This window comes from Sphingomonas sorbitolis (genome assembly GCF_036663875.1).
Lineage (GTDB): Bacteria > Pseudomonadota > Alphaproteobacteria > Sphingomonadales > Sphingomonadaceae > Sphingomonas.
Genome location: NZ_JAXOJS010000004.1, coordinates 188,806 through 244,962, shown reverse-complemented (window position 1 = coordinate 244,962; position 56,157 = coordinate 188,806). Strand labels below are relative to the sequence as shown.

The 56,157-nt window shown below is 64.9% G+C and carries 59 protein-coding genes (2 of these 59 cut by a window edge); 29 read left to right on the top strand and 30 right to left on the bottom strand.

What is annotated here, in order from left to right; translation table 11 throughout:
• From U1763_RS13260 to U1763_RS13250, 3 genes are all read right to left on the bottom strand, one after another.
• A protein-coding gene (locus U1763_RS13260) for a hypothetical protein (RefSeq protein ID WP_332755573.1) crosses the window boundary here: on the bottom strand, positions 1-275 show its start. It extends 349 nt beyond the left edge of the window; the window shows 275 of its 624 coding nt (coding positions 1-275); its start codon is at positions 273-275; its stop codon lies off the left edge, out of view.
• A 135-nt stretch (positions 276-410) separates the two neighbouring features.
• Positions 411-1,706, bottom strand: coding sequence for a hypothetical protein (locus U1763_RS13255; protein WP_332755572.1), 1,296 nt, complete (start codon positions 1,704-1,706; stop codon positions 411-413).
• A 143-nt stretch (positions 1,707-1,849) separates the two neighbouring features.
• Complete coding sequence (locus tag U1763_RS13250) at positions 1,850-2,140, bottom strand: hypothetical protein (RefSeq protein WP_332755571.1); 291 nt, start codon at positions 2,138-2,140, stop codon at positions 1,850-1,852.
• A gap of 281 nt (positions 2,141-2,421) precedes the next feature.
• Between U1763_RS13250 and uvrA the strand changes: the two genes are divergently transcribed.
• On the top strand, positions 2,422-5,304 hold the full coding sequence (gene uvrA / locus U1763_RS13245) for an excinuclease ABC subunit UvrA (protein ID WP_332755570.1): 2,883 nt from the start codon (positions 2,422-2,424) through the stop codon (positions 5,302-5,304).
• A gap of 710 nt (positions 5,305-6,014) precedes the next feature.
• Here the strand turns inward: uvrA and U1763_RS13240 are convergent.
• A complete protein-coding gene (locus U1763_RS13240) occupies positions 6,015-6,524 on the bottom strand; it encodes a hypothetical protein (RefSeq protein WP_332755569.1) in 510 nt (169 codons plus the stop codon).
• The gene (locus U1763_RS13235; protein ID WP_332755568.1) at positions 6,524-7,405 is read right to left on the bottom strand and encodes a ParA family protein; all 882 of its coding nucleotides are present in this window, start codon (positions 7,403-7,405) and stop codon (positions 6,524-6,526) included. Before U1763_RS13235 ends, U1763_RS13240 begins: the two co-directional genes overlap by 1 nt.
• A 115-nt stretch (positions 7,406-7,520) precedes the next feature.
• Between U1763_RS13235 and U1763_RS13230 the strand changes: the two genes are divergently transcribed.
• Positions 7,521-7,850, top strand: a complete 330-nt coding sequence (locus U1763_RS13230; protein ID WP_332755567.1) for a hypothetical protein — start codon at positions 7,521-7,523, stop codon at positions 7,848-7,850.
• 632 nt (positions 7,851-8,482) lie between these two features.
• Here the strand turns inward: U1763_RS13230 and U1763_RS13225 are convergent.
• Entirely contained in the window at positions 8,483-9,073 is a 591-nt protein-coding gene (locus U1763_RS13225; protein ID WP_332755566.1) for a hypothetical protein, read from the bottom strand.
• Positions 9,074-9,189: 116 nt separating this feature from the next.
• Between U1763_RS13225 and U1763_RS13220 the strand changes: the two genes are divergently transcribed.
• The 5 genes from U1763_RS13220 to U1763_RS13200 all read left to right on the top strand — a co-directional run bounded on the left by U1763_RS13220 (position 9,190) and on the right by U1763_RS13200 (position 11,879).
• Positions 9,190-10,158, top strand: a complete 969-nt coding sequence (locus tag U1763_RS13220) for a hypothetical protein (RefSeq protein WP_332755565.1) — start codon at positions 9,190-9,192, stop codon at positions 10,156-10,158.
• Positions 10,118-10,561 (top strand): DUF3597 domain-containing protein, encoded by a 444-nt coding sequence (locus U1763_RS13215; RefSeq protein WP_277984296.1) that lies wholly within the window; start codon positions 10,118-10,120, stop codon positions 10,559-10,561. Before U1763_RS13220 ends, U1763_RS13215 begins: the two co-directional genes overlap by 41 nt.
• Before the next feature lie 77 nt (positions 10,562-10,638).
• Entirely contained in the window at positions 10,639-11,052 is a 414-nt protein-coding gene (locus U1763_RS13210) for a glycine zipper 2TM domain-containing protein (RefSeq protein ID WP_332755564.1), read from the top strand.
• 278 nt (positions 11,053-11,330) lie between these two features.
• On the top strand, positions 11,331-11,543 hold the full coding sequence (locus U1763_RS13205) for a cold-shock protein (RefSeq protein WP_031394996.1): 213 nt from the start codon (positions 11,331-11,333) through the stop codon (positions 11,541-11,543).
• Between the two features lie 105 nt (positions 11,544-11,648).
• Positions 11,649-11,879, top strand: coding sequence for a hypothetical protein (locus U1763_RS13200; protein WP_056060610.1), 231 nt, complete (start codon positions 11,649-11,651; stop codon positions 11,877-11,879).
• A gap of 390 nt (positions 11,880-12,269) precedes the next feature.
• On the opposite strand, the gene U1763_RS13195 is transcribed toward U1763_RS13200, so the two are convergent.
• From U1763_RS13195 to hemW, 8 genes are all read right to left on the bottom strand, one after another.
• Positions 12,270-13,229, bottom strand: a complete 960-nt coding sequence (locus U1763_RS13195; protein WP_332755563.1) for a cell wall hydrolase — start codon at positions 13,227-13,229, stop codon at positions 12,270-12,272.
• A 201-nt stretch (positions 13,230-13,430) separates the two neighbouring features.
• On the bottom strand, positions 13,431-16,256 hold the full coding sequence (locus U1763_RS13190) for a M16 family metallopeptidase (RefSeq protein ID WP_332755562.1): 2,826 nt from the start codon (positions 16,254-16,256) through the stop codon (positions 13,431-13,433).
• An 8-nt stretch (positions 16,257-16,264) separates the two neighbouring features.
• The gene (locus U1763_RS13185; RefSeq protein WP_197978314.1) at positions 16,265-16,462 is read right to left on the bottom strand and encodes a hypothetical protein; all 198 of its coding nucleotides are present in this window, start codon (positions 16,460-16,462) and stop codon (positions 16,265-16,267) included.
• On the bottom strand, positions 16,459-17,610 hold the full coding sequence (tgt, locus tag U1763_RS13180; protein WP_332755561.1) for a tRNA guanosine(34) transglycosylase Tgt: 1,152 nt from the start codon (positions 17,608-17,610) through the stop codon (positions 16,459-16,461). Before tgt ends, U1763_RS13185 begins: the two co-directional genes overlap by 4 nt.
• A gap of 1 nt (position 17,611) precedes the next feature.
• Positions 17,612-18,067: an EF-hand domain-containing protein gene (locus U1763_RS13175; RefSeq protein WP_332755560.1), complete on the bottom strand. Its 456-nt coding sequence runs from the start codon at positions 18,065-18,067 to the stop codon at positions 17,612-17,614.
• Between the two features lie 8 nt (positions 18,068-18,075).
• Positions 18,076-19,101, bottom strand: a complete 1,026-nt coding sequence (gene queA, locus U1763_RS13170) for a tRNA preQ1(34) S-adenosylmethionine ribosyltransferase-isomerase QueA (protein ID WP_332755559.1) — start codon at positions 19,099-19,101, stop codon at positions 18,076-18,078.
• A 7-nt stretch (positions 19,102-19,108) separates the two neighbouring features.
• Positions 19,109-19,834, bottom strand: a complete 726-nt coding sequence (locus U1763_RS13165) for a peptidylprolyl isomerase (protein WP_332755558.1) — start codon at positions 19,832-19,834, stop codon at positions 19,109-19,111.
• Between the two features lie 145 nt (positions 19,835-19,979).
• Positions 19,980-21,152, bottom strand: a complete 1,173-nt coding sequence (gene hemW, locus U1763_RS13160) for a radical SAM family heme chaperone HemW (protein WP_332755557.1) — start codon at positions 21,150-21,152, stop codon at positions 19,980-19,982.
• A gap of 43 nt (positions 21,153-21,195) precedes the next feature.
• On the opposite strand from hemW, the gene U1763_RS13155 reads away from it, so the two are divergent.
• A complete protein-coding gene (locus tag U1763_RS13155) occupies positions 21,196-21,753 on the top strand; it encodes a CAP domain-containing protein (RefSeq protein WP_132737574.1) in 558 nt (185 codons plus the stop codon).
• Between the two features lie 66 nt (positions 21,754-21,819).
• Positions 21,820-22,614 (top strand): EAL domain-containing protein, encoded by a 795-nt coding sequence (locus U1763_RS13150; RefSeq protein ID WP_443026923.1) that lies wholly within the window; start codon positions 21,820-21,822, stop codon positions 22,612-22,614.
• A gap of 125 nt (positions 22,615-22,739) precedes the next feature.
• On the opposite strand, the gene rdgB is transcribed toward U1763_RS13150, so the two are convergent.
• Positions 22,740-23,375, bottom strand: coding sequence for an RdgB/HAM1 family non-canonical purine NTP pyrophosphatase (rdgB, locus tag U1763_RS13145; protein ID WP_132737577.1), 636 nt, complete (start codon positions 23,373-23,375; stop codon positions 22,740-22,742).
• Positions 23,372-24,088: a ribonuclease PH gene (rph, locus tag U1763_RS13140; protein ID WP_056055360.1), complete on the bottom strand. Its 717-nt coding sequence runs from the start codon at positions 24,086-24,088 to the stop codon at positions 23,372-23,374. The genes rdgB and rph overlap by 4 nt, the downstream gene beginning before the upstream one ends.
• Before the next feature lie 190 nt (positions 24,089-24,278).
• Here rph and hrcA point away from each other — a divergent pair, with 190 nt between their 5' ends.
• The 4 genes from hrcA (at position 24,279) to U1763_RS13120 (ending at position 27,584) form a co-directional block, all read left to right on the top strand.
• The gene (gene hrcA, locus U1763_RS13135; protein WP_332755556.1) at positions 24,279-25,322 is read left to right on the top strand and encodes a heat-inducible transcriptional repressor HrcA; all 1,044 of its coding nucleotides are present in this window, start codon (positions 24,279-24,281) and stop codon (positions 25,320-25,322) included.
• Between the two features lie 25 nt (positions 25,323-25,347).
• Positions 25,348-25,887: a nucleotide exchange factor GrpE gene (gene grpE / locus U1763_RS13130; RefSeq protein ID WP_121905265.1), complete on the top strand. Its 540-nt coding sequence runs from the start codon at positions 25,348-25,350 to the stop codon at positions 25,885-25,887.
• A gap of 126 nt (positions 25,888-26,013) precedes the next feature.
• Positions 26,014-27,237 carry a threonine synthase gene (locus U1763_RS13125; RefSeq protein WP_332755555.1) on the top strand — a complete coding sequence of 408 codons (1,224 nt, stop codon included), beginning with the start codon at positions 26,014-26,016 and terminating at the stop codon, positions 27,235-27,237.
• Positions 27,238-27,344: 107 nt separating this feature from the next.
• Positions 27,345-27,584 carry a hypothetical protein gene (locus U1763_RS13120; protein WP_332755554.1) on the top strand — a complete coding sequence of 80 codons (240 nt, stop codon included), beginning with the start codon at positions 27,345-27,347 and terminating at the stop codon, positions 27,582-27,584.
• A gap of 57 nt (positions 27,585-27,641) precedes the next feature.
• Here U1763_RS13120 and U1763_RS13115 read toward each other — a convergent pair whose 3' ends face one another.
• Together U1763_RS13115 and U1763_RS13110 are read right to left on the bottom strand one after the other, a co-directional pair.
• Positions 27,642-28,175: a vgr related protein gene (locus U1763_RS13115; protein ID WP_332755804.1), complete on the bottom strand. Its 534-nt coding sequence runs from the start codon at positions 28,173-28,175 to the stop codon at positions 27,642-27,644.
• Positions 28,175-28,612: a copper chaperone PCu(A)C gene (locus U1763_RS13110; protein WP_332755553.1), complete on the bottom strand. Its 438-nt coding sequence runs from the start codon at positions 28,610-28,612 to the stop codon at positions 28,175-28,177. The genes U1763_RS13115 and U1763_RS13110 overlap by 1 nt, the downstream gene beginning before the upstream one ends.
• 168 nt (positions 28,613-28,780) lie before the next feature.
• On the opposite strand from U1763_RS13110, the gene dnaK reads away from it, so the two are divergent.
• From dnaK to U1763_RS13095, 3 genes are all read left to right on the top strand, one after another.
• Positions 28,781-30,688 carry a molecular chaperone DnaK gene (dnaK, locus tag U1763_RS13105; protein WP_056055380.1) on the top strand — a complete coding sequence of 636 codons (1,908 nt, stop codon included), beginning with the start codon at positions 28,781-28,783 and terminating at the stop codon, positions 30,686-30,688.
• A gap of 116 nt (positions 30,689-30,804) precedes the next feature.
• A complete protein-coding gene (gene dnaJ / locus U1763_RS13100; protein WP_332755552.1) occupies positions 30,805-31,938 on the top strand; it encodes a molecular chaperone DnaJ in 1,134 nt (377 codons plus the stop codon).
• Positions 31,939-32,278: 340 nt separating this feature from the next.
• Positions 32,279-32,734, top strand: coding sequence for a TM2 domain-containing protein (locus U1763_RS13095; RefSeq protein ID WP_132896113.1), 456 nt, complete (start codon positions 32,279-32,281; stop codon positions 32,732-32,734).
• A gap of 197 nt (positions 32,735-32,931) precedes the next feature.
• Here U1763_RS13095 and U1763_RS13090 read toward each other — a convergent pair whose 3' ends face one another.
• From U1763_RS13090 to purB, 3 genes are all read right to left on the bottom strand, one after another.
• Positions 32,932-33,195: a hypothetical protein gene (locus tag U1763_RS13090; protein ID WP_332755551.1), complete on the bottom strand. Its 264-nt coding sequence runs from the start codon at positions 33,193-33,195 to the stop codon at positions 32,932-32,934.
• A 229-nt stretch (positions 33,196-33,424) separates the two neighbouring features.
• Positions 33,425-33,640, bottom strand: coding sequence for a hypothetical protein (locus U1763_RS13085; RefSeq protein WP_332755550.1), 216 nt, complete (start codon positions 33,638-33,640; stop codon positions 33,425-33,427).
• 122 nt (positions 33,641-33,762) lie between these two features.
• Positions 33,763-35,061: an adenylosuccinate lyase gene (gene purB, locus U1763_RS13080; protein WP_332755549.1), complete on the bottom strand. Its 1,299-nt coding sequence runs from the start codon at positions 35,059-35,061 to the stop codon at positions 33,763-33,765.
• Between the two features lie 213 nt (positions 35,062-35,274).
• Here purB and U1763_RS13075 point away from each other — a divergent pair, with 213 nt between their 5' ends.
• On the top strand, positions 35,275-35,721 hold the full coding sequence (locus tag U1763_RS13075; RefSeq protein ID WP_332755548.1) for an EF-hand domain-containing protein: 447 nt from the start codon (positions 35,275-35,277) through the stop codon (positions 35,719-35,721).
• A 70-nt stretch (positions 35,722-35,791) separates the two neighbouring features.
• Here the strand turns inward: U1763_RS13075 and U1763_RS13070 are convergent, their stop codons facing one another.
• The 3 genes from U1763_RS13070 to radC all read right to left on the bottom strand — a co-directional run bounded on the left by U1763_RS13070 (position 35,792) and on the right by radC (position 37,044).
• Positions 35,792-35,917: a hypothetical protein gene (locus U1763_RS13070; protein ID WP_332755547.1), complete on the bottom strand. Its 126-nt coding sequence runs from the start codon at positions 35,915-35,917 to the stop codon at positions 35,792-35,794.
• 149 nt (positions 35,918-36,066) lie between these two features.
• Positions 36,067-36,279 (bottom strand): hypothetical protein, encoded by a 213-nt coding sequence (locus tag U1763_RS13065; protein WP_132737606.1) that lies wholly within the window; start codon positions 36,277-36,279, stop codon positions 36,067-36,069.
• 72 nt (positions 36,280-36,351) lie between these two features.
• Positions 36,352-37,044 carry a RadC family protein gene (gene radC / locus U1763_RS13060; protein WP_332755546.1) on the bottom strand — a complete coding sequence of 231 codons (693 nt, stop codon included), beginning with the start codon at positions 37,042-37,044 and terminating at the stop codon, positions 36,352-36,354.
• Positions 37,045-37,130: 86 nt separating this feature from the next.
• Here radC and U1763_RS13055 point away from each other — a divergent pair, with 86 nt between their 5' ends.
• The 10 genes from U1763_RS13055 to U1763_RS13010 all read left to right on the top strand — a co-directional run bounded on the left by U1763_RS13055 (position 37,131) and on the right by U1763_RS13010 (position 47,840).
• Complete coding sequence (locus tag U1763_RS13055; protein ID WP_332755545.1) at positions 37,131-40,298, top strand: intermembrane phospholipid transport protein YdbH family protein; 3,168 nt, start codon at positions 37,131-37,133, stop codon at positions 40,296-40,298.
• Positions 40,295-40,522: a YnbE family lipoprotein gene (locus U1763_RS13050; protein ID WP_431358313.1), complete on the top strand. Its 228-nt coding sequence runs from the start codon at positions 40,295-40,297 to the stop codon at positions 40,520-40,522. The genes U1763_RS13055 and U1763_RS13050 overlap by 4 nt, the downstream gene beginning before the upstream one ends.
• Before the next feature lies 1 nt (position 40,523).
• The gene (locus U1763_RS13045; protein ID WP_132737610.1) at positions 40,524-40,901 is read left to right on the top strand and encodes a YdbL family probable chaperone protein; all 378 of its coding nucleotides are present in this window, start codon (positions 40,524-40,526) and stop codon (positions 40,899-40,901) included.
• 575 nt (positions 40,902-41,476) lie between these two features.
• On the top strand, positions 41,477-41,797 hold the full coding sequence (locus U1763_RS13040) for an AtpZ/AtpI family protein (RefSeq protein WP_056488546.1): 321 nt from the start codon (positions 41,477-41,479) through the stop codon (positions 41,795-41,797).
• A gap of 70 nt (positions 41,798-41,867) precedes the next feature.
• Positions 41,868-42,626 (top strand): F0F1 ATP synthase subunit A, encoded by a 759-nt coding sequence (locus U1763_RS13035; protein ID WP_060527334.1) that lies wholly within the window; start codon positions 41,868-41,870, stop codon positions 42,624-42,626.
• A 39-nt stretch (positions 42,627-42,665) separates the two neighbouring features.
• Positions 42,666-42,893, top strand: coding sequence for a F0F1 ATP synthase subunit C (locus tag U1763_RS13030; RefSeq protein WP_055873230.1), 228 nt, complete (start codon positions 42,666-42,668; stop codon positions 42,891-42,893).
• A 54-nt stretch (positions 42,894-42,947) separates the two neighbouring features.
• Positions 42,948-43,442: a F0F1 ATP synthase subunit B family protein gene (locus U1763_RS13025; RefSeq protein ID WP_332755544.1), complete on the top strand. Its 495-nt coding sequence runs from the start codon at positions 42,948-42,950 to the stop codon at positions 43,440-43,442.
• A 37-nt stretch (positions 43,443-43,479) separates the two neighbouring features.
• Complete coding sequence (locus U1763_RS13020; protein WP_332755803.1) at positions 43,480-44,052, top strand: F0F1 ATP synthase subunit B family protein; 573 nt, start codon at positions 43,480-43,482, stop codon at positions 44,050-44,052.
• 210 nt (positions 44,053-44,262) lie between these two features.
• The gene (locus U1763_RS13015) at positions 44,263-44,583 is read left to right on the top strand and encodes a DMT family transporter (RefSeq protein WP_332755543.1); all 321 of its coding nucleotides are present in this window, start codon (positions 44,263-44,265) and stop codon (positions 44,581-44,583) included.
• 440 nt (positions 44,584-45,023) lie between these two features.
• A complete protein-coding gene (locus U1763_RS13010; RefSeq protein ID WP_132737623.1) occupies positions 45,024-47,840 on the top strand; it encodes a TonB-dependent receptor in 2,817 nt (938 codons plus the stop codon).
• 187 nt (positions 47,841-48,027) lie between these two features.
• On the opposite strand, the gene U1763_RS13005 is transcribed toward U1763_RS13010, so the two are convergent.
• Entirely contained in the window at positions 48,028-50,775 is a 2,748-nt protein-coding gene (locus U1763_RS13005; RefSeq protein ID WP_332755542.1) for a [protein-PII] uridylyltransferase, read from the bottom strand.
• A gap of 91 nt (positions 50,776-50,866) precedes the next feature.
• Here U1763_RS13005 and U1763_RS13000 point away from each other — a divergent pair, with 91 nt between their 5' ends.
• Positions 50,867-52,156, top strand: coding sequence for a homoserine dehydrogenase (locus tag U1763_RS13000; RefSeq protein WP_332755541.1), 1,290 nt, complete (start codon positions 50,867-50,869; stop codon positions 52,154-52,156).
• 197 nt (positions 52,157-52,353) lie between these two features.
• On the opposite strand, the gene U1763_RS12995 is transcribed toward U1763_RS13000, so the two are convergent.
• From U1763_RS12995 to U1763_RS12975, 5 genes are all read right to left on the bottom strand, one after another.
• Positions 52,354-52,824, bottom strand: coding sequence for a hypothetical protein (locus tag U1763_RS12995; RefSeq protein WP_332755540.1), 471 nt, complete (start codon positions 52,822-52,824; stop codon positions 52,354-52,356).
• 26 nt (positions 52,825-52,850) lie between these two features.
• A complete protein-coding gene (locus tag U1763_RS12990) occupies positions 52,851-53,270 on the bottom strand; it encodes a hypothetical protein (RefSeq protein ID WP_332755539.1) in 420 nt (139 codons plus the stop codon).
• Between the two features lie 28 nt (positions 53,271-53,298).
• On the bottom strand, positions 53,299-53,634 hold the full coding sequence (locus tag U1763_RS12985; RefSeq protein ID WP_332755538.1) for a hypothetical protein: 336 nt from the start codon (positions 53,632-53,634) through the stop codon (positions 53,299-53,301).
• A 55-nt stretch (positions 53,635-53,689) separates the two neighbouring features.
• A complete protein-coding gene (locus tag U1763_RS12980; protein WP_332755537.1) occupies positions 53,690-54,121 on the bottom strand; it encodes a CoA-binding protein in 432 nt (143 codons plus the stop codon).
• A 98-nt stretch (positions 54,122-54,219) separates the two neighbouring features.
• Complete coding sequence (locus U1763_RS12975; RefSeq protein WP_332755536.1) at positions 54,220-55,170, bottom strand: Mrp/NBP35 family ATP-binding protein; 951 nt, start codon at positions 55,168-55,170, stop codon at positions 54,220-54,222.
• A gap of 70 nt (positions 55,171-55,240) precedes the next feature.
• On the opposite strand from U1763_RS12975, the gene hflK reads away from it, so the two are divergent.
• On the top strand, positions 55,241-56,157 hold the 5' portion of the coding sequence (hflK, locus tag U1763_RS12970; protein WP_132896127.1) for a protease modulator HflK. It continues 220 nt past the right edge of the window; the window shows 917 of its 1,137 coding nt (coding positions 1-917); it begins with the start codon at positions 55,241-55,243; its stop codon lies beyond the right edge, outside the window.

Below are 56,157 nucleotides of genomic sequence, written 5' to 3'. Positions count from 1 at the left end.
GGCGATCCGCCTCCACATGCCTGGTCCGACCCTGGCGAAGCAGGCCGCTCTCCCGTCGATCGCGTACCCTTGCTGGCGATCGCCGCGGCGGCCGCCATGAGCCCAGCGGCGAGGACCTGACGCCCGGCGCCCTTTGCCAGCACGCCGAGAACGATGTCCCGTCCTACCGGACTAGCCATGCTTTCGATCAGCGTGTTTCCCGTCTTTCGAAGGTCTTTCGGGATCTTCACGCCGCCGATCCGCTTGGGAATCCTGGCTGTCTTCGTCTTTGCCATATCAGTCTCTCACGCTGTGTCTGATATAGATAAGACACCGGACCTAGAGTGCAACACACGCGCTCAGCGGATCGGCTCCGTCGATGCTCCTGCGATTGCGGGCGCAGGGCGTTCATTAGTAAATCCGATCGGGCGTTACGACCCGAACACGCTGAACGGGACGCCGACGAACAGACCAAGCGTGAAATCGTCTTCGCGGCCACCGGTGCCGTCGCGACGGTTCAGATAGACACCGCGTACGCCGCCGCGCAGCTTGCCGGTGCCGTCGCCGACGAAATACACGGGCACGTCCAGCGAAAAGGCCTTGGACTTCAGATCGACGCTGACCTGCGGCGCGATCGCCAGCGTCGCGAACTGTCCGACCGCTGCGCCAAAGCCATGCCGCGCTTCGACTGCGACGATCGCCTTGTCCTTCCGCACCGGTGCGCCGTCCGCGTTCGTCAGGCACTGCGTCTGTGGTGTCGTGATCGGTTGGCAGAGCGTCACCGGATCGTTTTCGGCATAGCGGCGGCCATAGGTGAAGGACCCGGTCAGCGCCGATTGGCCCAGTCCGAGTAGGACACCGCCAAACGCGGTGGCCTTGAAACCCAGCCTCGACTGGTCGCGGGTCGTGAATGCGGCGCGATCGAGATAGGTAAAATCGATCTGGCTCGCCGCCACTCGCACACCATAAAAATCGATGTTTCCGGGCAACGCGGCCTTGATCATCGAGCGCAGCCCTTGCGGATAATAGCGTAAGACAAACATCGATACGCCGGTCGGAAAGCTATAGGGATCGCACAGCTGGGCCACGTCGTCCTTGTCGCCATTCGCGTTCAGGCAACTCTCCCGCGCACGCTCGACCTCTGGCTTTTCCGTACCATTCAAGTCCGCCTCGGTTGAATAATGGATATAGGATAGGGCGATCTCGGTGCCGCCCGAAAACCCGTCCAAACCTAATATCTTCGCTTCATGGCTCGAATCGAGATCGCTCGCGGCGGTGATCGTCAGATGATCGGCTGCCAGCCGCTTCCCGGTCTGCACACCGCTGATGTCGAGCGTCCAGGACAGGCTCGCGATCTTGTCCTCGCTTGATGCGATGAATTGCAGATCGGGCGTTGGGCTGGATTTCAGGAAGCGGTCATTGGGCCCGTTTGCGGAGCCGGATTCGACCGCTTCCACAGCCAGAAGCCTGTTGTCCGCGATATGATCGACGATCATGTTTCCAATTGTCGATCGCTTGCCCTGCGCATTGGCTCCCGTGACGACGGGCGCATCGGCCCCCGGCACGACCTTACCCACGGCCCCAGACGTTACCGACGATGCATCGGCCGTCATGCCGCTGGCGATCAGGCGCAGGTCCCGCGCCGCCGCCTCGGCAGCCCGGGCGGCTCGCGTCGCCGCCTGCGCCGCGCGCTCAACTGCGGCGAGTGCGCGGTGGTAATCTGCCATCGTCGGCGCCGTGACAGGCTCTGCCGGTTTAGCGCCGGCCGCAGCGGGTGTGGGAGGCGAAGACTGTGCCCAGGCATCGCCATGTCCCGCCAGGCCAATGGCGAAAGCGAGAGCATTGATCGCACGCATCCGGACCGGCAGCATCAGCGCACGTCGATCAGGAAAGCATCATAGGCCTTCCCGAGTGGGGGCGGGATCGTCGATGCATCGCGGGTATAGATCGCCGCGCCGTTGCGCAGGATTTCGACCTTCATGGTGGCACCGGGATCACCGATCATCACCCATTCGAGCAATTTCTTGCGGTCAGGTACGGCCTTGAAGATACCTTTACCGCCGCTCGTCGCGACGGGTTGCCCGTCGAAGGCAAAGCCATAATCGGCGATGCCGTTCAGATGCGACACTACGATTTCGAGGACTGTGCGCAGATCAGCCATGAAAATACTGCCCCTGTAGGGCCGAACGGGCGAGGACCGCGTCGAGTGTGCGGTGGGTCGAGGATCGGCCGGTAAAATACACGCGGCACGCTACGAACTGGACGCCCTGTGGAGCGTTGACCCGTGGATACCCTATTCACCGCCAATCACAGCGGCGAGATAGGTCCGTTTCGGGGATTTGGCATCGAACGCGTGACGGACGTGGTGCGCTGGCGGAATCCCGTTGCCGTTCCTATCTCCCGCACTGGTATCCGGCCAAGAACAGAAGTAGAACTCACCTTATGCTGACCAAGATTTCCGTACGCGGCGCGCGCGAGCACAACCTCAAGGACGTCGACATCGACATCCCCCGCGACACGCTCACGGTGATCACCGGGCTGTCGGGTTCCGGCAAGTCCTCACTCGCGTTCGACACGATCTACGCCGAGGGCCAGCGCCGCTACGTCGAATCGCTCTCCGCCTACGCCCGCCAGTTCCTCGAACTGATGCAGAAGCCCGACGTCGACCACATCGAGGGCCTCTCGCCCGCGATCTCGATCGAGCAGAAGACGACGTCGCGCAACCCGCGCTCGACCGTCGCCACCGTCACCGAGATCTACGACTACATGCGCCTCCTATGGGCGCGCGTCGGCATCCCGTACTCGCCCGCGACCGGCGAGCCCATCGCGGCGCAGACCGTCAGCCAGATGGTCGACCGCGTCATGGCGCTCCCCGAGGGCACGCGCCTGTACCTGCTCGCCCCCGTCGTCCGCGGCCGGAAAGGCGAGTACCGCAAGGAACTCGCCGAGTGGCAGAAGGCGGGCTTCGCGCGCGTCCGGATCGACGGCGAGATCCACGACATCGACGAAGCTCCCGCGCTCGACAAGAAGTATAAGCACGACATCGAAGTCGTCGTCGACCGCCTCGTCGTGGGCGGCGAAATCGCCACGCGCCTCGCGGAGTCGTTCGAAACCGCGCTGAAACTCGCCGACGGCCTCGCCTATGTCGACCCCGCCGACCCGGTCGAGCCGCACACCCCCAAGTCGGAAATCCTCGGCAACAACGCCCCCGACGGCCGCATCGTCTTCTCCGAAAAATTCGCGTGCCCGGTCAGCGGCTTTACCATCTCCGAGATCGAGCCGCGCCTGTTCTCGTTCAACGCCCCGCAAGGCGCATGCCCGGCCTGCGACGGCCTCGGCGAGAAGTTGCTGTTCGACGAAGACCTCGTCGTCCCCAACCACATGCTCAGCATCAAGAAGGGGGCGGTCGTCCCCTGGGCGAAATCCAACCCGCCGTCGCCCTATTACATGCAGGTCCTCGGCAGCCTCGCGCGCGAATTCAAGTTCGACATCGAGACGCCCTGGTCCGACCTCCCGCCGGAGGTCCAGAGCACCATCCTGCACGGCTCGAAGGGCAAGCCCGTCACGCTCACCTTCATCGACGGCAAGAAGAAATACGACGTCTCGAAGCCGTTCGAGGGCGTCATCGGCAACCTCAACCGCCGCATGCTCCAGACCGACTCCGCCTGGATGCGCGAGGAACTCAGCAAGTACCAGTCCGCCGCCCCGTGCGAAGTCTGCGGCGGCGCGCGCCTGAAACCCGAAGCGCTCGCGGTCAAGATCGCGATGAAGGACATCTCCTACGCCACGCATCTCTCGGTGGTCGACGCGCTCCAGTTCTTCACCGACATGCCGCAGCACCTCGGCGACCAGCAGAACGCGATCGCCGAACGCATCCTCAAGGAGATCGTCGAGCGTCTGGGCTTCCTCAACAATGTCGGCCTAGACTACCTCAACCTCGACCGCACCTCCGGCACGCTCAGCGGCGGCGAAAGCCAGCGCATCCGCCTCGCGTCGCAGATCGGCAGCGGCCTGTCCGGCGTGCTCTACGTCCTCGACGAGCCCTCGATCGGCCTGCACCAGCGCGACAACGACATGCTCCTCAAGACGCTCCGCCGTCTGCGCGATCTCGGCAACACCGTGCTCGTCGTCGAGCATGACGAGGACGCGATCCGCACCGCCGACTACATCATCGACATGGGCCCCGGCGCCGGCGTCCGCGGCGGCCAGGTCGTCGCGCAGGGCACGCTGAAGCAGATCCTCAAGTCGAAGGGCAGCATCACCGCCGACTATCTCAACGGCACGCGCGAGGTGCCGGTCCCAACCACGCGACGGAAAGGCAACGGCAAGAAGCTCACCGTACACAACGCGGTCGCCAACAATCTGCGCGGCGTCACCGCCAGCCTGCCGCTCGGCACCTTCACCTGCATCACCGGCGTCTCCGGCTCGGGCAAGTCGAGCTTCACGATCGACACGCTCTACGCCGCCGCCGCACGCGAGCTGAACGGCGCGCGCATCGTCCAGGGCAAGCACGACAAGATCACCGGCCTCCAGTATCTCGACAAGGTCATCGACATCGATCAGTCGCCGATCGGCCGCACCCCGCGCAGCAACCCCGCCACCTACACCGGCAGCTTCACGCAGATCCGCGACTGGTTCGCCGGCCTGCCGGAATCGCAGGCGCGCGGCTACAAGCCCGGCCGCTTCAGCTTCAACGTCAAGGGCGGCCGCTGCGAGGCGTGCCAGGGCGATGGCGTGCTCAAGATCGAGATGCACTTCCTCCCCGACGTCTACGTCACCTGCGACGTCTGCCACGGCGCGCGCTACAATCGCGAGACGCTCGAGGTGAAGTTCAAGGGCCATTCGATCGCCGACGTGCTCGACATGACGGTCGAGGACGCCGCCGAGTTCTTCAAGGCGGTCCCCCCGATCCGCGACAAGATGGCGATGCTGGTCGAGGTCGGCCTCGGCTACGTCAAGGTCGGCCAGCAGGCGACGACGCTCTCGGGCGGCGAAGCGCAACGCGTCAAGCTCGCCAAGGAACTCTCGCGCCGCGCCACCGGCAACACGCTGTATATCCTAGACGAACCCACCACCGGCCTCCATTTCGAGGACGTGCGGAAATTGCTGGAAGTCCTCCACGCGCTGGTCGAGCAAGGCAACACGGTCGTCGTGATCGAACACAATCTCGACGTCATCAAGACCGCCGACTGGGTCCTCGACCTGGGCCCCGAAGGCGGCGTCAAGGGCGGCGAAATTGTCGCGGAGGGGACGCCGGAGAAGGTCGCGAAGGCCAAGGGAAGCTTTACGGGGAAGTATCTGGCGCCGTTGCTGGAGAAGCGGTGAGATCGGTCGTTCATTAAACGACCGATCGGTTAAGCAATAGCTTTCGCGTCGAGGACATTCCTTTAAGAATGTATTGTCGAGCCGGTGAACTCATGCCTTCCCACACATCCTCGGCTGTAGTCAGTAGAAAAGTGTAATTTATTATTTGTATCACTCTAGAAAATTCACGTAGTGCAACCTTCATCGGTTTCACACTGTGGGTGGTATTCCCGAGAGACGTTGAGCTCCATACCCCGGGAATCTGCCCGTGAATTATTGCTGATATTTCGCTATACCAAGAATTCAATTCTGAGGAAAGTCCAATAGGATCCTGTTTGTCTTTGAAAAATGGGGTGTGGGCCCCATGATACTTTATGATCTCGCTTTTTGACATATAGAACGACGTATCTCTTATGAGAGTGCGTAATTCTATTTCGTGGTCACAAAAGTATGAAAAATAAAGCGCATTTTCAACTGCGGCTCTCATGCTCGACGCGGCGGGCTTGTAAAGTCCCACCGCAAAGCAGGCGGGCACAAAAGACAGTGACGCTTTCATCTCTTGTAAAAAAGAAAGGGCGGGGTTGGTATGGTACTGAAAACTGAGTTCGTGGTTCCAGACGGAGACGAGGCGACAGCCTCGTTCCAATGTCTGAACCGATGCAGCTTCAGAAATCAGTCCATTCGCACTATTCTGCCATTGAATTAAGCGCAGAGTATCTGAGAGAGTCATTCTACCGGGTGGTCATTTTATTTAAAAATGGATCTAAATTGGCCCCCATTCGAATAATATCTACTAAAAAGTTCCAGTCATCTGGCGTTGAACCTTTTTTGAATTGAACAAGTGCTTCGCGCATTGAAAGATCAGAGTCTATAATATGCGAATCCGGAGGACTCACTTGCCGGAAAAGCTCAAATAGCTGCGCCTTTGTTATCTTGCGGCGTTTTACATCTTCAAATAGCTGATTAGCTGGAGTGTCGCGCGCTTGGCTTTCCGCAGAAATCCTAACAGATTTTCCAGTTGAAAAGCTTTTTTTAGGAGCGGCTGGTTGGCCATGTGTGTCGGATTTATTGTTGAACGGAGTAGGTACAAGTCCGTCGAGCAGCATAGCAAGGCGATGACCAATATCGCCCGCCCGCAAGGCGGCCGCTCCAGCGCGCGCCTCATTTGGCGTCAGATTCATGCCTAAAATTGTGCTCGCGCACGCCTTGAAGATGGCGACGTTTGCTTCTGCCTCATCCATTACATGATCCTCCCAACGAGTTCAGTGCAAACTCGTCTTAAATTGTCCATAGCAGCTGGTTGATTGGCAACTTTCCGATCCCAAACAAAATTTCTACCTTCATTCGCTTTTGTAAAGTGTGATCTTTTTCGTAGTGTATTTCGCATGCATAATGGGCCATACTTTGGATCGAGGCGGATTGAATTCTCTTCGGTTGACCGATTGGGCCCTGTCATATTGAATAAGATGTGAGACTTCACCTTTGGCTCTGCAGGTCCACGTCCGTCTACAAATTGCCTCATTAGTCCCAGCCCCCTAACAGCAAAGCTCTCTGGCTTAACTGGTATTAAGACGTGATCAGATACCCCAAGTGATGTTTGTGTAAAAACTGATCCTGCGGGATGGCAGTCTAGAATTATAAGATCGTATGCACTTCGTGCTTGAGCGATAAAATTTGAGAATCTATCTCGCATTAGGGGTAGGCTTCGTCCGGGCTGACCTAGCGCGACATACATTAGCTTTAGCGTTGAGGGAATAATGTCCAGTACACTTTCGCCTCCACCAAAAACGTTATGAGTAATATCGCTATGGCGGGGTGGTGGAAATGAGCCAATTTGCTGAATTCCGAACGGATCGACGGCAGTAGAATCATCCATTAGTATTGCTAAGGTTGTCTTGTACTCCTCTTCAAGGCGAAAATAGGTGCGATGCGTCAAAAACATTTGAGATGCGTTATATTGTGGGTCGTAATCGATCAACAGAACCCTTGATGCGCTAGGCCTGCCCAGCGGTTCGCGCGCGGCGAGCGCGGCGAGATGACATGCGACCGTAGTTTTACCAACCCCGCCCTTCATATTCATTACCGTTAAAACTGTAGCCAATTCGCCCCCCTTTTTTTCCACGCTACATCATCACGCGGGGTCTGCAAGACAGCAGTATGAGCCTGTCCGTCGCGTAGAGTTTGACGGAACTCACATTAGCTCGATCCGTTTTGATCGAAGAAGAAGGATCGCAAGAATGACCAAGGTTCACCCGCATAAACCCGCCCCCAGCCCCAAGCCAAACGCCAAGACGTTCGGCATCAACGCGCTGTCGATCGGGGCCGCGGCGATCGGTCTTGGGGGCGCGTTGCTGGCGGTGTTCCTGCGCTCGAAGGCCAACCCCGCCGAGCATGCCGCGCCCGATCTCGCGCTCGACAAGCCCCGCCCGGGTGCGACCGATCGCGCGCCGGACGCCTTCCGCCCCGATCCCACCGCGGTCCCCACCAAGGCCGAGCGCGAGTCGCTCCGCCCCGCCACCGGCCCGGCCCCGTCGTTCGCCGCGGATCGCGGTTCGACGCTCGGCTGAGGCACCTTCCTGATCCTCCCCCGCAAGGGGGAGGTGGCTGGCGTTTGCCAGACGGAGGGGGAGGGGGCGTTTACCTTCGTTGCGTATCCTCCCCCTCCGTCACCTGCGGTGCCACCTCCCCCTTGCGGGGGGGATCGGAAGAGCCCGACGGTCGAAACTGATCCCGACGCCACCGCCCGCGCTACGTCACCCCGGACTGGTTCCGGGGTCCACGGTTCCCCGAACTCGATCGCGGCGGTGTGCGGAACGGTGGATACCGGAACAAGTCCGGTATGACGCGGGAGGGCGCCACGCCAGTCGGTCACGCCCCCGTTGCCGAGCCCACGTTGCCGACGCCAGCCTCCATCCCCCTTCTCCGTCATCCTGACGAAAGTCAGGACCCAGAGCCAAAAGCGCCATACCCCGTAACCCTGGGTCCTGACTTTCGTCAGGATGACGAGGGTGGGGCGTCAGGACGAGGCCCCCCCGAAACCGCTGTCCTACACACCCCGATCCGGCATACCTGATCGGTCCTCTCCGCAACGAGGATCGATCATGGCGAACGCACCCACCCCGGCCGACCCGCCCCCATGCTACATCGCAACGCGCGCGATCCCCGCACCCCGGCCACGGTACGAACCCCCGATCCCCGACTATTTCCCAGACGCGGTCCGCCACGTCATGGCCTGGCAAGCGCATGTCGACGCCGGCCGGATCGGCACCCGCATCCCCGTCTCGCCAGAGATCGCCGCCAACCGCGACCGCTGGACCGCGCTCGCCCGGACCATGCGCAAGTGACCGCCGCTCTCCAGGAGCCCGGCTTCGATCAAGCCACCGAGCAAAGCGTCGAACCCGAAGCGCCCTCGCAAACCGCCCCCGATCACCCCGCACCCGCGCAAGCCGACCCCGCCGCGCGCGCCGACAACGCCCCGCGCGCCTACATCCCGGCCACCCCGACCCGCTACACCCAGCGCAGCGACGGCTGGACCCCGGATCGCCAGCGCGGCTTCCTCGAACGCATCGCCGAGGGTGCCACCGTCGACGAAGCCAGCGCCAGCGTCGGCCTCTCGCCCGGTGCCGCCTACACGCTGCGACGCCGCGCGGCAGGCGCAGCGTTCGCGCTCGGCTGGGACGCCGCCAAGCTGGTCGCGCGGCCGATCGTCGCCGAAACCCTCTTCCTCCGCGCGATCGCCGGCCAGACCGAGCGCGTCACCAGGCCCGACGGCGAAGTGATCGAGCGCCACCGCTACGACAACCGCCTCGCCATGTCCTTGCTCAACCGCCTCGATCGTCCCCTCGCTGCTCGCAGCGATACTGCGAATGGGCCGACGCCACCGAGACCGCCAACGCCGCCACCCGGATGGTCGCCGCCGAATTCGACGCCTTCCTCGACATCATCGCGCGCGACGCCGGCCCCGCCCGCGCCGGCCTGTTCCTCGGCGAACGCCTCGATGCCGACGCCATACAGGCGGGCGCGGGGCCAGGAACGGGATCAGCGCCGAGCGCAGCCGAAGCGGCGATGGCGCCGATCCTCGCGCTCGCCCGCGCCGACCGCTGGCTGCGCAGCGCCGCCGGCGTGGCCGCCGGGATCGACGTCAGCGATCTCGATCCCGCCGCCCGCGCCGACTGGACCGCGGCGCAATGGTCGCGCGCCGAAGCCGCCGGACTGCTTCAGCTCGCGCCGGATCCCGTGCCCGAACCGGCACCCGACCCGGCGCTCGATCCGGACCTGAAGCCCGCTGCCGAAAGCGCGCCAGCGTCTGCACTTCCTGTACTTCACTTTGACCAGGATGGTCGCGACGGCGTTCATCCGGTCTGGTTCGACTCCATTACGCAGGGCTGGCGGACCTGTTTTCCGCCGCCGGATCCGTATTTCAACACCGAAGACGGCCTGTTCGGCGAAGACATGTACAGCCGCGAGTGTTCGGACGAAGAGGCGATCATCCTCGACGCGCCACGCGACCGCGAGATCGCCGAGCGGACGATCACCGAGGGCGTCGACCGCGATACATGGTTCGTCGCCTATGCGATCGACGGCGGTCTCGTCGACGAAGCGGGCGCCGAGGCGGCCGGCGCTACCGACGCGGATCGCATCACCACGTTGGCGGCGAGTTTCGATCCTCTCGGCTGCGACGAACCGGTCGCACCGGCGCCCGGCGCGCGCGCGGGTCTCGATCCCGTCCAGCCGCAGCGCCCGGACGTTCCGTCGCCCCCGGTCGCGGCGCCTGCACCCAAATCCCCGATCGGGCGTTCTCCCGCCGTCAGACTCTTATACGACAGGGATCCCCATGAGCATCTTCAGCAAGATCAAGTCCGCAATCTTCGGTGAGAAGGGCCCGCTCGGCAGCGGCCATTTCGGAACGCCCAAGGCCGACGCACCAGCGCCCGCGCCGCAGACCACTGCCGCACAGCCCGCGCCGACGCCAACGCCCACCGCCCCGACTCCGCAGGCCGCGCCCGCAGCGCCCGCCCAGGCTGTCGACGTCGAGGCCGTCCTCTCGGGCATCGCCTCGAAGAAGGGTTCGGATCTCAACTGGCGCACCTCGATCGTTGACCTGATGAAGCTGCTCGATCTCGATTCGAGCCTCGACAACCGCAAGGAGCTCGCCACCGAGCTCGGCTATACCGGTGCGAAGGACGGCAGCGCGGAGATGAACATGTGGCTGATCAAGGCCGTGATGCGCGAGCTGGAAAAGAACGGCGGCACCGTGCCCGCCAATCTCAAGGACTGAAGCCATTTCGGCGCCGGCAACCAAACCCCGGCGCCGATCATTACGCCTTCAGTATCAACCCCCTGAAAGGACACGACATGCGCGTTGCGATGCTGGGCCTGCTGGCCGCCTCCACCCTTGTTGCCGGCTGCGTCGGCGATGGAGGCAGCCGCTACGGGGTCGACCCGCGCTATCGCTCCTACGACTATAACCGCCCCGATCCGGCGTACGGCAGCTACGACGCGGGCCGCTATTACCGCGACGACCGCCGCTATCGCGAGCGTCGCCTGTCGCGCAACGAGCGCGTCTATCGTGGCAACGACGGCCGTTATTATTGCCGCCGTAATGACGGCACCACCGGCTTGATCGTCGGCGGAGTCGCGGGCGGCGTGCTCGGCAACGTCATCGCTCCGGGTGGCTCGGGCCTGCTCGGTACCGTCCTCGGTGCAGCCGGCGGTGCGCTTGCCGGGCGTGCGGTGGATCGTTCCAGCAACGACACCCGCTGCCGTTAAATCCCTCGACCGGCGTCGAAATATCGGCGCCGGTCGTTCTAAATCATCGCCATTGATGGCGGCGCGCGCGAAAATATTATCTGCGATAATCGACGCAGTTCTTGACCCATTTTACCGGCAAGATTTGCAATTCCGGCGATCTTGGCCCATATAGCGCTCAGCTACAGTCGCATATCGACGGTTCTTGGCGCTTTGCGGCACCTTTCTCCTTCTTTCCCTGCTCCGCGGCACGGGTCGCCCGAACGTCGGGTTACTCTTTACTAAGAAGGAGCCACTTCATGGCTATCACCGGAACCGTCAAGTTTTTCAACGCCGACAAGGGCTATGGCTTCATCGCGCCGGATGGCGGTGGCAACGATGCATTCGTGCACATCACCGCGGTTGAGCGCGCCGGCATGCCGACGCTGAACCAGAACCAGCGCGTCACCTACGAGCTCGAGCCCGACAAGCGTGGCAAGCAGTCGGCCGTGAACCTCCAGCCAGCCGATTGATCTCGCTGGCGGATCACGGTCCGCCAACCTGATCTCGGTTGCGATGCGGCGGCCATCATGGTCGCCGCATCACCCCTTTGAAATTTCCCGCAGGAGCGCACCAGCATGGCCGATAATCCAGAATTTTACCGGGCCCGCGCTGATGAAGAGCGTCGCAACGGCGATGCCGCCCTCCTCGACAACGTCCGCGATCGCTGCCGCCGCGCCGAAAAGGCCTGGGACGACATGGCCTCACGCGCCGAACGCACCCAGATCCTCCGCGCCGCGCGCGAAGCTGCCCCTCCCGGTGGCGAACGCATGATGATCGGTACGCCATCGATGGTCCCCGCTGAGTAAGCGCGTACGGATCTCGGTTGAGGTAGATTGAACCCGGGTGCAGCGATGCGCTCGGGTTTTGCTTTGGTGGCCCGGAAGTAAAAAGCTGAAGGCAGAAATGGGTTCGCGCAGAGGCGCAGAGAGCGCGGAGGTTCCCAGCCGAACCGGAGGTTCTCAAAACTCTGGTAAAACCAGCTCCATCACCCCGAGCGAACCACCTCAGCGTCCTCCGTGCCTCTGCGCGCACCAATCTTCTGTCGGAACGCGACTGATCGGTACTGTCGTGACCACCGGAAGCTGAACAAGCTCTCTCGCTATCTCAACAGAGGGAGAACGTCCGCCGCGAAGCTCGGTAGCAAGGTTGAGCGGCGTTCAGAACGCCCCCTGATCAGGTAAGGATCGACGCCGCCGCTATTTCAGCGGCTTACCGGAGTCTTTCCACCGGTCGAGGATTTGCGATTCAGGTGGCAACATGTCAGCGGCAACGGCAGCAGTCGTCTTGGCGTCCGCAACCACCACCGGTGCAGACGGTGCCGAGACCGCAACTGCCGCCGCCGTTGCCGCGGCGATCATTTGCGGCGTCGGCGTAAAGGGGGAGACCGGCTGCACCATCATGTGCGGTCCCGGCAGCGGTTCGCCACCGGCATAGCGCTGGGTGAACGCCGCCGAAGTGCCCCAATACCCCTTCCAGCGATGGAAGAAATGCGCGCCGACCACGTCGGTCATCACCATGCCGCGGTTCCATGCCGGCGTCACCGCATAGGTATGGTAATGCGTCGCCAGCCCGACCGGCGCGTAGACATAGCCCGCGAGCGCCATGCCCGCCGCGCGCGCCGCGCGTAGCCACGCCGCCCGCGCCGGGATACGCGCCATCGCCCCGTCGCAGGCGAAGCTGAACTGGCAGCCGGCATGCTCGGAGCCTTGGTACACCACGCCGCATACCGTCCTTGGAAAGGCAGGATGGCGCGCGCGGTTGAGGATGACCTGCGCCACCGCCTGCTGCCCTGAATCGGGTTCGGAGGCGGCTTCGTAGTAGATTGCGGCGGTCAGGCACTGGATCGCGCGGTCGCGGTCGATCGCCGACGCGCCCGCCATCGAGAAGGGCCGCGCCGGGACCACGCCGGCATCGAGCGCCGCCCCGGCTGGAATCGGCAAGGCGGGCAGGTCGATCGTGCCGGTGACACCGCTTGCAGGTGCGGCGATTTCCTGATCGGGGGATGGGGCCGACACCGGAATGGGCGTCGCCGTCGCGATCATCGCCCTGTCCCGCGCGGCATTCCGGGCAGAGATTCCGCGCAGCGCGGCGTGCGCAGACATGCCGGCGCCGATCACCAGCACCGTGGCGACCATCGCCAACCATATGCGATGCATCGCCCGAACCGTCTGCACCCGAACGCGCACCCTGCCACCTCGAAATCTGTCCACGGGGGAAATGCCCCGACGAGCATGAAGATTCCGTGTAACCGATATCGCGCGCAGGATCGCCCGCCGATTCCGTCCGTCCCACCGCGGGACGATCGTCCCAATCGGCAGCGGAATGCTACACGAGGCGGTGCGTTCAGGCGAAGATCGTCAGCGCAAGGTTGCGGTATCGAGTTTCAAGGCAGCCTCGGGGATCACCTCGACGTTCGGATAGGCCTTGCGCAAGGGCTCGATGAACTGTTTGGCATCGCCGACGACGACGACACTGGCCGCTTTCGGGTCTAGCAACGCGACCGCAGCGGCCTGCACCGACGCCGGATCGACCGCACCGACCGCACCGGTGTAGCGTTGCAGTTCGCCCAGCGGCACGCCGTTCTGGACATACGCCCCGAGGATCCCGGCAACCCCCGACGTGGTCTCGATTCCGCGCCCGAAATTGCCGACCAGCACCGCCTTGCGCGTGTCGAGTTCAGCGGCAGGGACGGGGGCGGACCCCATTCGCGTCATCTCGGCGGCGATCAGCGTCACCACCTCGGCGGCGGTCGGGTTCTTGGTCTGCGTCCGCGCCGCGACGGTGCCCTGCGTCTTGCCCGCATCGAGCCCGCTGCCCGCGCCATAGGCCAGCCCGCGCTTGATCCGGATTTCCTGGTTCAACCGCGACGAGAAGCCGCCGCCGAGCACTGTGTTGCCGACCGCCAGAGGATAATAGCGCGGATCGTTCCGCGCGATTGCCGGCCGCGCCACCACGACGCCCGCCTGACCCGCTTCGGGCATGTCGACGACGATCACGCGAGGCTTCGGGTAGGTGACCTGGGGCGCGGCGGCCGCCACGGCGCCGCCCGATCTCCACCCGCCGAACTGTGCCTCGGCAAGCGTCTTCGCTTGCGCCGCGGTGACGTCGCCGACCATGATCAGCGTCGCCTGACCCGGCTGGAAACTCCGCGCATACGCCGCGGTAATGTCGTTTCGCGTCATCGCCTTGAGCGACAGCGGGGTGCCTCCGTTCGGTGCGCCATAAGGCGACGCGCCGAGGACGGCCCGGTCCGCGACGAGCCCTGCGACCTGCGCCGGATCCTTCAACGTCAGCGTTACCGCGTCGATCTGTTGCGTCCGCGCGCGTTCAATTTCCTCGGACGCAAACGCCGGGTTGATCGCGACATCCGCGAGGATCGCCATCGCCGGTGCGAGCTGGTCCGACTTCACGGTCACGTCGACCGCTGCGCCATCGCTCCCCGCCGAACTGCCGATCGAGCCGCCAAGCCCCTCGACCGCGCGCGCGATCTGCGTGGCCGAGCGCGTCTTCGTACCCTTGGTGAGCAATTCCGCCGACAGGCTGCTGACGCCCGCGCGGTTCGCCGGATCGGTCGCCGCACCACCGGCGGTCACCAGATACGCGGTGACGATCGGCAGGTCGTGCCGCTCGACCGTCACCAGCCGCATGCCGTTCCTGAGCCGCGTCTCCACCGGCTGCGGGATCGTCGGGGAAACCGACGCGCTCGGTGCGGGCGGCTGGACGCGCTGCCCCTCAGGCGCGGGCGTCACGATTGCGATGTTCGCAGGCGCCTTCAGGTCGGCAATCTGCACGGTGGGCGCTATCGCGATCGTATCGGTAACGCCGGCCGCGGGCTTGGCGGCAAGCGGCATGTACCGGATCGTCGCCGACTGATTCTCGCCCAGATACTTCCGCGCCACGCGCTGGATATCCGCCGCCGTTACCCGCGCAATCGCCGCGAGCTGCTTGTCCGCTGCCTGCGGATCACCGTCGACCAGTACTGCCGACGCCAGCGTACTCGCTTTCCCCTCGGCGGTCTCGCGCGACTGGATCGACTGGGTCAGGATCTCGTTCTTAGCCTCGGCCAGTTCGGCAGCGGTCACCGGCGTATCGCGGAACCGGGCGATCTCGCGCTTCAACGCGGTTTCGCCCGCCTCGACCGTCTTGCCGCCCGCAAGGATGGCGTAGACGACCATGTTGCCGGTCGCCTGCTTGGTATCGAGGAACGCCTCGGCCGACTGCGCGAGCTGGTCTCGGTACACGACACTCTCGTACAGACGCGAACTTTCGCCCGTTGCCAGCACGGCCTTCAGGACCATCAGCGCGGGAATGTCGGGGTCGCGATCCGGGGGCAGGTGATAGCTGACCAGCACCGCGGGCAACGGCGTGTTCGGCTCGTACACCGTCCGCGTGACGGCCTTTGTCCGCGCGGGCTCCGCTACCGTCACGCGCGGGATCGCCGCGGTCGGCTTCTTGATCCCCGCGAAATACTGGTCGACCCAGCCGTTCAGCTGCGCCGGATCGAAATTGCCGGACACGACGAGGATCGCATTGTCCGGCCGATAATAGGTCGCATGAAACGCGCGGACATCGTCGATCCCCGCGGCTTCGAGGTTCTCCAGGCTGCCGATTCCCGGCCGTGCGTAGGGATGAACCTGATAGGCGAGCTCGGGATAATAGATCGAGAACAGCTTGCCGTAAGGCTGGGCGAGAGTCCGCTGGCGCAGTTCCTCCTTCACCACGTCGCGCTCCGACCCGAAGCTCTTGGGTTCGACGACGAGGCTTGCCATCCGATCGGCCTCCGCGAACAGCAGTCGCTGGAGGTGGTTGGCGGGGATCACCTCGTAATAATTGGTATAGTCGTCGTTGGTCGACGCGTTGTTGTAGCCGCCGACGTCCTCGGTCAGCCGATCCATCTGCTCCGACACGAGGTTGCGCGTCGACTTGAACATCAAATGCTCGAACATGTGCGCGAACCCGGACTTGCCCTTGGGATCGTCCTTCGAGCCGACGTCGTACCATACCTGGACCGACACGTTTGGCGTGCCCGTGTCACGGATCGCATAGACGCGCAGGCCATTCGGCAAGGTGCGCTCGGTGTAAGCGATCGGCTTTACGGAGACCTGCGAAGGCGCGGCCTGCGCCACCGCCGCTACGGGGAAACATGCTGCGGACAGCAGCAACGCGGAGCGGAGGAGGCGCATCGGGATCCTTACTTGTTGCGGTTCGCGAACAGCACCGCGCCCGCGATCGCCGCCGAGCCGATGCCGACGCCCAGACCGATCTTCGCGAGCGGCCAGCTCTTGGCCTTCTCGGCGGCGTTATGCGCGGCGGCTTCGGCCTGCAGCTTCGCCTCCTTCGCGGCGGCGAGGATTTCGTTCGGGGTGTCGCTGTCGATCTTGATGGTCACTTGGGCTCTCCTTCACTCTTCCGGGCATACACGCCACGGAAATCATTCGCGAACTGCGTCAGCGTGCCCGAGGCGATCGCCGCCCGCAGATCCGCCATCAGCGTTTCGTAGAACCAGATGTTATGCTCCGTCATGAGCATTGCGCCAAGCATTTCGCCCGACCGGACGAGATGATGCAGATACGCCCGACCCCAGGTCGCGCAGACCGGGCAGGGGCAGGCGGGATCGAGCGGCCCCATATCCTCGGCGAACTTCGCGTTGCGGATGTTGATCGGCCCGGTGCGCGTAAAGGCTTGGCCGGTGCGACCGGACCGTGTGGGCATCACGCAATCGAACATGTCGATCCCACGCTCGACCGCGCCGACGATGTCGTCGGGCTTGCCGACGCCCATCAGATAGCGCGGCTTGTCGACCGGCAACTGGTCCGGCGCGAAATCGAGGCAGCCGAACATCGCTTCCTGCCCCTCGCCGACCGCCAGCCCGCCGACCGCATAGCCGTCGAAGCCGATATCGATCAGCGCATCCGCCGACGACTTCCGAAAGCCCTCGTTCAGGGCGCCCTGCTGGATCCCGAAGATCGCGTTGTTCTCGGCGTGCTCTTCGCCGCTGTCGAACGCCGCGCGCGACCGCTTAGCCCAGCGCATCGACCGCTCCATCGCCGCGGCCTGCACCTCGCGCGTCGAGGTCGTGGGCACGAGTTCGTCGAACGCCATGACGATGTTCGAGCCGAGCAGCCGCTGGATCTCGATCGACCGCTCCGGGCTGAGCAGATGCCGCGTGCCGTCGAGGTGCGACTTGAACGACACGCCTTCCTCGGAGCGCTTCGTCAGGTCCGCGAGACTCATCACCTGATAGCCACCGGAATCGGTCAGGATCGGCTTCGACCACCCCGAGAACGCGTGCAGCCCGCCGAGCCGCGCGACCCGCTCGGCGCCCGGCCGCAGCATTAGGTGATAGGTGTTGCCAAGGATGATGTCCGCGCCCGCACCAACGACGTCGGCGGGCTTCATCCCCTTGACGGTCGCCGCGGTCCCGACCGGCATGAAGGCGGGCGTGCGGATATCGCCGCGCTGCATCGCGATGACGCCGGTGCGCGCCTTGCCGTCGGTGGCGGATATGGTGAAGTCGAAGCGGGGACGGGTGGTCATATTACTTTTTCTTGCGGATGCCGTAGCGATCGCCGACCGGCGCGCCGCGGATGGTGATGAGTTCGGCGCGGGTCAGCACGCCGTCCTTGTCGCGGTCGAACCGCGTGAAGAACTGCGCGAACCGCGCCTGGAGTTCGGCGAGCGTGATTCGGTTATCGCCGTCGCGATCGACTTCGAACGGGCTCGGCAACGCGTTGCGATCGCCTAGCCAGGCTTGTGCCCAATCCGCGTAGGCGATGTACCCAATAGAACCGGTCGCAGCGCCCTCGGCGGTGGCATAGCTGCGCGCGACGCACGCGGTCAGCTCGGCCTGCGTCACGCGGCCATCGCCATTCGCGTCGCACGCGGCGATGAACAGCGCGGCAGGCTCGGCGAAGATCGTCGCGGGCGGCTGCGGCGTGCCGGCGGGCGGCGGTGCGGCGACGATGGCCTGGAGCAGGGCGAAAGCAAGCAGCATGCCGCCCGTCATGGCAGCAGAAGCGAGGCGTCGCCATAGCTGTAGAAGCGATACTTCTCAGCGATCGCATGCGCATACGCCGCCTGCATCCGCTCGCGACCCATCAGTGCCGACACCAGCATGAACAAGGTCGAGCGCGGCAGGTGGAAATTGGTCATCAAGCCATCGATGCCACGAAACCGGTATCCCGGCGTGATGAAGATCGCGGTGTCGCCATCGAACGGGCGAATGACGTCGTCCTCGCCGGTCGCGCTCTCGATCAGCCGCAGCGACGTCGTCCCGACCGCGATCACACGACCACCGTTCGCGCGAACCGCGTTGAGCCGATCGGCGGTCGCGGCATCGATCCGACCCCATTCCGCGTGCATCTTGTGCTCGGTCGTGTCGGTCGCCTTGACCGGCAGGAACGTTCCCGCACCGACATGCAGCGTCAGCGTCGCATGCTCGATTCCCGCCGCCTCAAGCGCCGCCATCAGCTTCGGTGTGAAATGCAGCGCCGCCGTGGGCGCGGCGACCGCCCCCGGCTCGGACGCGAACATCGTCTGGTAATCGTCCGCGTCGCGTTCGTCGGTCGGGCGTTTGCCGGCGATATACGGGGGCAGGGGCATATGGCCCGCGCGTTCCAGCAACAGCTCGACCGGCTCGTCGCCCGCGAACACCAGCGCGTAGCTGCCATCGTCCTCGCGATCGACCGCCGCCGCGCTGACGTCGTTGCCAAAGTCGATCACGTCGCCGTCACGCAGCCGCCGCGCGTTGCGGATGAACGCGCGCCACCGCCGCGGCCCCTCGCGCTTGTGCAGGGTCGCGCCGATCTTCGCATCCCCGCGCCGCCCGTCCAACTGCGCCGGGATCACGCGCGTATCGTTGAACACGAGCAGATCGCCGCGCCGCAACAGCGACGGCAGGTCGGACACGCCTGCATCCGTGGTGCGATCACCTTCGAGCACCAGCATCCGTGCAGCATCGCGCGGCGCCGCGGGGCGGAGCGCGATGTTTTCGGTCGGCAGGTCGAAGTCGAAAAGGTCGACGTTCAACGTGGAGTCACTTCTTTGCAGGAGCCTTCTTTACCGGCGCCTTGCGAGCGGCCGGCGCGAGCTTGGGCTTGGCCGCGTTCGGGCCCGAAGCCGTACCCGGCAACGTCACCGGTGCACCCAGCGCAGGTGCCGGCGGGCCAGCGACATACGCCGGCGGATTGTCCGCCGCGATATAGGCATGGACGATCCGCGACGGGTTCGCCGGCGGCTCGCCACGCTCGATCGCGTCGACATACTGCATCCCGTCGAGCACGCGACCGAACACGGTGTATTTCTTGTCGAGGCTCAGCCTCGGCTGGAAGACGATGAAGAACTGGCTGTTCGCGCTGTCCTCCTTGTCCGAGCGTGCGGCCGAGACGGCACCACGAACATGCGGCAGGTAGTTGAACTCGGCCTTCAAGTCGGGGAGCGTCGAGCCACCGGTGCCATCGCCCTTGGGATCGCCGCCCTGCGCCATGAACCCGTCGATCACGCGGTGGAACGCAAGGCCGTCATAGAAATGCTGGCGGGTCAGCGTCTTGATCCGCTCGACCATCAGCGGCGCGACATCGGGCCGCAGCCAGATCGTCACGCGCCCACCTGTCGACAGGTCGAGCAGCAGCAGATTCTGCGTATCCGTGGTCAGCGGCGGCGTCGCGCGAACGGCAGGCGCCACGACTTCCTTCTTCTGCGCCGCGACCGGCACCGTGACCAGGCACCCGAGCAACGCGAACATTCCGACGAAAAAGCGCATCAAATTCCCACTCGCAAGAGGCCCGGCGCAACCGGGCTGCCGCCACTTAGAGCAAATCCCCGCTTGCGCCAATCTGAACGTGACCGCGTCTCGGACGCCGACGAGGCAGGTTCGAAGGTGACGGGTCAGGTTTGAGGGCGACGGGTCAGGCGGCGACGATCTCGGGCAGGATCGCGTCGAGCAGCAACGCGCCCGCGTCGGTGACGCGCAGTCGACCGGGGGTATGCACGATCAAACCAATAGCCTCGAGCCGTGCCACTGCGGCGATATCCACCGGCACGATGCTGTCGTTGAGCGCGGTGATGCGGTCGAGATCGACGCCTTCCGCGAGCCGCAATCCCATCAGCAAAGCCTCGGTAGCGCGCGTCGATGGCGTCAGCGGATCCTCGATTTCCATGCCGTGACCATTGCGCTCGATCGCGGCCAGCCAGTTCTCCGGCTTCTTGCGCCGCACCGTCGCCAGCCCGCCCCGCCGGCCATGCGCACCCGGCCCGATCCCGGCATAATCCTGGTAGCGCCAGTATGCGAGATTGTGGCGGCTCTCCGCTCCCGGTCGCGCATGGTTCGACGTCTCGTACGCGGGCAATCCGGCCGCTGCGGTATCGGCACGCGTTGCCTCGAACAGATCCGCCGCCGAGTCGCCGTCCGGGATCACGATCCGCCCCGCCAAAGCCTCGGTGGCGAATCGCGTGCCGGCTTCGATCGTCAGCTGATACAGCGAGAGATGCTCCGTCCCCAGGCTGAGCGCGCGCGCCAGTTCAGCGCGCCAATCGTCGAGCCGCTGGCCGGGGAGCGCGTAGATCAGGTCGAAACTCACGCGCGGGAATACGCTCTGCGCGGTAGCGAGCGCGGCTTGGCCCTCGTTCACGTCATGCGCGCGGCCGAGGAATTTCAGCGCTTGGTCATCGAGTGATTGTAGCCCGAGAGACACTCGGTTCACGCCAGCGTGCGCCAGGTCCGCAAATCGCGCTGCCTCGACCGAAGATGGGTTTGCCTCCAGGGTGATCTCGATCCCGTCGGCGAATCCCCAAGCCTTCTCCGCTGCATTCAGCACGGCAGCCACGGTCGAGGGCGGCATCAGCGAGGGCGTGCCACCGCCGAAGAAGATCGACTGCAACTTGCGCCCCGGCAACACCCGCGCTTCATGCGCGAGGTCGGTGAGCAGCGCATCCCGCCAGGCTGCCTGGTCGACCTCTTCGCGGACATGGCTGTTGAAGTCGCAATACGGGCATTTCGACACGCAGAACGGCCAATGGACGTAGAGCGCGAGGTCGCCCGGGGAATCAGAGCGGGGGCTTGGTGTTTCGAAGATGGGCATTATCTCGCGCATATGGTCGCACGGAGCGGTCGAAGGAAGCGCAATGACGGCACGGATGGGTTTGGCGATCGTCGGGGCGTTGTTGCTGGCAGGCTGTGCGCAGGGACCCGAGCGAGTCGTCGAGCCGCGCGAATCGATGGCGCCGGCATCGCGCGGGGCGAGCCTCCTCAAGACCGCGATGATGGACGGCCACAACGCCGCACGCGCTGCTGTCGGCGTGGCGCCGCTGACCTGGAGCGACACGCTGGCGACCACCGCCCGCGCCTATGCCGAGGAGATGGCGCGCACGCGGAAATTTGCGCACGCGCCGCAACCGCAGGGGATGACGCGCGAGGGCGAGAATTTGTGGACCGGCACGCGCTACGCCTATGCGTATACCGAGATGATGGGACACTGGGTCGCCGAGAAGCGCGATTTCATCAACATGCCTACGCCCGGATTCAGCCGCACCGGCAAATTCGAGGACGTCGCGCACTATACGCAGATCGTGTGGCGTGGCTCGACCCAGGTCGGCTGCGCGATGGCGAGCAACAAGACCGACGACTATCTGGTGTGCCGTTACTCCCCGCCCGGCAACGTGTTCGGCGAGCGCGCTTATTGATCTGAAGCAAGCTGGTAGTTCTGGAGCGGTGGTATTTTATTAAGTGGTTTCGGCTAACCTGCTTTAATGAAACCACTACCCCAACCCGATGTTCCCCGTATCGGTTGCGTCGGATGTCGTGATGGCGCTGGCCTGTCGTTCGCCTTCTCGATGGCGTTCCAACCGATCGTCGATGTCGAGACGGAGACGGTCTTCGCCTACGAGGCGCTGGTGCGCGGGCCCGAGGGGCAGTCGGCGGCGAGCGTCCTGGGCCAGGTCGACGGGCAGAACCTGTACGCGTTCGACCAGCAATGCCGGGTGCGCGCGATCGAGGCCTCGGTGAAGGCCGGGCTGCTCGACACGCCTGCACGGCTGTCGATCAATTTCCTGCCGAACGCGGTCTATTCGCCGGCGGCCTGTATCCAGTTGACGCTCAAGACCGCGGGCGCGGTTGGGATGCCGACCGATCGGCTGATCTTCGAGTTCACCGAGAACGAGGAGATGCTCGATCCCGCGCATGTCGCGAACATCATCGCGACCTATCAGAAGATGGGTTTTGGCACCGCGCTCGACGATTTCGGTGCGGGGCATGCGGGGCTGAACCTGCTCGCGCGGTTCCAGCCGGACATCATCAAGCTCGACATGGAGCTGATCCGCGACATCGACACGAGCCTGCCGCGGCGGATGATCGTCGAGGGGATGCTGCGGATGTGCGCGGGGTTGGGGATTGCGGTGATTGCCGAGGGGGTCGAGACGCTTGGCGAGTTCGAGGCACTGCGCGCATTGGGCGTGCGGTACATCCAAGGGTATCTGCTGGCGAAACCGGCGTTCGAGGCGCTGCCTACGGTGAACTGGCCAGTGAAGCAGGCGATTGCAGTCTGAACCACACCCCTCCGTCATGCTGACGAAAGTTAGGACCCAGGGAAATCAAGGGCAACGCCCGTTACCCTGGGTCCTGACTTTCGTCAGGATGACGGGACGGCGAGGGGGCTCCCCCGCCGGGCCGCTCAGAACACCGCAGCTTCGAGCAGCTTGAACGCCTCGTTGCGGTGGCTGATCGCGTTCTTCGTTTCGTGCGGGAGTTCGGCGTAGGTCTGGTCGTAGCCGAGCGGCACGAACACGGGGTCGTAGCCGAACCCGACATTGCCGCGCGGCGGCCAGACGAGCGTCCCCTCGGCGCGGCCCTCGAACCATTCGACATGACCGTCGGGCCACGCGAGCGCGAGCACGCTGACGAAATGCGCGCCGCGCGTGACGTCCGGACCCTTGGCGGCGACCGCGTCCTCGACCTTCTGCATCGCCATCATCCAGTCGCGACCGTTCGGCGTCTCCGCCCAATCCGCCGTGTAGACGCCCGGATCACCGTTCAGCGCGTCGACGCACAGCCCGCTGTCATCCGCGAGTGCGGGATAGCCCGACAGGTCGGCCGCCGAGCGCGCCTTCAGTTCTGCGTTAGCGAAGAAGGTCGTGCCGGTCTCGACGGGTTCCGGCAGGTCAAGTTCGGCGGCGGAGACGACTTCGAGCCCGCGTCCTTCGAGAAGCGCGGCGATCTCGCGGACCTTGCCCTTGTTGTGGCTGGCGATGACCAGCTTGCCCGGCTGGAGCTTGCGGATCGCCTGCGGCTCTTTCCCCTCGCCGCTCACTTGGCGACGGCTTTCGCCTGTGCCGCGAAGATGTCGGTGCAGCCGATCCGTGCGAGACGCAGCAGGCGGAGCAGCGCCTCCTCGTCATAGGTCGCGCCCTCGGCGGTCGCCTGTGCCTCGGCGATGTTGCCGTTTTCGAGCAGGACGAAGTTCGCATCCGCATCCGCGCCCGAATCCTCGATATAGTCGAGGTCGAGCACCGGATTGCCCTGGTAGATCCCGCAGCTGATCGCCGCGACCTTCTGCGTCAGCGGGTCGGCGGTCAGCTTGCCGCTCGCGAGCAGACCGTCGATCGCGAGCCGGAGTGCAACCCAGCCGCCCGAGATCGATGCGGTGCGCGTGCCGCCATCGGCCTGGATCACGTCGCAATCGATCACGATCTGGCGCTCGCCGAGCAGCTTCAGGTCGACGACTGCGCGGAGCGAACGACCGATCAGCCGCTGGATTTCCTGCGTGCGGCCCGACTGCTTGCCCTTGGCGGCCTCGCGGTTGTTGCGCGTGTTGGTGGCGCGCGGGAGCATGCCGTATTCGGCCGTCACCCAGCCTTCGCCCTTGCCGCGCATGAACGGCGGCACCTTCTCCTCGACGCTGGCGGTGACGAGCACCTTGGTGTCGCCGAAGCCGATCAGGACGGAGCCCTCGGCATGCTTGGTGAAGCGCGGCTCGATCGTGATCGCACGCATCTGGTCTGGGGCGCGGCCGGATGGGCGCATAGTCTTATCCTAACGGGAGTGAGTGGTTGCCCGCTGCCTAGCCTTTCGTTTGGTCGCTCGCCAGCCTTCCCCGTCATCCTGACGAAAGAGCCCGTCATCCTGACGAAAGTCAGGGTGACGGCGTGTGGGACGGGTGGTGGTGGCGCGCATTCCCCTTTGTAGGACGCGCCATCCGCCCTAGATCAAAGCGATGGCCACGCCCCCCGTCACCGAACTGACCGATCGCGCGCGCGACATTTTTCGTGCGGTGGTCGACAGCTATCTCGCCAGCGGTACGCCTGTCGGGTCGAAGACGATCGCGCAGCTTACCGGTCTCAGTCTCTCGCCCGCGTCGATTCGCGGCGTGATGGGCGAACTCGAAGGCCTCGGCCTGCTCGCCAGCCCGCATACCAGCGCCGGTCGCATGCCGACTGACCGGGGCTTGCGGCTGTTCGTCGACGGCATGATGCAGGCGATGGAGCCATCGTTCGAGGAGCGCCAGACGATCGAGGCGCGCGCCGGCGTCGGTGGTCCGGTCGAGGAGGCGCTCGCTGCGACCACGCTCGCGCTGTCGGGGCTGTCGGCCTGCGCCGGGCTGGTGATGGTGCCCAAGCGCGAACTGAAACTCCGCCAGATCGCCTTCGTCGCGCTGTCGCCCGAACAGGCGCTGGCGGTGCTGGTCAGCGAGGACGGCTCGGTCGAGAACCGCGTCATCGCGCTGCCCAAGGGCATGTCGCCGTCCGCGCTGGTCGAGGCGGGCAATTATATGTCGGCGACGCTCGGCGGGCTGACGCTGGCCGAAGCGCGGACGCGGATCGAGCGCGAGTTGGCGGACGGTCAGGCGGCGCTCGACGGCGCGGCGCGGACGCTGGTCGAGCGCGGGATCGCGGTGTGGAGCGAGGATGCGGATCGCCGCCCGGTGCTGATCGTGCGCGGGCAGGGACGGTTGATCGATGCCGCCGCCGCCGCCGATCTCGACCGGGTCCGCGATCTGCTCGACGATCTCGAGGGAAAGCAGGAAGTCGCATCGCTTTTGGACAGCGCGCGGGCCGGTGATTCGACACGGATTTTCATCGGCGCGGAGACCAAATTGTTCGCGTTGTCAGGGTCTTCGGTGATCGCGCGACCGTTCCGTGGATTGGACGGCCGGGTGGTTGGCGTGGTCGGTGTCATCGGCCCGACGCGGTTGAACTATGCGCGCGTCGTGCCCATGGTGGATTTCACGGCTGCAACGCTCGCCCGGTTGATGGGTTGAGCCGGCCCAATTTATAGGGAAAACTATGTCCGACATCGACCAGAACACGCCTGCAGACCTGCGCGAAGAGACCGCCGAAGCCGCACCGGAGGTAGCTTCGAACGACCGCGTCGCCGAGCTCGAGAACCAGCTCGCCGAAGCCAAGCAGAACGTTCTCTACGCGCAGGCCGAGATCCAGAACGTCCGCCGCCGCGCTGAGAAGGAAGCGCAGGACGCCCGCGCCTATGCCGCGACGGCTTTCGCGCGCGACGTGTTATCGGTCGCCGACAACCTGTCGCGCGGGCTGTCGGCTATTCCGGCGGACCTGCGTGCGGACGAGAAGATGAAGGGCCTCGTCACCGGGTTGGAGGCGACCGGTCGCGAGCTGGAGAGCGTGTTCCAGCGCCACGGCATCACCAAGATCGCCGCGGAGGGCCAGATGCTTGATCCGAACAAGCACCAGGCGATGCTCGAAGTGCCGAGCGACCAGCCTGCCGGGACGATCGTCCAGGAGATGCAGGCGGGCTACATGATCAAGGATCGCCTGTTGCGTCCCGCCATGGTCGGCGTCGCCAAGGCCGGCTGACACCGTCTTGCTCCCCTCCCTGACAGGGAGGGGCTGGGGGTGGGTTGGCCGGTTGGCTATCGGTTCGCCCGCCCCAGACCGACCCACCCCCGACCCCTCCCTTTCAGGGAGGGGGGAGAGATGCACATGAACCAGAACCTCACGACCGATCGCCAGACCTTCGTCACGCATCTCGAATGCTCGATCACCGGCGAGCGGTATGAGGCGGACCAGCTTCATGGGCTGTCGCGCGCCGGGCGACCGTTGCTGGTGCGCTACGACCTCGACGCGGTGCGGTCTGCGGTTTCTCGCGACACGATCGAGGCGCGGCCTACCGATCTGTGGCGGTGGCGTGAACTGCTCCCCGTGCGTCACACGTCCAACATCGTCAGTCTCGGCGAGATCGAGACGCCACTCGTGCCGTTGACCAAGTCCGGCGGCCCCAACGTGCTCGTGAAGGACGAAGGCCGTCTCCCGACCGGTTCTTTCAAAGCTCGCGGGCTAGTCATGGCCGTCGCTATGGCGAAGGAACTCGGCGTTACCAAGATCGCGATGCCGACCAACGGCAATGCGGGCGCGGCGCTGGCGGCGTACGCCACCCGCTGCGGGATCGAGACAATCGTGTTCTGTCCCGACGACACGCCCGAGATCAATGTCCGCGAGATTGCGATGCAAGGCGCGCGCGTCTGGCGGGTCAACGGCCTGATCGACGATTGCGGCGCGATCGTGGGGAAGGGCGCCACTGAAGGGCGTTGGTTCGATTTCTCGACGCTCAAGGAGCCCTACCGGATCGAGGGCAAGAAGACGATGGGGCTCGAACTCGCCGCGCAGTTCGGCTGGAAACTGCCGGACGCGATCTTCTACCCGACCGGCGGCGGCACTGGGCTAATCGGGATGTGGAAGGCGTTCGACGAGTTGGAAAAGCTTGGCTGGATCGGCTCGGAACGCCCGAAGATGTTCGCGGTGCAGGCGAGCGGCTGCGCGCCGATCGTCCGCGCGTTCGAAGCGGGCGAGGAGCATGCCGAGCGTTGGGAAGACGCGAGCACGGTCGCGGCGGGGATACGCGTCCCTAAGGCGGTCGGCGATTTCCTGATCCTGCGCGCGGTTCGCGAGAGCGGCGGGCAAGCGCTCGCGGTCGGCGATCCGGCGATCCTGAAGGCGGTGGACGCGGCGGCGAAGCAGGACGGGTTGCTGCTATGCCCCGAGGGTGGCGCGACGTTGGCCGCCTATCATCAGGCGCTGAATACCGGGCTGGTCGACGAGGACGACAGGGTCGTTCTTTTCAACTGCGCGACCGGACTGAAATATCCGATGCCGGAGGCGCCGCAAGCGCTTGATAGAACACGACCTATCGATTTCGACGCGCTGTAAACGGCGCATTTCTGCCGATCGGGTGGATTGAGATCTACCAGATCGGTGGTTGAAATTGATCCATGTTGGCTGCAACGGGGCGCCCTTCTTTACAAAAGGGGTTCCCAATGCAGAAAATCGTTCAGGTCGTTTGTGTCGTGCTCATCACCGCAGCGGTGATGTTTGGCGGGCGTTGGTACATGTACGTCGCGCAGGGCTCGAGCCCGTATGACGAGGTCGGCATCGCGTTGAACGGCTATGCACCGGGGCCGATGCGCGCCTGGGGCTGCCACAAGATGCAGGCACGGTTCCCGGGCCAGTTGCCGCCTTACGGCTGTGCCGGGCCGGATGGTCGTAACTGGCTCTGATCCGCGATCGTCATCCTGACGAACGTCAGGACCCAGAGCGACGGCCGGCGCGCTGAGTTACTCTGGGTCCTGACTTTCGTCAGGATGACGTGGTGTGTCAGGATGACGGGGTGTGTTGGGGTAATGAGCAGGCGTGAACGGCAGCACCGTTTCATACTGCGCAAGCGGCGGTGCGCCCGCGACCTTCGTGCCCGCGCGCAGCAGGAAGGCGTGCCGCACGATTTCGCCCTGTTGCTCGATGCCGTAGCGGTGCAGCGCCACGCCGGGGCGGAACGCATAGTCGTACCGACACCACGGATGCCGCGCCAAGGGCAGGAACACGCCGCGCTGGTGCTGCCAGATGTGCGTCATCTCGTGGATGAACAGCCCCTGCAACGTTAGGTTGGCGTGCGCGAAGTCGTCGCACCACAGATCACCCTTGGGGTGGAAGTGGATGCAACCGCGCGGTGCCATCACCGTATCGCGCGGCTGGAAGAACGCCCATTTGCTGTGGGCCAGACTTACCTGGGAATACTCGATCGCGCCCCCGAATACCGATGCCGCGAGCGCCGTCTCTCCCTCGGTAAGCGCGCGCCGTGAGCCTGCTCCGATCACTTCCCTACCGGGGCCCCCGCCGCGACCACGGTCGCGTTGTTTATGATCCGCGTCCCATCGGCAAACGCGAACGTGAGCGTCACGCGATCGGCGGGCTTGATCCCCGAATTCATGTCGAACAGCATCACGTGCCGCCCACCCGGCGCGAACGCCACGTCCGTGTTCGCCGGAATCTCGACCTTCGCGAGCGGCGTCATCGTCGACATGCCGCCCTTGTCCATCGTCTCGTGCATCTCAGACCTGATCGCGACGTCGGTGGTGGCCGAAATCAGCGTCGTCGGCGTAGGCCCCCCATGCACCGTGAAATACGCCGCCGCGGGCCGCCCGGTGACCGCGCCGAGCCGCACCCAGGCCCCGTCGACGGACAGTTCCTTCGGCGGCGAGCACGACGCCAGTGCCATCGCGGCAACACCCAGTCCGAAAACGATACGCATAGGTTACTTTTCCCCGGGCCCTGCCTCTTGCGCATCCTATGACCGGTACAATCTTGCGGCAAGCGCGAGGCCACCTATATCGCGCCCATCATCAGAAAGGTTCCACTGCCGTAACGGGGTGGAACCGGTTTCGTATTTTCGTTTCAAGTGAGGGGCTAATCAGAACTCATGGCTAAAGTAATCGGTATCGATCTCGGCACGACCAACAGCTGCGTTTCCGTCATGGAAGGCGGCAAGCCCAAGGTCATCGAGAATTCCGAGGGCGCGCGCACCACGCCGTCGATCGTCGCGTTCGCCAAGGACGGCGAGCGACTGGTCGGCCAGCCGGCCAAGCGCCAGGCAGTGACGAACGGCGACAACACCATCTTCGCGGTGAAGCGCCTGATCGGCCGTCGCTTCGACGATCCGATCACCAAGAAGGACACCGAGCTGGTCCCGTACAAGATCTCGCGCGGGCCAAACGGCGACGCATGGGTCTCGGCAGGCGGCAAGGATTACTCGCCGTCGCAGATCTCGGCGTTCACGCTGCAGAAGATGAAGGAAACCGCTGAGTCGTATCTCGGCGAGACGGTCACGCAGGCGGTCATCACCGTGCCGGCCTACTTCAACGACGCCCAGCGCCAGGCGACCAAGGACGCCGGCCAGATTGCCGGCCTCGAAGTGCTGCGTATCATCAACGAGCCGACTGCGGCGGCGCTGGCTTACGGCCTCGACAAGCAGGACGGCAAGACGATCGCGGTCTACGATCTCGGCGGCGGCACGTTCGACATCTCGGTGCTGGAAATCGGCGACGGCGTGTTCGAGGTGAAGGCCACCAACGGCGACACCTTCCTCGGTGGTGAGGATTTCGATAACAAGATCGTCCAGTATCTCGCCGACGAGTTCAAGAAGGCCGAGGGTATCGACCTTGCCAAGGACAAGCTGGCGCTGCAGCGTCTGAAGGAAGCCGCCGAGAAGGCGAAGATCGAGCTCAGCTCGGCACAGTCGACCGAGGTCAACCTGCCCTTCATCACCGCGGACCAGAACGGCCCGAAGCATCTGGTGAAGTCGATCACCCGCGCCGACCTGGAGCGGATGGTCGAGGACCTGGTCAAGCGTACGCTCGAGCCTTGCCGCAAGGCGCTCGCAGACGGCGGCCTGAAGCCCGAGGACATTTCGGAAGTCGTGCTGGTCGGCGGCATGACGCGCATGCCGCGCGTCCGTGAAGTCGTGAAGCAGTTCTTCGGCAAGGAGCCGCACACCGGCGTCAACCCGGACGAGGTCGTTGCAATGGGCGCCGCGATCCAGGCCGGCGTGCTGCAGGGCGACGTCAAGGACGTGCTGCTGCTCGACGTGACGCCGCTGTCGCTCGGCATCGAGACGCTGGGTGGCGTGTTCACCCGGATGATCGATCGCAACACGACGATCCCGACCAAGAAGTCGCAGACCTACTCGACCGCCGACGACAATCAGGGCGCGGTGACGATCCGCGTGTTCCAGGGCGAGCGCGAGATGGCGGCCGACAACAAGATGCTCGGCAATTTCGATCTCGTCGGCATCCCGCCCGCACCGCGCGGCGTGCCGCAGATCGAAGTCACGTTCGACATCGATGCCAACGGCCTCGTCAGCGTCTCGGCCAAGGACAAGGGCACCGGCAAGGAGCAGCAGATCCGCATCCAGGCGTCGGGTGGTCTTTCGGACAACGACATCGACCAGATGGTCCGCGATGCCGAGACCTTCGCCGAGGAGGACAAGAAGCGTCGTGCGGGCGCCGAGGCGAAGAACAACGCCGAGTCGCTCGTCCACACCACCGAGCGTCAGCTGGCGGATAACGGCGACAAGGTCGACGAGTCGCTCAAGACCGAGATCCAGGCTGCGATCGACGCGACCAAGGCTGCGGTCGAGAGCGGCGATGCGGACGCGATGACCGAGAAGAGCACCGCGCTCGCTCAGGTCGCGATGAAGCTCGGCCAGGCGATCTACGAGAAGCAGGCCCAGGCGGACGCATCGCCGTCGGCCGATGGCGACGCGGCGAAGAAGGACGACGACGTCGTCGACGCCGAGTTCTCGGAAGTCGACGACAACCCGAAGGCTTAACCGACGTCCCCCTCTCCCCGTTGGGGAGGGGGTCGGGGTGAGGGGCAGTACCGAGAGGGGCCGCGTGTGGCGCCCCTCTCCCAACCCTCTCCCCGGAGGGGAGAGGGCTTAAGATTATGGCGACCCAGACAGATTATTACGAACTGCTCGAATGCGAGCGGACCGCGGATGCGGGGACGATCAAGTCGTCCTACCGCAAGCTCGCGATGAAGTATCACCCGGACAAGAATTCGGGCTGCAAGGATTCCGAAGCGCAGTTCAAGGCGGTCAGCGAGGCTTATGAATGCCTCAAGGACCCGCAGAAGCGCGCGGCCTATGATCGCTTCGGCCACGCCGCGTTCCAGAACGGCGGCGGTGGCGGCCACGGCGGCGGCGCGCAGGACTTCGGCGGCTTCAGCGACATCTTCGAAAGCGTCTTTGGCGAATTCATGGGCGGCGCACAGCGCGGCGGTGGCCGTTCGGCGGCACGGCGCGGCGCCGACCTGCGCTACGACATGGAAGTCAGCCTGGAGGAAGCCTTCCACGGCAAGACGACCGAGATCACGATCGACGTCTCCGCGCTCTGCGACACCTGCGACGGCTCGGGCGCGAAGGCCGGGACGCGCGCGAAGACCTGCCAGCATTGCGGCGGTCACGGGAAAGTCCGGGCGCAACAGGGTTTCTTCGTGGTCGAGCGCGCCTGCCCGGTCTGCAACGGCGCTGGCGAAGTCATCGCCGATCCGTGCCCGGACTGCCGCGGCGAAGGCCGTGTCGAGAAGACCAAAACGCTCTCGATCAACGTCCCCCCCGGCGTCGACGAGGGCACGCGCATCCGCATGTCGGGCGAGGGCGAGGCGGGCGCCCGCGGCGCGCCGTCCGGTGATCTCTACATCTTCCTCCACGTGACCAAGCATAATCTGTTCGAGCGTGAAGGTACGACGTTGTTCGCGCGCGCACCGATCAGCTTCACGGTCGCGTCGCTCGGCGGGGCGCTGTCGATCCCCGGCCTCGATGGTCGCACGCACGAGGTGAAGATCCCCGCCGGCATCCAGTCGGGCAAGCAGCTCCGTCAGCGCGGCGCCGGCATGCCCGTCCTGCAAGGCCGCGGCTTCGGCGACCTCGTCGTCCAGATCGACGTCGAAACGCCGACGCGCCTCAGCAACCGCCAGAAGGAACTGCTCGAGATGTTCCGCGAGACGGAGACGGGTGATGAGTGCCCGGCGAGCCAGGGCTTCTTCGCCAAGCTCAAGGGCGTGTTCGCGGGCGAGTGATACTACCACGGGCGGGCGTTATGCCGGCCCGTACGTTACCGAACCGCATGCCTAGCGCCTTTACCCCGCACTGTCGTCATCCCAGCGAAAGCTGGGATCTTCCTGTTTGTGTCGCACTGCGTACCAATAGGAATACCCCAGCTTTCGTTGGGGCGACGGGGTGACGGGTAGTTGGGAGTTATCCCGGGTCGAGCAATATTATGGCCGACTGTCACCAGCATAAGGCGACAATCTTCGACTCGCGATTGTCCTTGAGGCCCATGTCGGATGATACGCGTAAGTTCGAGCTTGCCTGATCCGCGGCATCCGCCAGAATGAAAAGCGAACATCGAGGAATGACATGCGCGGACAGGTTTTAGGCGTCGATCCCCGCACGGGCGAAGGCATCGTCGCGGGGCAGGACGGACAACGCTATCGGTTCGCGCCGGAGGATTGGGCGCATCGCGGTGAACCGGCGATCGGTATCGAAGTCGATTTCGAAGCCGCCAACGATCGTGCGCTCAGCGTCTTCCCGATGCCGACCGCGCCTGGCCCGCGTCGCGCGGTGCCGCCAGCCGCTGTCGTCCCGGCCAACGACCGCAACAAATATGTTGCCGCTGTCATGGCGTTCGTGATCGGCACGCTCGGCATCCATCGCTTCTATCTCGGCCGGACAGGCTCGGGAATCATCATGCTGGTGCTGACTATCACCGTGGTCGGCCTTGTGATCAGCGCACCTTGGGCGCTGATCGACATGATCCGCTATCTGATGATGTCGGACGAGGAGTTCGCCGCGCGGTATCCGCGCACGCGGTAACCGCCGTCGATCTGATGAATTGAACGTCGTCTAATCCTCCCGCCAGGGGGAGGTGGCTAGCTCTTGCCAGACGGAGGGGGAGGTAAGCGATAACCTCGGCTCCGTGTCCTTCCCCTCCGTCACCTTCGGTGACACCTCCCCCTTGCGGGGGAGGATCGGTCGAGCCGCCGTTTGCTTGTCGGACTGGGCCGCCGCCTTCACTTCGTACGAATGACGACGCCGCGTGCGTTCCACTCGGACCGGGTCTCGCAGATCGTCTCGGGCAGCGTCTTGTCCGCCTTGCGACCCAGAATGGTGCGCGGCATGCAGACGCGGCTGGTGTCGTCCTTGAAGACGCTCGCGGGCATGGTGACGGAAATCGGCTTGTCACCGGCCGCGAATGCGGGAGCGGAGGCGCCACCGAGCACGACGATGCTGGCTACCAGAAGAGCGGCAGGGCGGAACGAGAGGGACTGGAACATGGAATGCCTTTCACAGAGAATGACGCCGAACTGCGCCATCGTCTGTGTCACTGCATTAATGATGCCAAACACCTACGCGTCTGGGATCGCTTTAATTAATTGGAATAGTCAGATTTCCGATAAGGCCGGCAAGCCAAAATGCAGGGCAGGCCACCAGATATTGGCGGATCTCGCGCTGCTCCTCCGGCCTAGCCGCGCCCCCTCGGAAGGGGGCGGGCGGGCCGATGGATCAGAAGGCGGTGATGACCACCCCGACCACCAGCGCTTGAGCCGCGATCGCCAGCATGGTGCTGGTCACGGTTTCAAACATGCGCATGGGTAGGTCTCCGATGCCGGAAACATATCCGGCAAGGGCGATATGGCTATAGTTGCGCGTTGTCGCAATTTTGTAACACGTAATCGCAATTGCGTTGCGTGCATTTGACGCAGTTTTCGGACGGTCCACCGTCTAACTCCACTCGTCATCCTGACGAAAGTCAGGACCCAGAGCCAAGCAGGACAGCGGTTTGTCACTCTGCCTCCTGACTTTCGTCAGGATGACGGGGGAAGCCGGGATAATGAGGGGAATCAGGCCGCGCCGAAGACCCGCGCGAAGATCGTGTCGACATGCTTCAGATGATAGCCGAGGTCGAACTTGTCCTCCAGTTCGGCATCCGACAGCGTCACCTCCGGATCGGCCTTCAGCAGTTCGAGCAGCGACAGCGCGCCATCCGAATCCCACACCTTCATCGCGTTGCGCTGGACCAGGCGATACGCGTCCTCGCGGCTGACGCCCGCCTGAGTCAGTGCCAGCAGCACGCGCTGCGAATGGACCAGCCCGCCCATCTTGTTGAGGTTCTTCAACATCCGCTCGGGATAGACGACCAGCTTGTCCATCACGCCCGTCAACCGCGCGAGCGCGAAGTCGAGCGTGATCGTCGCATCCGGCCCGATGTACCGCTCGACCGACGAGTGCGAGATATCGCGCTCATGCCACAGCGCGACGTTCTCCATCGCCGGCGTGACGTAGCCGCGCACCATCCGCGCGAGACCGGTAAGGTTCTCGGTCAGCACCGGGTTGCGCTTGTGCGGCATTGCCGACGAGCCCTTTTGGCCGGGCGAGAAGAACTCCTCCGCCTCAAGCACTTCGGTGCGCTGCAAATGGCGTACTTCGGTCGCGAGCCGCTCGATCGAGCTGGCGATCACGCCGAGTGTTGCGAAGAACATCGCATGGCGATCGCGCGGGATGACCTGCGTCGAGACCGGCTCGACCGACAGCCCGAGCTTGCCCGCGACATACTCTTCGACGAACGGATCGATGTTCGCGAACGTCCCCACCGCGCCCGAGATCGCGCAGGTCGCGACGTCCTCGCGCGCCGCCACCAGGCGTGCGCGGTTGCGCGCGAACTCGGCATGCGCCTGCGCGAGCTTCAGCCCGAACGTCACGGGTTCTGCGTGGATGCCGTGGCTGCGGCCGATCGTCGGCGTCATCTTGTGCTCGCGCGCACGGTGTTCGAGCACCACCAGCAGCGCGTCAAGATCGGCGATCAGGATGTCGCTCGCCTTGGCCAGCTGTACCGCGAGGCAGGTGTCGAGCACGTCCGACGAGGTCATGCCCTGGTGCATGAAGCGCGCCTCGGGACCGATATGCTCGGCGACGTTGGTCAGGAAGGCGATGACGTCGTGCTTGGTCTCGCGCTCGATCTCGTCGATCCGGTCGACCTCGAACGCGCCCTTTTCCCAGATCGCGGCGGCGGCTTCCTTGGGCACGACGCCCAGTTCGGCGAGCGCGTCGGTGGCGTGCGCCTCGATCTCGAACCAGATCTTGAAGCGCGCTTCGGGCGTCCAGATCGCGACCATGTCGGGGCGGGAATAGCGGGGGACCATAGGTTTCCTCGGGGCTGGTGAATGGCACGGTTCGTCGCGTGCTCCCCTCGGGAGACGCCTGCCGAGCGCCTAGCAGGCCATCGACGGGGGTACAAACTGCAATGCGTTCGGCCTATATCCGTTGCCGGCGATCATCGTTTTGCAGCATCCGATCAGTATCGATGAGGATGTGGCGGTGATGATCGAGTAAAGATTTCGAAGTATCGATGGAGAATGGCAATGCTTAAATATGCTCTGCTCGCAGCGACCATGACGATTGCTGCACCGGCGCTCGCGCAAACCAGCGCGACATCGCCGCAGACTGCGCCGACCGCCATGCCAGGCGTCGCCGATCCTTCGATGTCGCCCGCCCAGACCGCGCCGAGCCAAACTTCCGCACCCGCGCAAACCGCGGAGGCGACGCAGCCTGCGAGCGGCACTCAGGTCGCGCAGGTCGTCGACACGGAATTCCCGACATACGACACGAACAAAGACGGTAAGCTCAGCACGGTTGAGTTCGCCGCATGGATGGTCGCGCTGAAGACCAAGACTGATCCGACCACCAAAGCGACCGCGCCCGAAACCAAAAAATGGGTCGCTGCCGCGTTCGCACAGGCCGATACCGACAAGAACAAGTCGCTGTCGAAGCCGGAACTGACCAGCTTCCTGTCGCAGGGCTGATCGTCCGCTTCCGGATCTACGCCATAGAAAAGGCCGCCTGGTTCGCCCGGCGGCCTTTCGCTTATCGGGCTCAGATCGCGCCGTTCCGCATGATCGACAGGAACCGCACGCGGACCTGATCCGAGGCGCGCGACATCAGGCGCTGCATCCGGATATCGTAGACATCGACGGCATCGATCGTGCGCCGATGCGCCATCGACCAGCGGGAATGGGCTGATTGGACAAAAATCCCCACGCACGCCGACTGATATGGCCCTTGTTTGGCCTTGGACGAGGATGGCAGAGCGGATTGGATGTCGTAATTCAGTACGACATAGGACCGCTGGCCCGCAGATAACGCGACAGTCAGCCAGCCTTGCGTGCTGCATGTTCCTTGTCGGCCAGGGTCATCGTCAAAATCTGGCCCTGCGCTTCGACCGCCGCTTCGAGAAGCCGGTCGGATGTCTCGACTGCAGCATCGGGTGTCAGCGATACCGCAACGCCGTCCGGCCCATCGACCAGGACCTGGCCATGTTCCGCGGTCACGGTCGAGGGTTCGTCGTGTAACTTGTTGTCCACATGAAATTCCTTCGGACGGACAACGAAGGCGCGGGGGAAACGTCCCGCCTTTCCCGAAACTATCTAGTTGCGTCAGATTAATCCCTGCGCGCGCAGGCTGACATGGCCGCCGGTACCCATCACGATATGGTCGTGCACGGTGATGCCGAGCCGCTTGCCCGCCTCAGCGATCGTCCGCGTGATGTCGATGTCGGCGCGGCTGGGTGAGGGGTCGCCGCTCGGGTGATTGTGGACGAGGATGATCGATGCGGAGCCGAGGTCGATCGCGCGTCGAATGACTTCGCGGACGTACACCGCGGCCTGGTCGATCGAGCCCTTGCTCATCACCTCGTCGCGGATCAGCATGTTCTTCGTGTTCAGATGCAGCACGCGGAACCGCTCGATCGCGTGGTGCGCCATGTCGGCACGTAGATAGTCGAGCAGCGCCTGCCAGTTGGCGAGCACCGGGCGGTCGCTGACGTGCGATTGCAGCAGGCGGATCGCGGCGGCGTGTGCGATCTTGATCGCTGCGGTCGAGATGTCGCCCATTTCCTTTACCCGGCCGAGCGCCTCGGCATCCGCGGTGAGGACTCCGCCGATACCGCCAAACTCGCGCATCAAGGCCTTGGCGAGCACCTTGGTGTCGCCGCGCGGAATCGCGATCGCGAGGAGATATTCGATGAGTTCGTGGTCGAGCAATGCGTCGCTACCGCCTTCGAACAGGCGTTTGCGGAGGCGGCCTCGATGGCCCTTCAGATCGTCGATCTCGTCGTCCGGTTCGGCCATATCTTGAAGCTAGCACATTTGCGCGCAATTGCATGACGCCCCCGCACCCGCCTATGCAGGGGGCCTGAGCGTGGCGGAGTGAGTAAGTGAGCGAGACGAGCGAGACGGGGGCCGACCCCGGGGCCGACCCTCGCCGTCCCGCGACGGCCCGCCGCGTTGCGCTGGTGATCGCGCTGATTGTGCTCGCTGGGCTGGTGGTGCTCTGGCTGGTGCGGAAACCGATCGCCGGAGGGTTCATCGACCGTGAACTCGCCAAGGCCGGCGTGCCCGCGCGCTATGACATCGCCGACCTCGCGCTGGGTGGCCAGCGATTGATCAATGTCGTGATCGGCGATCCGGCACATCCCGATCTTGTCGCCGACTGGGTCGAGACGCGGACCGGCGTTGGGTTGTCTGGACCGTATCTGGAGGGCGTTCGCGCGGGGAAAGTGCGGCTACGTGGGCGGCTGGTCGATGGGAAGGTCTCGCTCGGTGCGATCGACAAGTTGCTGCCGGCCTCGTCGGGGAAGCCGTTTTCGCTGCCCGCGCTCGACGTGTCGGTGGCCGACGGGCGGATGCGGCTGGAGACTCCGCAAGGTGTCGTCGGCTTGAAGCTGGCAGGCTCTGGCAAACTTGACGACGGGTTCCGCGGCACGCTGGCGGCGATCAGCGAGCGGCTCGATGTCGGTGGGTGTGTGATCGACCGGCTGGCGGCGACGGTGAAACTGCGAATCGACGCAGCCAAGCCAACGATAACCGGGCCGGTACGCGTGTCGCGGCTCGCCTGCGGCACGACGCAGGCGGCGCGGATCGTGGCCGATCTCGACGTCGGCCTCTCTGCCGCGCTCGATCGCTGGCAGGGCAAGGCGACGCTCAAGACGGGCGCGGCACGAACGCCGGGGGCGACTTTGGCTGGCGTTAGGGGCACGATCGACTTCACCGGCACCGCGGCGGCGACCGGCGGCAACGCGGACATCGCCGCCGACACGGTTCGCACCACCGAGGGCGGCGCGCGCCGGGTTTCGCTCGCGGGCGCCTACCGGATCGGCAAGCAGATCGGGTTCGACGGGCGTATCCAGGCGAGCGGGGCGGCAGTGGCGCAGAAGCGACTCGCGGGGTTGGCGGGCATCGGTGATGCGGGCGCCGGGACGCCCGGCGCGCCGTTGGCGGCCGCGCTGACCCAGGCGGTCCAGAAGGCAGGCCGCGCATTTGCCGCGGACGCCGACCTTCGCGTGCGGATCGATGGGGGACGCGGAAAGGCCGTGCTGTCGCTTCTGGCGCTCGCCTCCGCCAGCGGTGCGCGTGTAGCGCTAGGTGGCGGCAGCGGGGCCGCGTTCGGCTGGCCGAACGGCGGCGTGCGGCTCGACACGGTGCTCGCGATGCGTGGCGGTGGCTTGCCCGAGGCGCGCGTGTCGCTGGCGCAGGCGAGACCGGGCGCAGCGATCCGCGGCGTCGCCACCATCGCGCCTTATGCGGCGGGTGGCGCGCGACTGGCGCTGACGCCCGTCACCTTCAGCGCGACGCCGGGAGGGGCAACCTCGATCGCGACACGTGTCACGCTCGGCGGGCCGATTGGCGCGGGCGGTCCTGGCAACCGAGTCGACGGCTTGTCGATGCCGGTCGCTGCGGTGTGGAGCGGTCGCGGGCGGCTGGTCGTCAACACCGGTTGCGCGCCCTTGGCCGTCCAGCGCCTGGCGATATCCGGTTTGGTGCTTGATCCGTCGCGGCTGACCTTGTGCCCTGTCGACGGCGCGCTGGTGCAGGTCAACGGCGCGCGGGTCAGCGGCGGCGCGAAGATCGCCGCAGCTAAGCTGGGTGGGCGACTCGGCACTACCCCGATCACGCTCGCGACCACGGGAGCGACCGTGCGGCTGGCGGATCGCGGCTTTGCGATCGACGGCGTGCAGACCTGGATCGGTGCGCCCGAACGTGTCACGCGACTCGACTTCGCCACCGTCACGGGCCGTATGACGGAGCAGGGCGTGGCGGGTGCGTTCACGGGTGGCTCGGGACAGATCGCCAACGTGCCGCTGTTGCTCGGCGAGGCTGCCGGCGACTGGACGCTCGTCAATGGCGCGCTGAACCTCACCGGCGCGATGGGGGTATCCGATGCGGCGCCGACGCCGCGGTTCAAGCCGCTCGCCGCACGCACCGTGACGCTTCAATTGGTCAACGGCACGATCACCGCGGCCGGCACGCTGTTCGAGCCGACCACCAATACCAAGGTCGCCGACGTCACGCTGACCCACGCACTCGGCGCCGGGGCAGGCAAGGCCGACCTCGCCATCCCCGCGATCGCGTTTGCCAAGGACAAGCTGCAACCCGACGCCCTGACCCCACTGACGTTCGGCGTCATCGCCGACGTCAACGGATCTGTCAGCGGCGAGGGGCATATCGCCTGGAACCCCGACGGGGTGACGAGCACCGGCGTGTTCCGCACCGCCGGCACCGATCTGGCCGCCGCGTTCGGCCCGGTCACGGGAATCGCCACCGAGATTCGCTTCACCGACCTGCTCAACCTCCAGAGCGCGCCGGGGCAGGTGGCGACGATCCGCACGCTCAACCCTGGCATCCCGGTCACCGACGGCACGATCCGCTACCAGACGCTCCCGGGTGCGCGCGTGCGCGTTGAGGGCGGGCGGTGGCCGTTCGCGGGGGGATCGCTGACGCTCGATCCGACGCTGCTCGATTTCTCCGCGCAGTCCGAGCGGCGGATGACGTTTCACGTCGCCAACATGGCGGCCGACCAGTTCTTGCAACAGTTCGATTTCAAGAATCTCGATGCGACCGGCATCTTCGACGGTGTGCTGCCGATGATCTTCGACGAGACCGGCGGCCGGATCGAGGGCGGCGACCTGCGCGTGCGGCCGGGCGGCGGCACGCTCGCCTATGTCGGCGATCTCAGCCAGAAGGACCTCAGCATCTGGGCGAACATCGCGTTCCAGGCGCTGAAGTCGCTGCGCTACCAGTCGTTGCGGGTCGGCATGAACGGGCCGCTCGCAGGCGAGATGGTCACCGACGTGCGGTTCGCCGGGATCAGCCAGGGCGAGGGGGCAAAGGCGAACTTCATCGTCCGCCGCCTGCAAAAGCTGCCGTTCGTGTTCAATATCCGGATCAAGGCGCCGTTCCGCGGGCTGCTCGATTCGGCGCAGAGCTTCTACGACCCGAAGCGGCTGATCCAGCGCAACCTGCCGGCCTTGCTCCAGCAGCAGGCCGCGCCGCCTCCTCCGAAATCCCCGACCATTCAGCCTCCCGCAAGCAGGATCGTGCCATGACCGAAACAGGATTGAAGAAGCTGGAGCAAAGGCCGATCTTGCGCATGATGACGAGGACGATCGCGATTATCGGACTGTTGGCCGCCCTGCCGGGCTGCATCAACGTGTCGGCGCCCGACAAGCCGATCGAGATCAACCTCAACATCAACGTCACGCAGGAAGTGGTCTATCGTCTCGATGGCGAGGCGAAATCGTTGATCCAGCAGAATCCGGGGATATTTTGATATGAAGAAGGTCATTGCCATGATTGCCGCAGCCGCGGTTCTCGGCGGCCTTTCGGTGGCGGCGTCGGCGCAGCGCGATCCGGCCTATGCCGCGGCGCGTGCCGGTGGTGAGGTCGGCGAGCAGCCGGACGGGTATCTCGGCCTCGTCGGTGCGGCGAGCGGCGATCTGCGCGCGCTGGTCAACAACATCAATATCCAGCGCAAGTCGGCGTATACCCAGAAAGCGCAGGCGAGTGGTGCGACGGTCGAGCAGCTCGCGTTTACCAGCGGGTGCAACCTGATCGCCGCGACGAACCCTGGCGAGAAGTACAAGACGCCCAACGGCGTATGGAAGACGCGCACCGCCGGCGCCCCGGAACGCGATTCGCGCTGCGTTTGAGATAGTCCGTCATGCCGGGCTCGTTCCGGCATCCACCGTTCCGCGGGTTCGATAGTCGTGAGAGCGCGGAACCGTGGACCCCGGAACAAGCCCGGGGTGACGAAGACGGGAGCGTCCTCCGTCCTTCACCGTCACCCCAGCGAAAGCTGGGGTCTCGTGCGGCAAGGGGGTGCTCCATTACGGGTATACCCCAGCTTTCGCTGGGGTGACGGGATTGGGTGGAAATACGAATAGCAGGTGTCCCCTCGCGGCGCGGGGTCCCGGCTTTCGCCGGAATGACGAAGAGCGTGGCCGTATCGAGGTTCAGCACTAAAATCCTCCCCCGCCAGCGGGAGGTGGCTGGCGCTTGCCGGACGGAGGGGGAGGTAAGGAGAACCTCCGTTCCGTGTCCTCCCCCTCCGTCACCTGCGGTGCCACCTCCCCCTGACGGGGGAGGATTCAAACGCCCCATTAATGACGCCCGTGTCACACCGGTTGACTTGCACCCCCCCCTTTTCTAAACGGACCGCGCCTTGGCGGGATCGCTCGTCGCTGCTTGCTTCCTCCCCGATGCGAAATCAGGTGGAGGAACGTGCGTGGCGGAGATCGAACCCGGACAGGACCCCCAGGGTGTTGAAGATCCGCGACTTTCCGCGCTCGATGAGCGATTGCGAGAGGCGCAGCATCGGGAAACGCTCGCGAAGGGGCAGAAGGGGGCGGATGCCGAGCGGGGGTACTCGCAAGGCAATCGCGTCATTTCCGCCCTGATCGGGAGTCTCGTCGGCAGTGCGCTGATCGGGTGGTTGATAGACCATTGGTTCGGCACTGGCCCTTGGGGACTGATCGTGCTGCTGTTCCTCGGGATAGCGGTCGCGTTCAGGCAGATCATTCGAATTTCAGGCGAACGCCCGGAGTAACCGGGCGTTTGTCGTATCAAGACGGCAGGGATTCCACGTGGCGGCAGAACAGGGCGGCAAGATCGATCCGATGCACCAGTTCCTGATCGAGCCGGCGTTCGGCTCGCACTGGATCGTTGGTGGCTATGACCTGTCGTTCACCAACTCCGCATTGTGGATGGTGGTGACGCTGGTCGCGCTTTGGGCGTTTATGATCGGCGGTATGAAGCGTGAGCTCGTCCCCGGTCGCTGGCAGATGGCGGTCGAAGGCTTCACCGGTTTCATTTCGGGCATGCTCGAGCAGAATGTCGGCCCCGGCGGCAAGCGCTTCGTGCCCTACGTCTTCTCGCTGTTCATGTTCATCCTGTTCGCGAACATCATCGGGCTCCTGCCGTTCGGGATCGTCCCCGGCGTGCACCCGTTCACCGTGACCAGCCACATGACCGTCACCGGCGTGCTGGCGCTGATCAGCTTCGCGATCGTGCTGCTCGTCGGTTTCGGCAAGCACGGCTTCCACTTCTTCTCGCTGTTCGTGCCGAGCGGCACGCCCGCGCTGATGATCCCGCTGATCTTCGTGGTCGAGCTGATGTCGTTCCTGGTGCGTCCGTTCTCGCTCGGTCTGCGACTGTTCGTGGCGATGACCGCGGGGCATATCCTGCTCAAGGTGCTGGCCGCGTTCGTGATCAACGGCCTGAACCTGGGCGGGATGTATATCGGTCTGGTGACCGCGCCGAGCATGCTGCTGATGATCGGCATCACGTTGCTCGAGCTGCTGGTCGCTGCGATCCAGGCATACGTGTTCGCGTTGCTGACGTCGGTCTATCTGAACGACGCCGTTAACCTTCACTAAGTTTTCCATTACCTAACTGATTTTCAAAGGGAATTTACCATGGACGCACAAGCAGCAAAGATGATCGGTGCCGGCCTCGCAGCGATCGGCATGGGCCTCGCGGCACTCGGCGTGGGCAACGTGTTCGCACAGTTCCTCGCCGGCGCTCTCCGCAACCCGGGCGCAGCCGACAGCCAGCAGGGCCGTCTGTTCATCGGTTTCGCGGCAGCCGAGCTTCTCGGTCTGCTCGCCTTCGTCACGATGATCATCCTCGTGTTCGTCGCCTAACAACTCGCTGAATTGGCCGGGCGACCGCGCCCGGCCGTTTCACGAAGGACCGACATGCCCCAGATTTCCCAGATAGCCGCTACCTACGCCTCGCAGATCTTCTGGCTGCTCCTGACCTTCGGCATCCTGTATTTCGGGATCGGCAAGGGAATGGTGCCAAAGATCGTGTCCAACGTGGACTCGCGCGAAGGCCGAATCGCGGGCGATCTGGCGGCAGCTGTCGCTGCCCGTACGCAGGCCGATACGGTCCAGGCGAACTGGCAGGCCGAGATGGACGCGGCGCGTACTGCGGCGCAGGCCGAGACCGCAGCAGCGGCGAAGCGTGCGGCGACCGCATTCGAGCAACAGGTCCACGCGGCCGACGCCGACCTTGCCGAGCGGCTGGGTCATCACGATCTGGCGGTCGCGAACGCTAAGGCCGAGGCGCTCTCGAACTTGCAGGGTGTCGCCGCCGAAGCAGCACAGCAATTGGCCGCCAAGGTAGCCGGCCTCCAGGTCAGCCTGGACGCAGCGACCGACGCGGTACGCAGGACGACGGCGCATGGCTAATCCAGATTCGGCCGCAAAGGTCATCCACGGCGAGGGCATGGCGCCCGAGGGTGCGATCGACAATCAGGGTCTCCAGGGGCACACGGCCGCGCCCGGCGGCGTCGAGCACGTCGCGGATCCGACCGCGCTTGGCCTGACCTCGACCGGCTGGGTCGCGGTGGCGATGATCGTCGTCATCCTGCTGATGATCTGGAAGAAGGTTCCAGGCATGATCGGCAAGATGCTCGACACGCGCATCGCCGGCATCCGTACCCAGCTCGACGAAGCCAAGGCGCTCCGTGCCGAAGCCGAAGCGATCCGCACCGAGTACGAGGCAAAGGCCAAGACCGCGCACGTCGAAGCCGAAGCCATGAAGGCCCACGCGCACCATGAAGCCGCGGCGATCATCGCCAAGGCCAAGGCTGGTGCCGAGGACCTCATGACCCGGCGCGCCAAGATGGCCGAGGACAAGATCGCCGCCGCCGAACGCGCTGCGGTCGCCGAAGTCCGCGCGCGGGCTGCCGATGCCGCGGCCAAGGCTGCCGGTATCCTCATCGCCGAGCATCACGACGCAGCCGCCGACCGCATGATGGTCGACCGCTCGATCTCGGGCCTTAGCCGCTTAAACTAAGCGAGCCTGGCCGGCGATCTGCTCACCTGCTGTTCCCCCGCGAAGGCGGGGGGCCAGGGTTACAAGCGTAATCCTATGGGATCCTGGACCCCCGCCTCCGCGGGGGAACGAAAAAGCGCCTAGCGCGCTAAACCTCTCCAATATTGACGGCCGTCTCTTCCCGGGTTTCCGGCGGCCGAGTCTCCAATCTGAGCCCGTTGGAGAATACCCATGTCCTGGCTCATCCTCGCGGTCGCCGTCGTCACCGAAATCTGCTGGGCGCTCAGCCTCAAATGGGCCGCCACGATCGCCACGTGGCAGGCCTCCAGCGTCCCGATCATCCTCAGCTTCGTCAACATGGGCCTGCTCGCGCTCGCCATGCGCGGCCTCCCCGCCGGCACCGCCTACGCGATCTGGACCGGTGCGGGCGCGATCGGCGTCATCATCGGCGGCGTCATCCTGTTCGGCGACAAGGTCAGCGGCATCCAGGCCTGCTTCATGGCCCTGACCGTCGTCGGCATCGTCGGCACCAAGGTCTTCGCGCAGGCCTGACACACCGCGGGGCGCCCAGGAAGGGCTTCCTGCAGGCCTTCTGCCTGTCCATCTGTCTGGGGCCGCCACTGCGGCACGCAAGGCGGCCTTGCGGCTATCCCACACGACTCGACGAGGTGCGTCCACCGAACGAAGCGGCGGCGGTCGGATGATGCTGTCTGCAAGACTCGGCGCTGGGCCTGCGTAAGATTCGTCGGGGGCGGCCGTTCGAGAGCGATCAACGTCCTGGTCTTCCCGTCAGCGCATGCCGACTCATCCACCTGAACAGTTGCGATTTGAAACTAGGGTTTGCTGTCTGCCACTATGTGGCGGTTTGGAGACACAATGTTCAAAAATCGGTTTCCGTATGCGGAAATTGCTAGACGCGAACAGCGTAAGGCCTCTACCTAACGTCCAAACCATAAGTTCGAAAACATTCGAACACTCAGGAGAGAATGCCGATGCGTATGATCGCATATCTGTTGTCCGCCGCAGCAACCACGGCGATCGTCGCCCCGGCATTCGCGCAGGACGTCCCGACCTCGCAGCCCGAAGCGCAGGCGACCGCGACGACGACGTCGGGCACGGCGGCTGGGTCGGTCGATGCGGGGCAAACCCCGGTCGCCGCGGCGCCAGTCTATTCGGGTAACGCCAGCGACATCGTCATCACCGCCACCCGTCGTTCCGAGCGGCTGTCGAACGTGCCGATCGCGGTTTCCGCGGTCGGTTCGGCAGCGCTGGAGAATACCGGCGCGAATGACATCCGTCAGGCCACCCAGCTTGTCCCCTCTCTGCTGATTTCCTCGACTGGCAGCGAGGCCAACGCGTCCGCCCGCGTTCGCGGTATCGGCACCGTCGGCGACAACCCGGGCCTTGAGAGCTCGGTCGCGGTATTCATCGACGGCGTCTATCGCAGCCGCACCGGCTCGGGTCTCAACGACCTCGGCGAAGTCGATCGTATCGAGGTTCTGCGCGGTCCGCAGGGTACATTGTCGGGCCGCAATGCCACGGCAGGTTCGATCAACATCCTGACGAAGCTACCGTCGTACAAATTCGGTGGCTACGCCGAGGCGACCTACGGCAACTATAACAACGTCCGCATCGCCGGCGGGCTGACCGGTCCGATCATCGCAGACAAGCTCGCGTTCCGCCTCGATGGCGTATTCGGCAAGCGCGACGGCTATTATTACGACGTCGTCAACAAGACCGATTACAACGATCGCAATCGCTATTTCGTCCGCGGGCAGCTGCTGTTCGAGCCCTCGTCCGACGTCACCGTCCGCCTGATCGGCGACTACACGCACCGCGACGAAAAGTGCTGCGGCGCGGTTTACATCAACACGCAGGAAAAGATCGATCCGACCCCGGGCGTCCCCGGCGATTTCGCTATCAATCCCGCGGGCAACCGCATCGTCCAGGTCATGCAGAGCATGGGTGCGGTTTTCCCGAGCGCGGGCGATCCGTATAACCGCCGCATCGCCAACTCGCCCGGCCGCGCCTATTCGAACGTCACGACCGATTACGGCGGCTCGGGCCAGATCGACATCAACCTCGGTGGCGCCTCGCTCACCTCGATCACGGCATACCGCGAATACAAATCGGGTGGCGCGGGCGATATCGACTACGGCAATCTCGACATTGCCTATCGCCCCGATGACGGCAACAGCTTCCGCCAGTTCCACACCTTCAGCCAGGAAGTCCGCCTGAACGGCTCGCTGTTCAACGACAAGCTCGACTGGCTGGTCGGTGGCTATTACTCGAAGGAAGACCTTGTCGTTGCCGACAATCTGAAGTTCGGCACGCAATATGGCGCGTTCGCCGCTTGCCGCATCGTCGCGACGATCAATCCTGCTGCGGCACTGCGTAACCCGGCCAACCCGGGTTGCCTCAGCGCAGCTGGTCGCGCGGTGTTGTCAGGCCAGGTGCCCGGCACGACGCCAGCCTTCGGTGCGCTGACCAACACGGTGCTAGCCGGTATCGATCGCCTCAGTACCGTCAACAATGTCGGCGACGTCCGTTCGACCTATTATCAGGACAGCGAGAACTACGCGTTCTTCACGCACAATATCTTCAAGCTAACCGACAAGCTGTCGATCACCGGTGGCCTGCGCTACACGCATGAGGCGAAGGATTTCCACGGCGACTTCAACAACAACAACGCAGTCTGCCCGGTCCAGCAAGCCAATCTCAGCCCGCTGCTCGCCAGTGCGGCGGTCCCGGCGGCGGTCAAGACGCTCGTCGGCGGCATCGTCACGCTTACCTGCACAGGCAACTCGACGACTGCGCTCAATGGCCTCGATCTCAATAATGGCTTCAAGGAAGGTGAGTTCACCGGCACCGGCGTGATCTCGTACAAGCCGCGGACCGACACGTTGCTGTATGCGTCCTACTCGCGCGGCTACAAGGCGGGCGGCTATAATCTCGATCGTTCGGATTTGACGGCCAACGTATTCTCGTCGCCGACCAACGCTAGCGCCGCCAATCTGCGCTTCGATCCCGAGACCGTGAACGCGTACGAGGTCGGCCTGAAGTTCACGTCGAAGGATTTCACCTTCAACGTCGCGGGCTTCCGTCAGGAGTTCAAGAACTTCCAGCTGAACACCTTCAACGGCACCAACTTCATCGTCCAGAACATCAGCACCTGCGATACGAGCCTGAACGGTGCGGATCAGGATGCGAGCTCGACGACCGGTGCTTGCACGGGGAAGACGAATTACGGCGTGATCTCGCAAGGTTTCGAGCTTGAAGCCGGGCTGTTCCCGGCGCCGAACTACTCGGTGAACCTCGGCTACACCTACACGAACACGCGCTTCCGCAACAATCTGGTTGGTACCGAAAGCGGCCAGCCGCTCGACGCCGCGCTGTTCCTGCTCTCGGGCAGCAACCTGTCCAATGCGCCGAAGCACACCGTGACCGCGTCGACGGCGTGGACGCCGGATATCGGCCACACCGGGCTAACCGCGTTGTTCTACGTCGATGGCCGCATGACCAGCGACTACAACACGGGCTCCGACCTGTTCCCCGAAAAGGCACAGGACGGCTTCTTCCTGATGAACGCCCGCGTCGGCATCCGTGGGCCGCAGCAGAAGTGGGCGCTCGAGGTCTGGGCGCAGAACCTGCTCGACACCAACTATCAGCAGGTTGCGTTCAACGCACCGTTCCAGGGGGCGGGCAGCCAGGCGCAGACCCAGGCGTTCGGCACGACCGCAAACCAGATCTTCACGTCGTATCTGGCCGAACCCCGCACCTACGGCCTGACGCTCCGCTCGCGCTTCTGATCGGAGGTTTAGGGTAGGAAAAAGCCGGTCCGCACATAGATGCGGGCCGGCTTCTTCATGTCTGTTTCCTCCCCTCAAGGGGGGGTGGCAGCGCGTAGCGCTGACGGAGGGGGCGCTGCGCTCGATAGCACGATACCCTTCCGTCGCTTGGCGCCACCTCCCCTTGCAGGGGAGGATGAGAAACGCCCTACGCCGCCAAATCTATCTCTTCCCCCGCCGCTGCTGCCAGCAACCTGCGCTCCAAGGTTCTCAACCGAGCAGGCTGGGTGATCCGGTCTCCCGTGAGGTCGGTGATATAAAACGTATCCACAGCCCGCTCGCCATAGGTCGCGACATGCGCGGAGTGGATCGTCACCTTCGACTGGAACAGCGCATTGGCGAGCTGGTTGAGCAGCGCCGGCCGGTCGCGCGCATTGACCTCGACCACCGTGAACCGGTTCGACGCCTTGTTATCGACCAGCGCGTTGGGGACGATGTCGAACGCCTCGGCGCGCGTCCGGGGCAGGGGTTTTGCCACTAGCCGATCGGCGAGCTTGCCGCGGTTGGCGAGCGCGTCCTCGATCGCGGTCTTCAGCCGCGACAACTGGCCGGTTTCGTCGAACGGCCGCCCGAACGGATCCTGCACGAGGAAATTATCGACCGCCATCCCGTCTCGCGTGGTGTGGATCCGCGCGTCGATGATGTTGCCGCCAGCGACGTGGATCGCCCCGGCGATGCGGTAGAACAGCCCCGGATGATCGGCCGCATAGATCGTCACCAGCGTCGCGCCGCGCCCCGGATAGACGTGCGCGTCGATCGCCAGTTGCGCTTCGCCGGTGTTGGCGAGGAAACGCGCATTGTGCGCGAGCACGTCCTCGGGTTCGGCGATCCAGTACGCTTCGGGGAGACGGTGGACGAGCGTTGCAAACGTCGCTTCGTCCCAGCCGAGCGCATCGCGCAGATGCTCCTGCTTGGCGGCGATGCGCTCGGCACGCCCCTTCTGCTTGTGACCGAGGCGAAGGACCTCTTCCGCCGCTTCGTACAGATCGCCGAGCAACTGGCGCTTCCAACCGTTCCACACGCCCGGCCCAACCGCGCGGATGTCGACGATTGTAAGGGTGAGTAGCAGCCGCAGCCGCTCCGGGCTCTGCACCACGTCGCAGAAATCGAGGATCGTCTTGAAGTCGCTAAGATCGCGCTTGAACGCGGTCGCCGACATCAGCAAATGCCAGCGCACCAGCCACGCGACCGTCTCGGTCTCGGCGGGCGTGAGGCCGAAGCGCGGACATAGCCGCTGCGCCACCTCTGCGCCGAGAATCGAATGATCGCCGCCGCGCCCCTTGGCGATGTCGTGTAGCAGCACCGCGACATACAAAGCACGCCGCGACACGATCTGTTCGAAGATCGCGCTGGCGAGCGGATGCTCCTCCTTCAGCGCCCCGCTCTCGATCCGCGCGAGCAGGCCGATCGCGCGGATGGTGTGCTCGTCGACGGTGTAGTGATGGTACATGTCGAACTGCATCTGCGCGACGACACGCGCGAAATCGGGCACGAACCGGCCGAACACGCCCGCCTCGTTCATCCAACGCAGCACGAGTTCGGGATCGCGGGGTGAGGTCAGCACGTCGAGGAACAGAGCGTTCGCGGTCGGGCTGGTGCGCACGTCGTCGACCAGCTTCGCGTCCCGCGCGGCGGCGCGCATCGCCAGCGGATGGATCTCGACGCCGTGCTTGTCGGCGAGCTGGAAGATCTCGATCAGGCGTTCGGGATCGGCCTGGAAGAAGTCGTCGCTCGGCAGCGCCAATCGACCGCGATCGAGCACAAAGCCATTGAGCTTGCGTGGGCTACGGCGGATCGTCGGCAACCCGAACCGCCGCCCCCGCGCGGCGAATTTCTCGTCGAGATGCGCGAGGAAGACGCCGCTGAGCGTACCGACGGTCTTCGCCTGCAGGAAGTAGAACTGCATGAACCGTTCGACCTTCGACTTCCCCGGCCGGTCCGAGAACCGCATCCGGTCGGCGATCTCGCGTTGCAGGTCGAACGTCAGCCGATCCTCGGCGCGGCCGGTGATGCTGTGCAGGTGGCAGCGCACCGCCTGGAAGAAATTGTCGGCGCGGTGGAACAGCCGGTATTCGGCTTTGGTGAACAGCCCGACCTCGACCAGTTCGGCGGCGCGTTGGACGTCGTAGATGTATTTGCCGATCCAAAACAAAGCGTGAAGATCGCGCAGGCCGCCCTTGCCCTCTTTGACATTGGGTTCAACGACATAGCGGGTGTCGCCCATCTTGCGGTGGCGCGCGTCGCGCTCGGCGAGCTTGTCGGCGATGAAGGTGCGCGCGGTGTCGGCCTGGACTTCGGTCTTGAACCGGTGCGACGCCTGTTCGTACAGCTCGGTATCGCCGCAGACGTAGCGCGCTTCGAGCAGCGCGGTGCGGACGGTGACGTCGGCCTTGGCCTGGCGGACCATCTCGTCGAGCGAGCGGCTGGACTGGCCGAGCTTCAGCCCGAGATCCCACAGCGCGTACAGCATCGATTCGATCACGCGCTCGGCCCAGGGCGTCTGCTTGCCGGGGGTCAGGAAGCCGATATCGACGTCCGAATGCGGCGCCATTTCCGCGCGGCCATACCCACCGACCGCGATCAGCGTCAGGCGCTCGCCGATCGTCGGGTTGGGCAGGGGGTAGAGTCGCTGCGTCGTGAAATCGAACAGGATGCGGAGCAGCGCGTCTATCAGATAAGCCTGCGCGCTCGACGCTTCCAACCCGCGCGACGGATGTTCGACGAGGCGGCGTTCGACCTCGACCCGGCCTTTCTCCAGCGCGGCCTTCAGCAGCGCGGTCGCGTCGCGGCGGAGCGCGGTCGGGTCGACGCCTTCCAACGCGGCGATGGTTTCGGCGACGGCGCGGCGATCGATGATCGTGCGACGGTTGGGGAGGTGATCGAAGCGGCCGGACATTGCGCCCAGATAGGGGCACCGGCCGCGTGCGTCATCAGGATTGCGCAAAACGTCTGTGAAACGTAACCGGACGCGCGAGTGGAGGACGAAAATGAGCGAACCATTGCGTGTGGCCCTTGCGGGACTGGGGACGGTGGGCGGCGGGGTGATCCGGCTGCTCGATGCGAACCGCGAGTTGATTGCGCGGCGCGCCGGGCGCGAGATCGAGATCGTGGCGGTTTCCGCGCGCGATCGCGGCAAGGATCGCGGCGTCGATCTGTCGCGGTTTGCCTGGGTCGACGACACGACCGCGCTGGCGAAGCAGCCGGGGGTGGATGTCGTGGTCGAGCTGATCGGTGGTTCCGATGGCCCGGCGCTTACGCTCGCGCGCAGCACGCTGGGGGCGGGGCGGAGTTTCGTCACCGCGAACAAGGCGATGATCGCGCATCACGGGCTCGAACTCGCGCAGGCTGCGGAGACGGCCGGGGTCGCGCTGAAGTTCGAGGCGGCGGTCGCGGGGGGCATCCCGGTTATCAAGGGGCTTCGCGAAGGCGCCGCGGCAAACGAGATCGCTCGCGTGTATGGGATTCTCAACGGGACGTGCAATTTCATCCTGTCGAAGATGGAATCGGAGGGTCGCGACTTTGCCGAGGTGCTTGCCGAGGCACAGGCGCTCGGGTTTGCCGAATCCGATCCGAGCTTCGACATCGACGGTGTCGATGCGGCGCACAAATTGTCGATCCTGGCGGCCGTCGCGTTCGGGACGCAGCCGGCGTTCGACGACGTTGCGATCAGCGGCATCCGGCATTTGTTAGGCGCGGATATCGCCGAGGCGGCGGCCTTGGGCTATCGCGTGCGACTGCTCGGTCTGGCCGAGGCAGGCGCGGACGGGTTGTTCCAGCGCGTCCATCCGCATCTCGTGCCGATCGATCACCCGCTCGCGCACGTCACCGGATCGCTCAATGCCGTGGTCGCAGAAGGCAATTTTGTGGGCCGCCTGCTGTTCCAGGGCGCGGGTGCGGGCGATGGCCCGACCGCGAGCGCAGTGGTCGCCGACTTGATCGACATCGCGCGCGGGGAGTTCGGCCCGCCATTCGCGATGCCGGTGGTGTCGCTCACCGCGGCGCCGAAGGCGGACAGTGGCGAGCGGCGGGGGCGTGCGTATTTGCGGTTCACCGTCGCGGACCGGGTCGGGGTGCTGGCGGAAATCGCGGCGGCGATGCGCGATGCGGGGGTCTCGATCGAGAGCCTGATCCAGCGGGGAGCGATTGCCGATGGTAGCGTGCTGGTGGCGATCGTTACGCATGAGAGCCCGGAGCGCTCGATCGCGCAGGCGCTGGAGAAGCTGCGGGGGTCGCAGAGTCTGGTGGGGCAGCCGATGTGGATGCATATTCTGGATTGAGGGGGCTCGCTACCACGGGACGCAACCACCCGGCGAAGGCCGGGCCCAATTGGGGGACGGTTGTAACGGCGGACTGGGCGCCGTCACTGCAAACTTTCCAATTGGGCCCCGGCCTTCGCCGGGGTGGTGGATAGCAAGCAACCTTCTCCTTGTTCTCCCGCGAAGGCGGTCGTCCTGACGTGATGCGCCGCGCTACCTTACTTTACCGGGTCATCGAGCACGATCGGCACGCGGTTCGACTTGTCCGGCTTCTTTCTAAACTTCCGCCCGACGTCGCGCACCAGCGCCATGGCGTCCTTGCCCTCGTTATTCTCGCAACAGCTATGCGGATCGATCAGCGCGCCGATGCCGCGGATCAGCACGACCGGGACCGTGAACAGGTCGACGCCCGTGCATCCGCCCGGCGGACACACCGGGCCGCTATTGTCGAGCGCCGCGCGCGGATCGCCCGTCGGTTGGCGTGGGCGATCCTGCGGCGGGCGTTCGCCTGGCAGCGGCAGGCGCTGCTCGGATGCGCCTTTGCCGCCGCAGACGATCACCTCGTTCGGACTCGAGCCGGGGCGGGCGGGCGGATTGAGGATCGACCAGCTCGGCGGCGGCGGCGCGACAATTGGTCTCGCCGGGGGTGCCGATGCGGCAGCTTGCAGCAGTACCAGCAGCAGGATCATCGTGCGCCCCCGTTACGTCGCTTCACCTAGTTCACGGTGCCGACGGGGCCGTCGAGATCGATCGGCACCCGGCCGCTCTTGTCGGGCTTTTTCGCCAGCGCGCTCTTGATCAATCCTACCGCAGCCTTCGCGATCGGGGCGATCGGTGGACCAAAGCCGACCTGGCATCCTCCCTGTCGGGCGGCGCACGGTGTATCCGACAACTCCAGCGCGCGGACGGCGGTGAGGTTGGGGTTCGAGGCAACCGCGTGGTCGGGCGGGCCGCGATCATCGCGCATCGGCAGGCGAGGGGTCGTCGTCGCGGACTTGCCGCAGACGACCACTTCATTGCCGTCCTGCGTCTGCGTGGCGCACGGATCGACGAGGATCGAGAAACGCTCGGGCACGGGCGGCGCAACCGGGGCCGCGGCCACCTGAAGCAGGGCAGATAGAAGTACGGCGATCATACTGGATTCCTATGGCGCAGCGCGGGCCTTACGGCGCGGGCTTGCGGAACGACGTGCCGCCTTCGCCGCCCACCGTCATGGTGACGCCTGCCATCCCGCCGCCGACCTGGAAGGGGCTGAGATCGGCGAGCGGCGAGGTGCGGCGGAGCAGGCGGGTGCGTTCGTCCCTGAGACTTTCATGTTTGGGATCACCCGCGTCATGGACGACGAACGGCACGCGAAACCGATCGGCGGTTCGCATGCCGCAGACCGTGATGTCTGTCGCATCGACACTGGTCGGGCAGGGGCGCTCGGCTGCCATACGCGCCTTCGCGGTCGCCATCAGCGGGTCTTCGATCAGTATCGATAGCAGCATGACCAGCATCGGCATCTCCCGGACTGACACGCAGACTGGCCGCGATCGTCCGAAGGAGCAAGCGTCATTGCTCGATCTTGGTGACTCCGAGTCGGGGAATGTCGATCGCCGGGCAGCGGTCCATCACAACTTGCAGCCCTGCAGCTTCGGCGCGCGCTGCCGCCTCTTCATTGACGACGCCGAGTTGCATCCACACCGCTTTTGCGCCGACTGAAATAGCCTGATCGACCGCTTCGCCGGCTGCGGCCGAGTTGCGGAAGATGTCGACGATATCGATCGGGTCGCCCAGCTGCGACAGGTCGCGAAAGACGAATTCGCCGTGGACATGCTCGCCGGTGATCTGCGGATTGACCGGGATTACGCGGTAGCCATGCGCCTGAAGCTTGGCCATGACGCCGTAGGACGGGCGATCGGGACGGTCGGAGGCGCCGATCATCGCGATCGTCCTAGCACCTTCGAGCAAGGCCTTGATATCGGCATCGGCGGTCAACGGCATCGATGCCTCCTATGAGGGAAACCTGGTCCGCTCGTACCGTGGCAGAAGGCCACTCGGTACGACCGGTAATAAGACAACGTAGATCAGGCCCGCGAGTTTCACAGTTTTCCGAGCCATGCGACGACCTGAGCCGCAATCGGCATGAACACCGTATCGTCGGGATTCGAAGCCGGCGGCGTGCCCGCGTCGGACGCCGTGCGGATCGAGATCGTCAGCGGCACGCGGCCGAGGAACGGGATGCCCAGTTCGCGCGCCGCCGCCTCGGCGCCGCCATTGCCGAACGGGTCCGACGCTTCGCCGCAATGCGGGCAGATATAGCCGGCCATGTTCTCGACCAGACCGATGATCGGGATGCCAGCCTTCTCGAACAGGTCGATCGCGCGGCGTGCGTCGATCAGCGCGAGATCCTGCGGGGTCGAGACGATCACTGCCCCCGCCGGCCGGTATTTCTGGACCATCGTCAGCTGGACGTCGCCGGTGCCGGGCGGCAGATCGAGCACCAGCGTATCGGTCACGCCCCAGTCGGCCTCGACCAGCTGGCCGAGTGCGCCCGCCGCCATCGGCCCGCGCCACGCGATCGCCTTGCCCGGCTCGACGAGCTGGCCCATCGACAGCAACGGTACGCCGTACGGGGTCGGGACCGGGTCGAGGACCTTGTCCTTTGCGGTTGGGCGCGTGCCCTCGACGTTCATCAGCCGCGGCTGCGATGGCCCGTAGATATCGGCATCGACCAGCCCGACGCGACGACCCGCGCGCGACATCGCGATCGCGAGGTTGGCGGCGAGCGTCGATTTGCCGACGCCGCCCTTGCCGCTGGCGACCGCGATCAGCCGGCGCGTCGAGCGTTCCGCGGTCACCGCGATCCGCACTTCGGACACACCGGGTTGCGTCGCCGCCATCCGCACGGTCGTCTCCAGCGCATCGCGCGCCTGCGGGTCGAGCCCGGTCGCATCGATGATGATGCCGGCTCGCGCGCCTTCCATCCGGACGGTCGCCCGCTTGCCCGCCACTGCGGCAACCGCCGCCTTTACGCCTTCGATGTCGATCATGCGGGCCAGATAGGGCCGCTCAGGCCGCTTGGCACTGTTTTTCCGCCGCCGCACACCTATAAAGGTTGGTATGACGATCTTCTCGCGCTGGTTCCGGCGCCCCGATATCCTCGCCACCGAAACACCGAAAGGCCCTTGGGGCGGCTCGGGCGACGACGGTAACAGCGGCCCTCGCAACCCCTGGGCGCAACCTCCGGGTGGCCGCAAGCCTGCTGCCAAACCGACCGCGCTCGACGAGTTTCTGCGCAAAGCACGCGGATCGGGCGGCGGCGGTGGCGGCGGCAATGGCGGCTTCGGCGGCTTGCCGTCGGGCGCCAACGCCCGTGCGCTCTGGGCGATCGGCGTCGCGATCATCGCGGTCGTCTGGATCCTGTTCACCTCGGTCCACCAGATCGGTCCGCAGCAGCGCGGCGTCGTCACCTATTTCGGCAAATACGCGGGTACGCTCGATCCGGGCGTTCGCCTGACGATGCCGGCGCCGATCGCCGACGTGACGGTGGTCGACGTGCAGAAGATCCGCACCGACAATTTTCCCGTCGGCGATGGCGAGAACCTGACGCTGACCGGCGACCAGAACATCATCGATCTGGCGTATTCGGTGCGGTGGGATATTTCCGACCCGCGCGATTACGTGTTCCAGCTTGCCGAGCCGAATGACACGGTCCGTGCCGCCGCCGAGAGCGCGATGCGCGCGGTGGTCGCGACGACCACGCTCGATCAGGCGATCGGCACCGGCCGTACCACGATCGAACAGCGCGTCGCCGAACTGACCCAGCAGATCCTCAACGACTATAAGTCGGGCGTCCGCATCCAGGGCGTCGCGATCAAGCAGGCCGCAGCGCCCGCACGGATCGTCGAGGACTTCAACGCGGTCACCGCCGCGCAGCAGGAGGCGATCGCCAATCTCAACCAGTCTCGCTCGTATGCGCAACAGGTCGTGGCGCGCGCGCAGGGTGAGGCCGCGTCGTTCGACAAGGTGTATGAGCA

Bases quoted from the DNA above. Each gene is read 5' to 3' on its own strand.
- U1763_RS13045 (WP_132737610.1), top strand. From the start codon at position 40,524: ATGAAGAAGGTCATTGCCATGATTGCCGCAGCCGCGGTTCTCGGCGGC.
- grpE (WP_121905265.1), top strand. From the start codon at position 25,348: ATGTCCGACATCGACCAGAACACGCCTGCAGACCTGCGCGAAGAGACC.
- U1763_RS13125 (WP_332755555.1), top strand. From the start codon at position 26,014: ATGAACCAGAACCTCACGACCGATCGCCAGACCTTCGTCACGCATCTC.
- U1763_RS13095 (WP_132896113.1), top strand. From the start codon at position 32,279: ATGCGCGGACAGGTTTTAGGCGTCGATCCCCGCACGGGCGAAGGCATC.
- hrcA (WP_332755556.1), top strand. From the start codon at position 24,279: ATGGCCACGCCCCCCGTCACCGAACTGACCGATCGCGCGCGCGACATT.
- U1763_RS13005 (WP_332755542.1), bottom strand. From the start codon at position 50,775: ATGTCCGGCCGCTTCGATCACCTCCCCAACCGTCGCACGATCATCGAT.
- U1763_RS13195 (WP_332755563.1), bottom strand. From the start codon at position 13,229: ATGCATCGCATATGGTTGGCGATGGTCGCCACGGTGCTGGTGATCGGC.
- U1763_RS13070 (WP_332755547.1), bottom strand. From the start codon at position 35,917: ATGGCGCATCGGCGCACGATCGATGCCGTCGATGTCTACGATATCCGG.
- tgt (WP_332755561.1), bottom strand. From the start codon at position 17,610: ATGACCACCCGTCCCCGCTTCGACTTCACCATATCCGCCACCGACGGC.
- radC (WP_332755546.1), bottom strand. From the start codon at position 37,044: ATGGCCGAACCGGACGACGAGATCGACGATCTGAAGGGCCATCGAGGC.
- U1763_RS13190 (WP_332755562.1), bottom strand. From the start codon at position 16,256: ATGCGCCTCCTCCGCTCCGCGTTGCTGCTGTCCGCAGCATGTTTCCCC.
- U1763_RS13035 (WP_060527334.1), top strand. From the start codon at position 41,868: ATGCACCAGTTCCTGATCGAGCCGGCGTTCGGCTCGCACTGGATCGTT.
- U1763_RS13155 (WP_132737574.1), top strand. From the start codon at position 21,196: ATGACGGCACGGATGGGTTTGGCGATCGTCGGGGCGTTGTTGCTGGCA.
- U1763_RS13050 (WP_431358313.1), top strand. From the start codon at position 40,295: ATGACCGAAACAGGATTGAAGAAGCTGGAGCAAAGGCCGATCTTGCGC.
- U1763_RS13200 (WP_056060610.1), top strand. From the start codon at position 11,649: ATGGCCGATAATCCAGAATTTTACCGGGCCCGCGCTGATGAAGAGCGT.
- rph (WP_056055360.1), bottom strand. From the start codon at position 24,088: ATGCGCCCATCCGGCCGCGCCCCAGACCAGATGCGTGCGATCACGATC.
- U1763_RS13165 (WP_332755558.1), bottom strand. From the start codon at position 19,834: ATGCGCTTTTTCGTCGGAATGTTCGCGTTGCTCGGGTGCCTGGTCACG.
- U1763_RS13215 (WP_277984296.1), top strand. From the start codon at position 10,118: ATGAGCATCTTCAGCAAGATCAAGTCCGCAATCTTCGGTGAGAAGGGC.
- U1763_RS13015 (WP_332755543.1), top strand. From the start codon at position 44,263: ATGTCCTGGCTCATCCTCGCGGTCGCCGTCGTCACCGAAATCTGCTGG.
- U1763_RS13230 (WP_332755567.1), top strand. From the start codon at position 7,521: ATGACCAAGGTTCACCCGCATAAACCCGCCCCCAGCCCCAAGCCAAAC.
- U1763_RS12990 (WP_332755539.1), bottom strand. From the start codon at position 53,270: ATGATCGCCGTACTTCTATCTGCCCTGCTTCAGGTGGCCGCGGCCCCG.
- U1763_RS13000 (WP_332755541.1), top strand. From the start codon at position 50,867: ATGAGCGAACCATTGCGTGTGGCCCTTGCGGGACTGGGGACGGTGGGC.
- U1763_RS12995 (WP_332755540.1), bottom strand. From the start codon at position 52,824: ATGATCCTGCTGCTGGTACTGCTGCAAGCTGCCGCATCGGCACCCCCG.
- U1763_RS12975 (WP_332755536.1), bottom strand. From the start codon at position 55,170: ATGATCGACATCGAAGGCGTAAAGGCGGCGGTTGCCGCAGTGGCGGGC.
- dnaJ (WP_332755552.1), top strand. From the start codon at position 30,805: ATGGCGACCCAGACAGATTATTACGAACTGCTCGAATGCGAGCGGACC.
- U1763_RS13250 (WP_332755571.1), bottom strand. From the start codon at position 2,140: ATGGCTGATCTGCGCACAGTCCTCGAAATCGTAGTGTCGCATCTGAAC.
- hemW (WP_332755557.1), bottom strand. From the start codon at position 21,152: ATGCCCATCTTCGAAACACCAAGCCCCCGCTCTGATTCCCCGGGCGAC.
- U1763_RS13210 (WP_332755564.1), top strand. From the start codon at position 10,639: ATGCGCGTTGCGATGCTGGGCCTGCTGGCCGCCTCCACCCTTGTTGCC.
- U1763_RS13110 (WP_332755553.1), bottom strand. From the start codon at position 28,612: ATGCGTATCGTTTTCGGACTGGGTGTTGCCGCGATGGCACTGGCGTCG.
- dnaK (WP_056055380.1), top strand. From the start codon at position 28,781: ATGGCTAAAGTAATCGGTATCGATCTCGGCACGACCAACAGCTGCGTT.
- U1763_RS13090 (WP_332755551.1), bottom strand. From the start codon at position 33,195: ATGTTCCAGTCCCTCTCGTTCCGCCCTGCCGCTCTTCTGGTAGCCAGC.
- U1763_RS13175 (WP_332755560.1), bottom strand. From the start codon at position 18,067: ATGCTGCTTGCTTTCGCCCTGCTCCAGGCCATCGTCGCCGCACCGCCG.
- U1763_RS13205 (WP_031394996.1), top strand. From the start codon at position 11,331: ATGGCTATCACCGGAACCGTCAAGTTTTTCAACGCCGACAAGGGCTAT.
- U1763_RS13240 (WP_332755569.1), bottom strand. From the start codon at position 6,524: ATGGATGAGGCAGAAGCAAACGTCGCCATCTTCAAGGCGTGCGCGAGC.
- purB (WP_332755549.1), bottom strand. From the start codon at position 35,061: ATGGTCCCCCGCTATTCCCGCCCCGACATGGTCGCGATCTGGACGCCC.
- U1763_RS13010 (WP_132737623.1), top strand. From the start codon at position 45,024: ATGCGTATGATCGCATATCTGTTGTCCGCCGCAGCAACCACGGCGATC.
- U1763_RS13075 (WP_332755548.1), top strand. From the start codon at position 35,275: ATGGCAATGCTTAAATATGCTCTGCTCGCAGCGACCATGACGATTGCT.
- U1763_RS13150 (WP_443026923.1), top strand. From the start codon at position 21,820: ATGAAACCACTACCCCAACCCGATGTTCCCCGTATCGGTTGCGTCGGA.
- uvrA (WP_332755570.1), top strand. From the start codon at position 2,422: ATGCTGACCAAGATTTCCGTACGCGGCGCGCGCGAGCACAACCTCAAG.
- U1763_RS13120 (WP_332755554.1), top strand. From the start codon at position 27,345: ATGCAGAAAATCGTTCAGGTCGTTTGTGTCGTGCTCATCACCGCAGCG.
- U1763_RS13025 (WP_332755544.1), top strand. From the start codon at position 42,948: ATGCCCCAGATTTCCCAGATAGCCGCTACCTACGCCTCGCAGATCTTC.
- U1763_RS12980 (WP_332755537.1), bottom strand. From the start codon at position 54,121: ATGCCGTTGACCGCCGATGCCGATATCAAGGCCTTGCTCGAAGGTGCT.
- U1763_RS13220 (WP_332755565.1), top strand. From the start codon at position 9,190: ATGGTCGCCGCCGAATTCGACGCCTTCCTCGACATCATCGCGCGCGAC.
- U1763_RS13255 (WP_332755572.1), bottom strand. From the start codon at position 1,706: ATGGCAGATTACCACCGCGCACTCGCCGCAGTTGAGCGCGCGGCGCAG.
- U1763_RS12985 (WP_332755538.1), bottom strand. From the start codon at position 53,634: ATGCTGGTCATGCTGCTATCGATACTGATCGAAGACCCGCTGATGGCG.
- U1763_RS13030 (WP_055873230.1), top strand. From the start codon at position 42,666: ATGGACGCACAAGCAGCAAAGATGATCGGTGCCGGCCTCGCAGCGATC.
- U1763_RS13020 (WP_332755803.1), top strand. From the start codon at position 43,480: ATGGCGCCCGAGGGTGCGATCGACAATCAGGGTCTCCAGGGGCACACG.